The organism is Streptomyces cinereospinus (genome assembly GCF_042430725.1).
GTDB lineage: Bacteria > Actinomycetota > Actinomycetes > Streptomycetales > Streptomycetaceae > Streptomyces > Streptomyces cinereospinus.
The window spans coordinates 74,113-119,291 of the sequence record NZ_JBHMCY010000016.1; the positions used below are offsets into that span (position 1 = coordinate 74,113).

Genomic DNA, 45,179 nt, shown 5'->3' on the forward strand with positions numbered 1-45,179 from the left:
AGGGCGGCCGGAGGCCGGGTCGGTCGCGAGCGGCGGGCCGGACGCCGGGCAGGCCACCGTAGGGCGGCCGGAGGCCGGGTCGGTCGCGAGCGGCGGGCCGGACGCCGGGCAGGCCGCGAGCGGCGGGCCGGAGGCCGGGGTGGTGACGGTGGCCGGGCTGTTGTCCGGCGTGGAGGGGCCGGGGCGGGACGCGGACGGCGCGCTCGACCTCGATCTGCTCGTCGTGCTGGACGCGCCGCAGCTCGACGTCGAGACGGGGGCGCTGCTCGTCGAGTCGCTGTCGGACGGGGCGCGGCTGGTGCTGGCCGGGGATCCGGGGGTGCTGTGGTCCGTGGGCCCGGGACGGGTCTTCGCGGACCTGCTGGCGGTGCGGGCGTGCCCGCACGTCGCCTCCCGGCGGCCCGATCCGGGCCCGCTGGGCGAGCTCGTGTCCGGCGTCGGCGTGGGCGAGTTGCTCCAGGTCGAGGCGCCCGGCAAGGAGGTCGTGATCGTGCCGGTGCGGGACGCGGGCGAGGCGGTGCACCGCACCGTGCAGCTCGTCGCCGACTCGGTGCCGCGGGCCATCGGCGTGCCCCCGGAGCAGACGGTGGTCATCACGCCGGGACACGGCGGCGCCGCCGGGACACGGGTGCTGAACGCCGCGCTGAAGGAGCGGCTCAACCCCGGCCCGGGACGCTTCGGCGGCTTCGACCCCGGGGACCGGGTCGCCTACTCCCCCGCGCCGGGCCGTACGCTCCCGGGCCGCGTGGTCGGGGCGGACGCCGAGGGACTGCACCTGTCGTGCGCCGGGGACGCCCTCGTCGTACCGAAGGAGCGGGTGGAGCAGTCGGTGCGGCACGGCTGGGCGCTGACCGCGCACCAGGCCGCGGGGGCCCACTGGCCCGCGGTGGTCGCGGTCCTGCCCGGCGACGCCGCGCAGGCGCTGAGCCGCCCCTGGGTCTACACGGCGTTCGGCCGCGCGGAGCGCCACCTGTCGGTGGTCCACGGAGTGGAGCAGGCGCTGCCGAGGGCGGTCGCGGAGGTTCCGGCGAAGCCCCGCACGACCCGGCTGCCGCTGCTGCTGGCGGCGCAGGTGCCGGCGGGGGGCTGACCCAGGAGGCGGCGGCCGGGGAGGTCCCCGGGCCGCCGCCTCCCGCTCGCCGCGCGCCCGTCAGTGCCGGTCGGCGTCCAGAGGCTCCAGATCCTCGTCCTCTACGTCCTCGTCCTCGTCCTCATCCAGGTCCAAGTCCTCAAGCTCGTCGGGCTCGTCCTCGTCGTCGTCTTCGTCGTCGTCTTCGTCTTCGGGCTCGTCGTCGAAGACGGCGCTGACGTCGAAGCGGCAGACCACGCTCTGCGGGTCGACAACCTCGAACGGGGCCTCCAGCCACTCACCGGGGTCGGCCGGTTCCTCCGCCGCCGTCACCCACAGCGTGGAGTCGCCCTCCTCCAGGCCGAACTCCTTGTGCCGGGAGGCGATCTCGTCCGGCTCGAACTCACCGAAGAGCAGGCCCAGTGCCCCGTGCACCGTCCTCGCGGCCCCCGCGCCCGCAACGTCCTCGTCCGCCGCCTCGATCCGCTGGGCCTGGGCCAGCAGTCGCTGCGGCTCCGCCACCGCGTAGTCGCGTCGGATCAGCACACTCACGGCGTGCGGTTCCTCGGGCCCCGCGTACGGCGGCAGCGCGTCCTCCGCACCGGGGATCTCGAAGGGCGTGACCTCGTCATAACGGTCGTAGAGCAGCTCGTCGTACGCCTCTGCGGCCGCGGCCAGCTGGTTGAACGCCTCGTAGACGGCCGGGTCGTCCTCCCCCGACCGGCGTTCGACCGCCGCGATATGACGGTCGAGCGCGGTCTTGACCGCCTCGGCGGCGGCGCGTACCTCGGCAGCGGTGGGCTGCGCAGCATCAGACATAGAGCAGACGCTATCCGTACTGGGCCGTTGGCCGCACAATAGATGCGATGCCGGAATACGAATTTGTCGACGTGTACGTACCGCGCGGGGTCTCCCGCAAGGACGCCACACGTCTGCTGACGGACCATGCAGAGTACGGACACTGGGAGTTGCACCGCCTGAGCCTGCTGCGCGACGGCAGCCGCAGGGTGCGGCTGCGCCGGCGGATCATCCGCCAGGCACGGGCCACGTGGTGAGCTGAGGACGGCACAACCGGAACGGAGCGGGCCCCGCCGCGTGGCGGGGCCCGCTCCGTCGCCGGTGGCGGGTCCGGTGGTCTGCGGCGGACGCGCTACGCCGAGGCGCGCGCCCTGCGGTACAGCACGGCGCCCGCCAGCATCGCCCCCACGCCCAGCGACGCGGCCGCGCCCATCGGCAGCTCGCTGCCGGTGTGGGCGAGCTGGGAGCCGTCGCCGAACTGGGTGACGGCCGAGGTGCCGGGGCGGTCGTCGTCCACGGGGCCGGTGCCGTCCCCGGGGCCGGCGCCCGAGCCGCTGCCGTCGCCGGAGCCGGTGCCCGAGCCGCTGTCGTCCCCGGAGCCGGCGCCGTCGTCGCCCGGCGTACCGGGCTGCCCGGTGCCGCCGGGGCTGTCCGGCGTCTTCGGCGGGGTGGTGGAGCCGTCTCCCCCGGGCGGCGTGGCGGTGCCGCCGCCGTTCACGCAGTCGTTGCCCACGGCCGCGTTGCCGAGGCCGACGACGTCGACGGTGTTGCCGCAGACGTTGACCGGCGTGTGCACCGGCACCTGCACGGTGTTGCCCGAGCCGACGCCGGGCGAGCCGCCGGCCTGCCCGTCCGCGTGCGCGCCACCGGAACCGCCGTGGCCGCCGTGCTGACCGGAGCCGCCCTGGCCGTCGTCGCCGTAGCCGCCGGACGGGCCCTCGCCGCCGCCCCGGTCGGCGCAGGAGTTGCCGATGGCCGGGTTGAGCACGCCGACCACGTTGACGGTGTTGCCGCAGACGTTGACCGGCACGTGCACCGGCACCTGCACGGTGTTGCCGGAGAGTACGCCCGGCGAGTTCGCCCCGTAGCCGCTCGCGCCCGAGTCGGCGTGGGCGTGGCCGCTCGCGGCGGCGATCACGCCGGTCGCCGCCGCCACGGTCATCAGTCCCTTGCGGGTGCCCTGTCGCATTGCTGAATTCCTGCCTTCCCCCTGGATGACCTTCGTGAAAAGACCGGTCGGTCCCGGAGCGCATGGCGTGCGCTCCGGGACCGGCCGTGCGGGACGAACCTCAGAAAGGCAGCGTCACTTGTTGATGCAGGTGTTGCCGAAGGCGGGGTTCAGGACACCGATCACCGAGATGGTGTTGCCGCAGACGTTCACGGGGACGTGCACGGGAACCTGGACAACGTTGCCGGACAGGACGCCCGGGGAACCCACGGCAGCGCCCAGGGCACCGGAGTCGGCGACGGCGAGGCCCGCGCCCGCGAGAACCAGACCACCGGTGGCAGCCGCGGCGGCGACGACCTTCTTGATCATTATTCCTCCTTGTTGACAAGGCGATCACAAGCAGCTGATCGCATCACCAGTAACGAGGAGGAACTAATGAGGCTACGACCTGATGAGCGCATTCACTCCTCACGGTCACGCCGGGCACACATGGGCGAATACGGAGGTGTCGTGTCACCGGTCCGGTTCAGGACGCGTCGAGGAACCGGTCGAGCACCCGCACGCCGAACCTCAGCCCGTCCACCGGCACCCGCTCGTCCACGCCGTGGAACATCCCGGCGAAGTCGAGCTCCGGCGGCAGCTTCAGCGGCGCGAAGCCGAAGCAGCGGATGCCGAGGTCGTCGAAGGACTTGGCGTCGGTGCCGCCGGAGAGCATGTACGGCACGGCCCGCGCGATCGGGTCCTCGGCGCTCAGCGCGCTCTGCATCGCGTCGACCAGAGAGCCGTCGAAATCCGTTTCGAGCGCCCTGTCGGCGTGCACGTCCTCGCGGCGTACCCGGGGGCCGAGCAGCCGGTCGACGTCGGCGAGGAACTCCTCCTCGTGGCCGGGCAGGAACCGCCCGTCGATGTGCGCGGTGGCCTGGCCGGGAATGACGTTGACCTTGTAGCCGGCGCCGAGCATGGTGGGCGCGGCCGAGTTGCGCAGGGTCGCGCCGATCATCTTGGCGATGCCGCCGAGCCTGGCGAGGGTCTCGTCCATGTTCTCGGGGTCGAGTTCGACGCCGAGCGCGTCGGAGAGCTCGTCGAGGAAGGACCGCACGGTCTTGGTGACCCGTACCGGCCAGGTGTGCCGGCCGACCCGCCCCACGGCCTCGCACAGCTCGGTGATCGCGTTGTCGTGGTTGGTCATCGAGCCGTGCCCGGCCGTGCCGTCCACGGTGAGGCGCATCCAGTGCATGCCCTTCTGGGCGGTCTCGACCAGGTAGAGCCGCAGCTGCTCGTTGACGGTGAAGGAGAACCCGCCGACCTCGCCGATCCCCTCGGTCACGCCCTCGAACAGCTCGGGGTGCTTGTCGACCAGGTACCGCGCGCCCCAGGTGCCGCCGGCCTCCTCGTCGGCGAGGAAGGCGAGCACGATGTCGCGCGGGGGCTTGCGTCCGCTGCGCAGCCGGTCGCGGACGACCGCGAGGGTCATCGCGTCCATGTCCTTCATGTCGACGGCCCCGCGGCCCCACACGCACCCGTCCGCGATCTCGCCGGAGAAGGGGTGGTGGGTCCAGTCGGCCGCGTTGGCCGGTACGACGTCGAGGTGGCCGTGGATGAGCAGCGCGGGCCGCGACGGGTCCTCGCCCTCGATCCGCGCCACGGTGGAGGCGCGGCCCCGGTGTGACTCGATGATCCTCGGTTCGAGGCCCACCTCGGTGAGCTTGCCGGCGACGTACTCCGCCGCCGCGCGCTCACCCGGCCCCGAGTGGTCGCCGTAGTTGCTGGTGTCGATCCGGATCAGCTCGCGGCAGAGGTCGACGACCTCGTCCTCGCCGGTGACGCCTTCGGCCGTGCCCGTGTCGCTCACGCCGCTTCCTTCCGCAGTCGCCGCTGGTGGTCCCCTTCATCCTCCCCCGAGCCAGGTCCCGCCCCAAGAGCGCTCCCCGCCCGACACACGGCGTTCACGGCCGCCGGGCCTGGCACGGAGGTGTGATCAGCCACCCCCGAAAGCCTGGTAATGTTTACGTCGTCGCCGCGGGGAAAACCCGGCGCGACAGACACCTTGTCCGGGTGGCGGAATGGCAGACGCGCTAGCTTGAGGTGCTAGTGCCCTTTATCGGGCGTGGGGGTTCAAGTCCCCCCTCGGACACCAGCAGAGACCCCAGTTCACCTGGGGTTTTTCTGTCTCTCAAGCTGTGGCGTGACCAACCACGTGACCAACAGCCGAGCGAACTTCCTGGTCAGACCAGGGATGACAGGCCGAGACGGCTGGCGCACGAAGCGGCCAGCTTCTTCGCTCCCTCAGCGCGACGCCTGCCGTACCGCGCCATGGTGTAGCCCGGCGAGTGGTGCCGGGCGTTGGCCGAGACCTCCACCGGGTTCTCGTGGGCGTCCAGATCGTTCGTGATCTTCGATGCCCGCCAGTCGTGCAGCCGGAAGTTCTCCGGCAGGTGCAGACGGTTGCGTGCCGTCCGCCAGCGAGCCGACACCTTCTCGGGGTCCTGGGGTCCGCCCGCCTCGCCCCGGTACAGCTTGAAGCCGTCACGGGCGAACACGAGGTCATGGTCCACCCAGAGATCCCCGAGGCGTTCCCGCTCCGCGTCCTGGCGTTCCTTCTGCCACTTGAGGACGTTCATCAGGGCTTGGTCTACGTAGATGATCGCGTTGTCGTCTCCGTCCTTGGTGAGCTTGCGCAGCCGGTAGGTGTTGCCTTCCTCGACCACGACCCAGGCCAGTTCGATGGCGCACTCGTCCCAGTGGATGAGCGACCACTTCCACCCCAGCACTTCGCTGCGGCGGCACGAGGTGGCCGCGTAGGCGGTCCACAGCGGGGCGTCCCGAAGGCAGTGGTGCGTCAGGCCGTCGTCACAGGCTCGGTTGCCGCACGGCTTCCATATCTCTCTGAGGAAGTGCGCCGTCTCGTGGTCGTTGAGGGTCGGGAACTCCGGCTGTGCCGCCTTGATCTGCCGTTCGGTCGGCGGGTTGGCAGTGTGGGCCGGGTTGACCGTGAGAAGAAGGACTGGAGTCCGCAGCCCGGCAGGGGCGCCACGGTGGGCGCCCGACTGTGGTCGATGACGACAAGCTGGCCATAGCCCGCGCACGGCGCGACAAGGGAGAGAGCGTCACGGCCATCGCCAAGGCGCTGGGAATCCACCGCGCCACCCTGTACCGCCACCTTGCCGACAGCGCCTGAGACAGGCGCACAGGGGCGCGGAAGCCGGACGCCAGACCCCGGCAGAGGGAAGCCCGCCGGGGCTCCGGGATCAGTTCGTCAGTCAGGGGGCAGCAGGGAATTCTTCGGCTACCGCGTCCATCAGGAGTTCATCGCAGGGCCGACCGCGCCAGTAGCCGGACTGACGCAGGCGCCCGGCGGGTTTGAACCCGGCCTTCTCATAGGCGGTGAGCCCTGCTGCGTTGGGCTCCAGCACCGTCAGCCAGACCATCCGCAGCGCGGCGTACTCGAATGCCCACCGCAGCGTCAGGGCCGTCGCCTCGGTGGCCAGCCCTTTGCCCCGCGCTTCCGGCGCGAGCAGGATGACGTACTCGGCGGTCCGTACGGCTGAGTCGATCTGGAGCGTTGTGATACCGACCGGAGTGCGCTCCTCGGTCGTGATCACCTCGAACTGGGGGAAGTCCCGGTTCCGTCCAGCCGCTTCCCATCCGCCGGCACGGACCTCCCAGGACTGGGGGACCTGCGTCCCGAAGCCCAGGATCGTGCCGGGGTCGTTCTCCCAGCGGTGGTAGTCGGGCAGGTGGTCGCGGTCCGGCATAGCCAGGCTGACGCGCTTGCCGGGGAGCAGGATGTACGGGTCGGTCATCGGTACCTCTTCGACGTTGGCTCTGGCCCGTTGATGGGCGAGTAGTCCCCAGTCTGAGCCGGTTCCTCGACAGGCTGGCCGTGAACGTCACAGATCCACGCGTGCATACGAATCGGATCGGTGGCGACCCCGTGCCGCCAAGCTCCTCCACGACCGCCAGCCGCAAGCAGGAGCGCGGCTGTCGTGGACTCCTCCAGGCATGCGACACGGGCGGGGAACAGGCGCGCGGCCCAGCGGACCGACTGGACTGCCAGGCTGGCGTGCGCCCGGGTCGGGCGAGGGAGGTTGCGGCCCGCTTCTGCCAGCCGTACCAGGCGACCGAAGCGCGTGCGCCCTCGTCCCAGATGGCGCGTTGCGAGGGTACCTGCGAGAAGCACGCTCGCCGCGATGCGCCACGACCACGGGGGCGGTGCCGAAGCGTCCAGCCGAGCGGATGACTCACTCGTCCCCCATGAGGTTTCCGAGGGACGGACCGTGACGAGGGCGGGTGCTTCGCTGTGTTCCAGGCAGTCGAGCCAGCGCGAGAGGGAATCGCCGGTAAGGACCACGGTTGTTCCGGTCTGGTAGTTGACGACTACGCCCGCCGCTCCGGTCAGTGCGGTACGGGTGTGACGGCTCGGAGCGGGAACGTTCACGGCCTGTCCTCCCATCGGACTCGTTCGGTCGCGGTGTCGCTGACACGTAGCCATAGCTCGGTGCCGAGCAGCGGTTCGAGTAGTCCCCAGGGAACGTCCACTCCGAGCACGGCGCGCCGGAGAAGCGAGCGGAGGACTGCCGGGCGTACAAGTCCGAGGTCAGCCAAGTGCCCGTCAGCCAGCTCCAGGACGTTCGCCTGGTTGACTCGTAGTCCGTGGTGGTGGTCTACCGCGAACAGCCCTTTAGAGCCTCGCTGCACGACCTCACGGGGCAGCAGGCCCACGACCGCATCAGTAAGCAACGGCTTGTACCGGCGGGCCGACCATCGGTCCGGGGCAGGGACCGACATCACCGCTTCCAGAACCCGGGCGTCCGTGTACGGGTTGTGCATCTCGATGTCGTACACGGCGGCAAGCTGGTTCTCCGTCGCGGCGGTACGGCCTACGTACCGTGCTTCGGCGAGAAGGTGGCGGTCGGCGTAGCCCAAGCCGTCAGCGCCCGTCTCCGGCAAGATGACCGACTCGGCCAGGGCGGTCGCTTGGCGGGTGAGCCAGGGCTTCGGGAGCGCCATGCCTGCCAGCCGATCGGGCGCGCTCCAGGCCGCCGCCACGGCGGGCCAGGGGCTCGAACGGTAGAGGCGGCCCCAAGCCTGAGCATCACGCGCCAGGCGGACAAGGCGGCCGGAGCGGGCAAGGTCTGCCAGGTGGACCGGAGGCGGCATGAACAGGGTGTCACCGCCATCCCCGGTCAGGTGCACGGAGGCGCCCTCCTCCGCCAGTAGGGCGAACTCGTGGCAGAGCTGCGCGACGGTCACGGCGGACGGTGCCGGCTCTGTCGACGGGCGTTTTCCCAGGTCAGAGAGGTTGTGGGCTGCTGCCCGAGAGGAGAGTTCAAGTCCCCCCTCGGACACCAGCAGAGACCCCAGTTGAGCTGGGGTTTTTCTGTTTCTCCGGCTGTGGCGCGACCACCCACGCGGCCGGGACACCGAGGAACTGGGGGAAGGCGCGTTCGCTCCACCCGTCCCGTGCGGTCGTCTTCCCGCCTTCCGCCTCAGCGAGCAGGGCAAGGGCCTGGCGAAGGGCCGCCCACCACTCGTCGGGCGAGCCGGGGCCGTGGTCGAGGTCGGCTCGGTCCGGGGACACCACGGGCTGCGCGAGGTAGTCCAGAACGTCCGCCTCGTAGGCCCGTGAGGCCCAGAACCCGCATCACCCGGGCCATCCGGCCCGTGCTCATCCTGCCGCTCGCACACCGGGAACAGGCCGAACCGCCGGCGTGGACGGAGGGAACGGTCGCGCCCCAGAGGGGGACGTCACCGAGAGGGCACTCGGCGAACTCGGCGCCCTCCCGGACCCCGGTCAGCGCCTCCAGCGGCCCCGGGGCGGATCCGGTCACGGAGTGGCGTGGACACACGCGCTCCCGATGTGCCGGTGTCACGGGCCCGCAACGATCTGGAGGCGGACCCGGAATGGGCAACCGACGCTGGCCGAATATCGTCCCTCGGGGCATCACCTTCGCGCCTCATCCAGGACAACCGACAGCAGGGGGATCATCATGACCGGCATCGAACCGGCGGGCAGACGCGGCCGCGCGGCGTTCCGTACCGTCATCACGGCCCTGGGAATCGTGGGAGGGCTGACGCTGGTGCTCACGGCGTGCGGCGGTGACGACGGCCCCACCGCGGCGCCTTCCTCCTCGCGTGCGGCCGCCGCACGACCGAGTGACGGCAACGGCGCTAAGGCCGTCGCCACGCCGCCGAGCGAGGCGACGGCGGTGGGGGACGTCGCGACGCCCCCCCCCCCCGCCCCGGCGGCCGTCGCGTCCCCGTCGCCCAGCGGGCCGGACGCCGAGGACACCACCGGCGTCGGCACCGACTGCGATCACAAGATGCCCATCTCCCCGGACGAGATCGCCGTTTTGCGCTACACCCCGGAAGGGGGCTCCCTGAGCCTCATCTTCCAGCACGGCAACTGGGACTGCCCGACGCCCGACTCCGACGGGCCGCCCTTCGTCACCGTGGGCAAGGAGACCTTCCTGCCCCTGAACCAGGCCGCGTACATCACCGTCACCGATCCGATCGTGGCGAGCACCGAGAATCAGCCGATCGGCGTGCAGGAGTTCCTCGACTGGCTGGAGGCACACCCGAACAGCGGTCTGGTGTTCACGTACCAGGTCGGCGCCGACGGCGCCATCGACTCCCTCGAACAGGTCTTCACGCCCTGACGCCCCCGGCGCGCCCTCGGATGCGGCTTTGATGGGGCAAGCCGTGTGGACTCGGGGTCTCGTCATCCGGGCAGGCCCTGCCGCGGTCCCTGCACCGGGCCTGGCCCCTGCGCCGGGTCCGGTCCCTGCGCCGGGTCCGTCGTCGTGTGCATGGCGGGAACAGGTGCGGACGACGGCTGGAAGGCCGGGCGCGAATGTCGCCGAGGGTGCCGAGGGTGCCGAGGGGCATCACAGGACGGCTACCGGTGATGCCCCAGGCACTCGTCGACCGGGCGCAGCTCGGGTCAGAGGTCGAAGACGAGGCGAGGCGTGTGGGAGCGGGATACGCAGATGATCATTCGATCGCCGGCCTGCTGCTCCTCGGCCGACAGAACGGAATCGCGGTGGTCGGGCCGCCCCTTGAGGACGACTGTCTCGCACGTTCCACAGGTGCCTTCCTCGCACGAGGTGAGGACGTCGATGCCGGCCTCGGCAAGGACATCGACGATCGTCCGGTCGGCGGGCACCGTCAGCTCGGCTCCCGTCGAAGCGATCCGCACCGTGAACGCCCTGTCCACCGTTGAGGATGCGGCCTGTCCGGGGGAGAAGCGTTCTGTCCGCAGGCGAAGTCCGCGGCTGGAGCAGACCGACTCAGCGGCTGCGAGGAGGGGTTCCGGGCCGCAGCAGTAGACCAGCGAGTCGGGGGGCGCCGCCGCAACCGCTGCCTCGAGGTCGATCAGGCCGAGCTCGTCGAACGGGACCAGATGCACGTGTGCGGGAGCTGACGCTTGGAGATCGTCGGCGTAGGCCATCGAAGTGCGGGATCTTCCGCCGTAATGCAGGGCCCACGGTACCGCCCGAGCGGCGGCTTGCCGGATCATGGGCAGAAGCGGGGTCACTCCGATCCCGCCGGCAAGGAATACGTAGCCCGAGGCATCTTCCAAGGGGAAGTGGTTGCGGGGCCCGCGGATGGTGAGCCGGTCCCCCGCGCGAAGTTCGTTGTGCAGCCATGCAGAGCCGCCCCGCCCCTGAGGCTGATGCAGGACGGCGACGCGGTACGCCCTCAGGTCTTCCGGATCACCGCACAGCGAGTACTGGCGGACCAGTCCGTCTCCGGTCACCACGTCGATGTGGGCGCCCGCCTGCCACTCGGGCAGTGCGGTTCCCTCGCCCGGGTGGAGTTCGATCTCCAGTACGTCGTCGGCGACCGTCACGCGCCTGGCGACGACCACCTCGATGCCGGCGTCCTCACTCATCGGGTTGCTTCCGGGGTGAACGACACGGGCAGCGCGACATGGGTCATCAGGGAGCCGCCGACGAGGCCGCTCTCGGTCGGGTCACCGTCGAGCCGCAGGTCTGGCAGGCGATCGAGGAGCCGGGTGAGCGCGATCCGGAGCTCGGCGCGGGCCAGGTGCTGTCCCTGGCAGACGTGCGATCCGGCGCCGAAGGTGACGTGGCGGTTGCGGCTGCGGTGAGCGTCGAACTCCTCGGGATCGGCGAACTCGCGTGGGTCGCGGTTGGCGGACGCAAGGTTGAGCATCACTCGGCGCCCTTCGGGCAGTTGGTGCTCGCCGATCCGGACCGGAAATCGCAGTGTGCGGGCGAACATCTGCAGGGGGGTGGTCAACCGCAGGCTCTCTTCGATCACACGGGGGAGGCCGCGCCGCTCCGCGAGCAGCTCGTCCCGGAGGCCGGGGACGGTGAGAACGTGTCGGACCAGGCCGGCCAGGGCTGAGCCCGTCGAGTGGTGGCCGCCCACGAAGTAGGCGAGCATCAGTCCCGCCGCTCCGGCGTCGTCTATCGCCATTCCCTGGACGACGCCTTGTGAGATCTCGGTGAGCAGGTCGTCCCGCGGGTTCTCGCGACGATCGGCGAGCCAGCGCTGTGTCTGGGCGGTGAAGGCGGCTGCCTTGTCGGGGAAGGAATCCGTGCCGAGGCTGGCGTAAAGTGCGGCGGCCGTGTCGCGAGCGCGCACAGCGTTCTCCTGGTCCAGGCCGACCATCCGGCCGATCACGATGGCGGGCAGGGGTTCCGTCAGCCCGTTCACCAGGTCGGCAGTGCCCGCGGTGGCGAACTCGTCGATCAGCAGGTCGACGACCTCGGTGATGACCGGTTCGAACTGCCGGACGGCGCGCGGCGTGAGGGGGCCGTCGAGGACCTTGCGCCACGCGGAGTGCTCCGGCTCGTCGAACTCCAGGGCCGGGACCGGCGGCAGGCCGGTGGACGGGATGTGGACCCCGTCAGCCGAGGAGTACGAGGTCGCGTCGCTCAACGCGGAGCGCACCGTTTCGTATCGGGTCAGAAAGTCGAAGCCGCCGTGCAGGTCACTGTGCACGACCGGGCACGCTTCGCGCATGTCCGTGTAGGCGCGGCGCACCTCGGCCCGGGTCAGGGATCCGTCGAGGTGGTCGAAGGGCGGCTGGGCTGCGCTGGTCATCGTGACTCCCTTGTCTTCGTGACGGCGGTCACGGTGCCAAGGCCCGGCCCGGCTCGTCTATCCGAATCGCGCGGCGTTGTCCGCGTCGCGCGGGCTGTGCAGTGTCGCCGACGGCGTGACGCCCTGGCGCAGCCGGTACTCGCGGGCGAACCGTCCCAGGTGGAGGAAACCGCAGGCGATGGCGATCTCGGCAACGGTGACGCCGCCGGCGTCCGCCTCGCTCAACAGCCGGTGGGCGTGGTCGAGCCGAAGATTGCGGTGGTAGGTCGTCAGCGGCTCGCCGTACCGGCTTCTGAAGCCGTCCTGCAGGGTCCGCAGGCTCACGCCGGCTGTCCGCGCGAGGTCGGCGACATCCAGCGGTGCCATGAGGTTGGCCTCGATGGCGGCGGCGGCAAGCCCCGCGGCCCGGTACCCGCGTGTTCCGCCGCCCCGCAGCATGTGCCGGGTTCCGCTGTGCGGCTGGGAGAGCAGCAGCGTTGTCACGACCATCCGTTCGAGTTCGCCGGTGACGCCCGGGGGCAGGACTCCGGACTCGCACCGGTCCACCGTGTCCACGGCCAGCTGGAGTACGTGCGGGCAGGGGGAGTCATGCGGTGCGGACACGTCGAAGACCAGCCGGGGCCCCGGCTCCGCGCTGATACGCGCGTAAGCCCGCTCCACGACCTCGCGAGGCAGTTTGGCCGCGATCTGGACGGTGCCCGGCGCGAAGCGCAGCCGCAGCAGGTCACCGGGCGAAACCACTCCGGCTCGTCCCGCATCGATCCGGGCTTCACCCGCCTCGGTGAGGACGTGCATGCTGCCCCGCAGGATGAGCAGGATCGTGAAGTAGTCCATCGGCGCGACCGCGGTCAGGTCGACATCGGTGTCGTAGACCACGTACGCGAGCTTCGAGCAGCCGATGTCCACGGCATGACCGCGTGCGCCGAACTCTCGCGGCCGCGCCACCCGCAGCCGATGCGGTGACATGACGAGCGCGGCTGCGGCCTCGGCATGGCCGACATCGGTCGTCCGGAAACGGGTATGCCGTCCCAGCGGCATCGATGTGGGATTCATCGGCCTTCTCGTGTGGCTGCGGATGGATCGGCAGGCCGTAGACCTGTTCTTGCCAATGTAGACACGGCGGCGGAGGGTTCGTCCATGCCTGCGGCCGACGTCGTTCAGGAGAGCGAAGGCGGTGATCAGACCGGGGGCGCTCCCGGACGGATCAGCCATCTCGCGTCGGCTCTCTGCGCGGCGCACCTCTCTTGACCGGCCAAGAGCCCGGTGTGCCGGTGGTGCAGCAGAATGGACCCCATGTCCCGACGCCCAGGCAGGTCCCGCCGCCCGCACCCGTCCGCTCCGGCGCAGCAGGCGGAATGCCCGTGCGGTCCCGGACGGAGGTACGCGACGTGCTGTGGCCGGTTCGTCGCGCAGTCCGCAACGGGCGCGGCCGGGCCGGCGCCCTCGGGTGCGGCCGCCGCGCCGACCGCCGAGGCGCTGATGCGTTCGCGCTACAGCGCCTTCGTCCGGCACGAGACGGGGTACCTGTTGCGGACCTGGCATCCGCGCACGCGCCCGGAGCGGCTCGACCTTGATCCGGGGATGCGGTGGACCGGGCTGGAGATCCTCGGCACCACGCAGGGCACGGCCTTCCACGACACGGGGACGGTGACGTTCCGGGCGTCGTTCCGGGGCGGCGCGCTGCACGAGCGCAGCCGGTTCGAGCGGGTCGACGGCGCCTGGGTGTACGTGGACGGCGACTTCCTCGACTGAGGAGCCGCCGCGCCGCCCCTACGGCGCGAGGACGTCCAGCTCCTGGAGCGCGCCGACGGTGATCTGCCGGGTCAGCTCCTCGGCCCGGGCCGCGTCACGCTCCCGCACCGCCTCCGCGACCTGGACGTGCAGGGTGACGGCGGCCGGGTCGGGGTCCTCGAACATGACGTCGTGCTGGGTGCGGCCGGTCAGCACCTCGGCGACGACGTCGCCGAGCCGGGCGAACATCTCGTTGCCGGAGGCGTTGAGGATCACCCGGTGGAAGGCCACGTCGTGGAAGAGGTAGCCCTCCAGCTGGTGTCCCCGTGAGTGGGCGACCATGCCGAGGGCGCACGCGGTGAGCTCGGCGCACTGCTCGGCGGTGGCGTGGCGGGCGGCCAGTCCGGCGGCGACGGGTTCGACCGCCGAGCGCAGCACGGTGAGGGACCGCAGCTGGTGGGGCCGGTCGGCGCCGGCCAGCCGCCAGCGGATGACCTGCGGGTCGTAGACGTTCCACTCGGACCGGGCGCGGACCGTGACACCCACCCGGCGGCGGGACTCGACCAGGTGCATCGACTCCAGCACCCGGACCGCCTCGCGCATCACCGACCGTGACACGTCGAAGCGCTGCGCCAGCTCGTCCGTGCGCAACACGCTGCCCGGGGGGTACCCGCCCGCCGTGATCTCGGGGCCGAGCGTGTCCAGTACCCGGCCGTGCAGCCCCCGGCCCATCGTGCTCATGCACACAGCGTACGGGCCGGATCACGCGGCCAAAAAGTCAGACTTATTTGTCACAGACTCTTGAATTCGTCGTATCTTATGGGTTTCATGTGGCCGACGTCCTAGGCGGCGTCGTCGGTCGAGGAAGACAGCGAGGCAGTCATGCGTACCCCTCACGTCGTCGTGGTGATGGGCGTCGCCGGAACGGGCAAGACCACCATCGGTCCGCTGCTCGCCGCCCGGCTGGGCGTCCCCTATGCCGAGGGCGACGACTTCCACCCGCCGGCCAACATCGTCAAGATGTCGGCCGGCACCCCGCTCGACGACGCGGACCGGTGGCCGTGGCTGGACGCCATCGGCGCCTGGGCGCACGGGCGGACCGGGCTGGGCGGGGTGGTCAGCAGTTCGGCGCTGAAGCGGTCCTACCGCGACCGGCTCAGGGCCGCCGCGCCCGGGATCGTGTTCGTGCACCTCACCGGCGACCGGGAGCTCATCGAGGAGCGGATGGCGCGGCGGCAGGGCCACTTCATGCCGACCGCGCTGCTGGACTCGCAGTTCGCCACGCTCCAGCCGCTCCAGGCGGACGAAGCCGGAGTCGCGGTCGACGTCTGCGGCACCCCCGAGGAGATCACCGCGCGCGCCGTCGCCGCGCTGGACTCCCCCGGCTCCACGTCGCCCTCGGCGCCGTAACCCCTCCCTATCCCCCGTACCACTGCAAGGGACACCCCGTGACCAGACTCAGCGTCGAGACGCTGGCGGCGGAACCCGTCGAGCCGATCACCTCGGCGGGACACGCGCAACTGGGCATCGCCGTACTGGCGGGCATCGCCGTCATCGTGCTGCTCATCACCAGGTTCAAGCTGCACGCCTTCCTGGCGCTGACCATCGGGTCGCTGGCGCTGGGGGCCTTCGCCGGGGCGCCCCTCGACGAGGTCCTCACCAGCTTCACCACCGGGCTGGGCACCACGGTCGCCGGCGTGGGCGTGCTGATCGCGCTGGGCGCGATCCTCGGCAAGATGCTCGCCGACTCCGGCGGCGCCGACGAGATCGTCGACACGATGCTCGCCAGGGCGGGCGGCCGTTCCATGCCGTGGGCGATGGTGCTCATCGCCTCGGTGATCGGCCTGCCGCTGTTCTTCGAGGTCGGCGTCGTGCTGCTGATCCCGGTCGTGCTGATGGTCGCCCAGCGCGGCAACCACTCCCTGATGCGGATCGGCATCCCGGCGCTGGCGGGCCTGTCCGTGATGCACGGCCTGGTTCCGCCGCACCCCGGCCCGCTGGTCGCGATCGACGCGGTCGAGGCCGACCTCGGCGTGACGCTGGCGCTCGGCGTGCTGGTCGCCGTCCCGACCGTGATCGTCGCCGGCCCGCTGTTCTCCCGGTACGCGGCCCGCTGGGTGGACGTCCCGGCCCCGGAGCGCATGATCCCGCAGCGGGCCTCCGAAGAGCTGGCGAGGCGTCCCGGGTTCGGCGCCACGCTGATCACCATCCTGCTGCCGGTCATCCTGATGCTGTCCAAGGCGCTGGTCGACATCGTCGTCGACGACCCGGAGAACACCACGCAGCGGGTCTTCGACGTCGTCGGCTCTCCGCTGATCGCCCTGCTCGCCGCCGTGCTGCTCGGCATCTTCACCCTGCTGCGCCCCGCCGGATTCGGCAAGGAGCGCGTCTCCGGGCTGGTGGAGAAGGGCCTCGCGCCCATCGCGGGCATCCTGCTGATCGTCGGCGCGGGCGGCGGCTTCAAGCAGACGCTGATCGACACCGGCGTCGGCCAGATGATCCTGGACATCTCCGAGGACTGGTCGGTCCCGGCGCTGCTGCTGGCCTGGCTGATCGCGGTGGCGATCCGGCTGGCGACCGGTTCGGCGACCGTGGCGACCGTCTCGGCGGCCGGCCTGGTCGCGCCGCTGGCGGCCGGCATGTCCACCGGCGAGACCGCCCTGCTGGTGCTCGCCATCGGCGCCGGTTCGCTCTTCTTCAGCCATGTCAACGACGCCGGTTTCTGGCTGGTGAAGGAGTACTTCGGACTGAGCGTCGGCCAGACGGTCAAGACCTGGTCCGTGATGGAGACGGTCATCTCGGTGGTCGCGGGCGCCTTCGTCCTCCTGTTGTCCCTCGTCATATAGCGGGTTCGCACGACGACGGCGGCGGTCGCCCAGCGGCTCACCGGCGGGTACGGCGACGACGGCCCGCCCCCGCTCCGCCCCGGCGGCCGGGGCGGAGCGGGGGCGGGCCGTCCGGCGTCCGGGGCGCGGGTTCCGGGCGTGCCGGGCCCTACCGGCCGAGCGTGCGGTCGCAGGCCTCCTGGAACGCCGTGCGCGGGTCCCGGTCCGGGTACGCCCACGGCTCCGGCGTCACCTGCTCGCCGATCCGGCGCAGCAGCGCGGCGGCCTCCGCGCCGCGCCCCTCGCAGTACGTGGCGTGCGCCAGGTAGTTCAGGTCGACCAGGCGGCGCGGGTGGCCGTCCTGCTCCCATTCCAGCCACCAGTCGAAGGCCGCCCCCAGCGCCTGCCGGGCCGGCCGGCCCCGCCAGTGCGCCGATCCGGCCGGGTCGGCGGGGGCGAACCCGGCGGTGGCCAGCACGCGGTACCGCTCGGCGTGCGCGACGACCGGCAGGACGGCGAGCGGCGAGTCGGCCGGCGCCCGCTCGGCCGCCCAGTGGGCGAAGTCGTACACCTCGTGCAGCGGGTCCGGGCCGGCGGTGGCGCGGCGCTCGGCCAGCCGGGCGACCATCAGGTGGTGGGCGTGGTGGTGGTCGGCGTGGCGCGCCCGGACCTCCTCGAAGGCCCGCACCACTTCCCGCCGGCCCCCCAGCGCCCGCTCCAGCATGAGCAGGCCGAGCCAGGGCGTCGGGTCGGCGGGCGCGAGGGCCGCGGCGCGCCCGCAGGCCGCGCGGGCGCGGGCCGGCCGGTCCTTGCCGCGCAGGACGCGCCGCACCTCGGCCAGGGCGACCAGTGCGGCGGCGTCGGCCGAGCCCGGCTCGGCGCCCAGCCACTCGCCGGCCCAGGCGGCGCTGTACGGGTCGAGCGCCAGGACGGTGATCCGGTGCCCGCGCCGGTCCCAGTCGTCGCCGGTACGGGCGAGCAGCGAACGGGCGGGCTGCCGGCGCCCCTGGGCCAGGGCGGCGCGCGCGACCCGGAGCTCGCTGTCGTCGAGGGCCGCGTCGCAGGGCACGTCCGCGGTCCTGCGGGCACGGCCGGGGGGCGGCGGAGGTAAGGACAACGCGGACATTTCCTCGGGCGACGGAGCTGGTCGTCAGCTGAACCCGGACAGCAAACCCACAGCCGACGCCTTCCGTCAAGCCGTACGGCACCGTGACGCGCGTCAACGCCCCGTTCCAGCGCGGCAGTTGGCGCGAACCGGACGGATCGGTACCGGTCGGCGACGAGAGTCGTGTGACGTACGTCATAGCGCCATGGCGGCGGGGCCCTGACCATGGCGGGAACGTCACGCCACCGCCCGGCCCCGCGCCGCGCCGGCCGCCGTGACGCGAGGCAGCCGTCTGACGCGGCCCCCCGCACCGCCCCGACGCGGTCCCCCCCCATGACGATCAGCGAGGTAGGCAGTTTGTCGGTCCTGGTCCTGGTTCTCGCCGTGTGCGCCGCCTGCTGCCTGGGTTTCGGCTTCGTCCTCCAGCAGAACGCGGCCCAGCACGCGCCCCGCGGTGACTTCCTCTCCCCCCGGCTGCTGCTGGACCTGGTGAAGGTGCCGCGCTGGCTCGGCGGCATCGCGCTGATGGTGGCCGGCATGGGGCTGGGCGCGGCCGCGCTCGGCCAGGGGCAGCTGTCCCTGGTGGAGCCCCTGCTGGCCACCAACCTGCTCTTCGCGCTCGCGCTGTCCCGCCGCCAGACCCGGCAGTCGCTGGGCCGCCAGGGCTGGGCGGGCCTGCTGCTGCTCGCCGGCGGCGTGACCGCGTTCCTCGTGGCCGGCCGGCCCCGCAGCGGCGCGGCGGCCCCGGATCCGCTGCGGCTGTGGCTGATCGTCGGCGCGATGCTGGGCCTGGCGCTGGTGCTGACGCTGCGCGCCAGGCGCTCCCGGCTGGGCTCGGGCCCCGTGCTGCTGGCCCTGGCGGCCGGCCTGCTGTACGGCGTGCAGGACGCGCTGACCCGGCTCAGCGGCGACCGTTTCGCCGCGGGCGGCATGGGCGGACTGCTCACCTCCTGGCAGCCGTACGCCGTGCTGCTGATCGGCGTCACCGGGCTGGTGCTGGTGCAGAGCGCGTTCGAGACCGCGCCGCTGCGCAAGTCCCTGCCCGCCCTCACCGCCGCCCAGCCGCTGGCCGGGATCGTCTGCGGGGTCGGCTTCCTCGGCGACCGGCTGGACACCGGCACCGGCGCGCTGGTCTGGCAGGCCGCGGGGCTGACGGCCGTCGTGACCGGCATCGTGCTGCTCGGCATGCACCCCGCGATGCCGCGCGGCGTGCCGATCCCGGCCGGCGTGCCGATCCCGGCCGGCGTGCCCGTCCCCGCCCTGCGGGGCGCCGTGTCCCGCTGACCCACGGGGCGGACGGGGCGGACGGGGCGGACGCCGTGCGGGCTGCTTGGATGGGCCCATGAGCGCTGCTGACGAGATCCTCGACGTCGTCGACGAGCACGACCGCGTGATCGGCCGGGCCCCGCGCGGCGAGGTGTACGCGCGCGGCCTGCGCCACCGGTGCGTGTTCGTCCGGGCCCGCGACGCCGAGGGCCGGATCTTCGTCCACCGCCGCACGCCGGCCAAGCTGGTCTTCCCGTCCCTCTACGACATGTTCGTCGGCGGCGTGGTGGGCGCGGGCGAGTCCTACGACGACGCGGCCCTGCGCGAGGCCGAGGAGGAACTCGGCGTCACCGGTTTGCCCCGCCCCGCGCACCGGTTCACGTTCCTGTACGACGACGGCGCCGGCCGCAGCTGGTGGTCCGCGGTCTACGAGGTCCGCTGCGACGCGCCGGTCAGCCCGCAGGCCGAGGAGGTCGCCTGGCACGGCTTCCTGCCGGAGGAGGAGGTACGGCGGCGGCTGAGCGAGTGGGAGTGGGTGCCGGACGGCCTGGCCGCGTACCACCGGCTGGAGGCGTTCCGCCGCTGACCGCGCCCCGCGCGGGTCCCGTAGGGTCGGGCAGGTGAGCGAACTTGTGCGAAACGTCCGGCTGTGGTTCGCCCCCCAACGGATCCGGGAGGAGGGCGACACGCCGGACTACCGGTTCTCGCTGGCGAACGAGCGCACGTTCCTGGCCTGGCTGCGCACCGCTCTGGCACTGATCGGCGGCGGGTTCGCGGTGGACCAGTTCCTGCCGGACCTCCGGTGGGGCTGGCGGGTCGGGCTGGCCCTCGCGCTGCTCGGGGCGGGCGTGCTGTGCTCCCTGCGGGCGGTCAACCACTGGACGCGCTGCGAGCGCGCCATGCGCCGGGGCGAGGACCTGCCGGTGTCGCGGTTTCCGGCGCTGCTGAGCCTGGTCGTCGCGGTGGTGGCCGTGGCGATGGTGGTCGTGGTGCTGGTGGGATGGGAGGGGTGAGTGCGACCGGCGCCGCGGAGCGGGATCCCGGGCTGCAACCGGAGCGGACCCGGCTCGCCTGGCGGCGTACGACCCTCTCCGGCACCGTCGTCGCGGTGCTCGCGGCCCGCACCGCCCTGCACGGCGGCCCGTCGGCGCCCCGGATCGTCGTCTGCGCCCTGTGCTGCGTCCTGTGGCTGGGCTTCCTGCTGGTCGCCCACCGCCGCATCCGCACCCTGGCGGCCTCCGGCCGCCCCGTCCCCCTGACCCCCCGGTACGCCGCGGCGGCGGCCCTGTGCACGGTGGCCCTGGCGGCGTGCGGCTCGGCGTTGCTCTTCTAGGCCCCTTCTAGGCCCCTTCTAGTCAACTTCTAGTCACCTTCTGGTCAACTTCCAGTCCCCGACGGCATCGGTATCCCCCGGCGCCCCCGATCACACACCGCCCCCGCGGGGAACTCGGGCGGCACGACGCACCGGACGTCAAGCTGTGCCCGGTTCCCGTGCCGGCCGGCCTGCCGGGCGCCCGCCCCCCCGTACCCGAAGGTGAGCCCCATGACCTCCGCGCACCAGGAGCACCTGCCCCACCCGCACACCCACGGCCCGGCCTGCGGGCATGCCGAGGTGCCGCACGGCGATCACATCGACTACGCGCACGACGGCCACCTGCACCGGGCACACGGCGACCACTGGGACGAGTGCGCCCCCTCCGGGCACGCCGCCCACGAGGGGCACGACCACCGGCACGACGAGGACTGCGGGCACCTGCGGGTGCAGCACGGCGACCACGTGGACTACCTCCACGACGGCCACCGGCACGCCGAGCACGACGGCCACTGGGACGACCACTGACACCGGGCCGCCGCGCGGGACCGCCGGCGGCTCCCCGCCCCCTCCCCGGCCGGGCGCTGCCGTACCGGGGTGGCGCCGATCACGTCCGGCCGCGCCTCTGGACGGCATACCGACCGGTCGGCATCATATGTCGGGTCCCGTCCGCACATCCGTAGGAGCGACGATGGTCTCCGACCACCCGCCAGGCCTCGATCCGGACCGGCTGCGCGGCCTGCTCGACCGCGAGCGGCCCGGTCTCGTGCGCGGCCCGCTGACCGGCCGGCTGATCGAGGGCGGACGGTCGAACCTCACCTACGCGGTCTCCGACGGCGCCTCGCAGTGGGTCGTCCGCCGGCCCCCGCTCGGCCACGTCCTGGCCACCGCGCACGACATGAGGCGCGAGCACCGGGTGATCACCGCCCTGGGACCGACGAAGGTGCCGGTGCCGCGCACCGTGCTGCTGTGCGAGGACGAGGAGGTGCTCGGGGCGCCGTTCTACGTCATGGAGTACGTGCCCGGCACGCCGTACCGCACCGCCGGCCAGCTCGCCCCGCTGGGCCCCGGACGCACCCGCGAGGTGGCGCTGTCCCTGGTGGACACGCTCGTCGACCTGCACGCGGTGGACCCGGCGGAGGCCGGCCTGGCCGACTTCGGCCGCCCGGAGGGCTTCCTGGACCGCCAGCTGCGCCGCTGGGGCAAGCAGCTGGACGCCTCCCGCAACCGCGAGCTGGCCGGCGTCGACGAACTGCACGCGGCCCTCGGCCGGGCCCTGCCCGCCTCGCCGGCCCCGGCCGTCGTGCACGGCGACTACCGCCTGGACAACGTCCTGGTGAACGCCGACGACGAGATCACGGCGGTCCTCGACTGGGAGATGTCCACGCTCGGCGACCCGCTGACCGACCTGGGCCTGCTGGTGATGTACAGCATGCCGCTCGGCATGCCCGACTCGCCGGTCTCCACCACGGCCGAGGCCCCGGGGCACCCGGCGCCGGCCGAGCTGATCGAGCGCTACGCGGCCCGCTCCGGACGGGACGTCTCCACGGTCTCCTGGTACACGGCCTTCGCCTGGTTCAAGCTCGCCGTGATCCTGGAGGGCATCCACTACCGCTACACACTGGGCCGGACCGTCGGCCGCGGCTTCGACCGCATCGGCGACCTGGTCCCCGTCTTCATCGCACACGGTCTGACAACTCTCCAGGAAGGCTGACCGGCATGGACTTCGCGTTCGACGCACGCACCGAGGAGCTGCGCGCCAGGCTGCTCGCCTTCCTGGACGAGTACGTCCACCCGGCCGAGGCGGTCGCCCACGAGCAGCGGGCCGGGCTCGCCTCGCCGTGGGACACCCCGCCGGTCGTCGAGGAGCTGAAGGCCGAGGCGCGCCGGCGGGGCCTGTGGAACCTGTTCCTGCCCGACGCCGAGCACGGCGCCGGCCTCACCAACCTCCAGTACGCCCCGCTCGCCGAGATCACCGGCCGCTCCCCGCAGCTCGCGCCGACCGCGACGAACTGCGCCGCGCCGGACACCGGGAACATGGAGGTGCTCGCCCAGTTCGGCGACGAGGCGCAGCAGAAGCAGTGGCTCCGGCCGCTGCTGGCGGGCGAGATCCGGTCGGCGTTCGCGATGACCGAGCCCGAGGTGGCCTCGTCGGACGCCACGAACATCACGACGCGCATCGAGCGGGACGGCGACGAGTACGTCGTCACCGGCCGCAAGTGGTACATCTCCGGGGCGATGAACCCGGACTGCGCGATCTTCATCGTGATGGGCAAGACCGACCCGGACGGACCGGACATCCGCCGCCAGCAGTCCATGGTCCTGGTCCCCCGCGACACCCCGGGCGTCACCGTCGAGCGCGCCATGCGGGTCTTCGGCTACGAGGACCACTGGCACGGCGGTCACGCCGAGGTGGTCTTCGACCACGCGCGCGTGCCGGTGTCGAACCTGATCGGCGAGGAGGGCGGCGGCTTCGCCATCGCCCAGGCCCGGCTCGGCCCCGGCCGCATCCACCACTGCATGCGGCTGATCGGCATGGCGGAGCGGGCGATCGAACTGATGTGCAAGCGGGCGGTGCGGCGCGAGGCGTTCGGCACGGCGCTGGCCCAGCAGGGTGTGGTGCACAACTGGATCGCCGACGCGCGGGTCGCAGTGGAACAGCTGCGGCTGCTGGTGCTGAAGACGGCCTGGATGATGGACACGGTCGGCAACCGGGGCGCGCACACCGAGATCCAGGCCATCAAGATCGCCACTCCGCGCACGGTCGTCGGCATCCTCGACAGGGCGATCCAGCTGTACGGCGCGGGCGGGGTGAGCCAGGACTTCCCGCTGGCCGAGCTGTACGCGGGGGCGCGCACGCTGATGATCGCGGACGGCCCCGACGAGGTGCACCAGCGGTCGCTGGCCCGGCGGGAGCTGAAGAAGTACCTCTGAGCCCCGTTACGGCCGCAGGGCCCGCAGCAGCAGGTCGGCCAGGTGGTCGGCGACCTGCTGCGGGCTGAGCGGCCCGTCGGGGCGGTACCAGGTCGACAGGTGGTGGACGGAGCCGAAGTGGTAGTCCACCACCAGGTCGGCCGGGGTCGCCGTGGAGAACACGCCCGCCCGCTGGCCCTCCTCGACGAGCGCGCGGAAGCGCTCGTGGTAGCGCCGGCGCTCCGCGCGGACCTGCTTGTTCTTCTCCGGGCTGAGGTGGTGCATGGACCGGAAGAAGATCGACGCGTCGTCGAGGTTCTCGATGGTCGTCACCACGACGTCGGCGGCGGCGTCCCGTACCCGCTTCTCCACCGGCTCGGGGGCGTCCGCGAACGCGTCGAGCCGTTCCTGCTGGACCCGCAGCACGCGCGCGTACACCTCGTGCAGCAGGTCGTCCTTGGAGCCGAAGTAGTGGTAGAGCGCTCCCTTGGTGACGCCGGCCGCCTCGACGATCTCCTGGACCGAGGTGCGGTCGTAGCCCTGCTCGGCGAAGAGCCGGGTGGCGGCGGCCAGCAGCCGCTGCGGCACAGGCGTCCCGTCCGTGTCCGTCGTCCTGGGCACTGCCGCCACCTGCCTTCCGTGAGGTCCTGCCGTCGTTCCCGCCGACGCGCCTGCCGGGTCCTCCCGCCGGCTCTCCGGCCGGCCGTCCCGCGCGCGGGAGCGCAGCTCCCGCCAAGGATCTTCCCACTTGCCGTCCTCGGCAGGTCGGGCAGGCCCGGCGGCGTGCCGGTAGCCGGTCACCGGGCCGCCTCCCAGCGCTGCTGGATGTGGTTCAGGCCGGCCAGCCAGCGGTCCGGCCGGGCGGCCCGGGCCCGGTAGTACTCGGCGACCTCGGGGTGCGGCAGGATCAGGAACCGGTCCTCGGCCATCCCCGCGAACAGCGCGTCCGCCACGTCCTCCGGCTCGATCGCGGTCGGCGCCAGCACCAGGTCGCCCGCGCTGCCGCCGGCGGCGAGCATGTCGGTGCGCACGCCCTGCGGGCAGATCGCGTGCACCCTGACGCCCCGGTGGCGGTAGGTCAGGGACAGCCACTCGGCGAAGGCGTAGGCGCCGTGCTTGGTGACGCTGTAGGGGGCGGCGCCGATCATGGTGAGCAGCCCGGCGGCCGACACGGTGGAGACGAACCGCCCGCTGCCGCGCTCCAGCCACTGCGGGAGCAGCGCCCGGGCGGCCCGCACGTGCGCCATCACGTTGACGTCCCAGGCCAGCGCCCAGACCTCCGCGGGGGCCGCCTCGGACCCCCCGGCGCCCACCCCGGCGTTGGCGCAGTAGACGTCCACCACCCCGCCGAGCGCGTCCCGGGCCTCGGCGACGATCGCGGAGGCGTCGCCGGGGACGGCGATCCCGCCGATCTCGTCGGCGACGGCCTTGGCCTTGTCCGCGTCCAGGTCGTTGACCACGACCCGGCCACCCCCGGCGGCGAAGCGACGGGCCAGCGCGGCCCCGATACCGCCCCCCGCCCCGGTGACCACCACTCCGGCACCCTGCACGGCTTGCACCATCGGTCTCCTTCGACGCGCGTCGGCTCTGTCCGGCGCAGGCCAGACTAACCAGTCGGTATGTACCGGCGAAAGGGCGGACGGGTGACCGGAGTGCGGCCCGGTTCGTTCCCGTCCCGGCCGGTGGCCGCTACCGTGCGTGAACATGACACCCGCCGCGCTCAGGGAGGCCACCGTATGAAGCTGTCCAGACGCAGCCTGCTCGCCACCACCGCGGCGGTCGCGGCGTCGGCGGGCCCCGCGGCGGCGGCGCCCGCGGGCGGCGGACGCCGGCTGCGCACCGGGTTCGACCGCCTCGCCGCCGGCGGCTACGCCCTCCTCGACGGCGACCGCGTCGGCGTCGTCACCAACCCGACCGGCGTCACCGGGGACGTGCGCCACATCGTCGACGTGATGCACGCCGACGACCGGGTGCGCCTGACCGCCGTCTTCGGCCCGGAGCACGGCTTCCGCGGCACCGCCCAGGCCGGCGGCTCCGAGGGCCGCCACGACGACCCCGCGACCGGCCTGCCCGTCTACGACACCTACCGCAAGAGCGGCCGGCCGCTGGCCGACGTCTTCACGGCATCCGGCGTGGACACGGTCGTCTTCGACATCCAGGACGTGGGCGCGCGCTTCTACACGTACGTCTGGACCCTGTACGACTGCATGGAGGCGGCCGCGCTCGCGGGCAAGCGCGTGGTGGTGCTCGACCGGCCGAACCCGGTGACCGGCGTCTCGGCCGAAGGACCCGTGCTGCACCCGGAGTTCGCCACCTTCGTCGGCCGGCAGCCGGTCTCGCAGGCGCACGGCATGACGGTGGCGGAGCTGGCACTGCTGTTCAACGCGGAGTTCCTGCCCTCGCCGGTGGCCCTGGAGACGGTGCGCATGTCCGGGTGGCGGCGGTCGGACTTCTTCGACGCCACCGGGCTGCCGTGGGTGCCGCCGAGCCCCAACATGCCCACGCCCGAGACCGCTGTGGTGTACGCGGGCACGTGCCTCTTCGAGGGCACCAACCTCTCCGAGGGCCGGGGCACCACCCGCCCCTTCGAACTGCTCGGCGCGGAGGGCGTCGACCGCCGGTGGGCCGCGGCGGCCAACGAGCTCGGCCTGCCGGGCGTGCGCTTCCGGGAGGCGTACTTCGCGCCCGCCTTCTCCAAGTTCCAGGGCCGGACCGTCGGCGGCGTACAGCTGCACGTGCACGACAGGGCGGCGTTCGACCCCGTGCGCACCGGGATCGGCCTGCTGGTCACCGCCCGGCGGACCTGGAGCGGTTTCGCCTGGCGGCCGGACCACTGGATCGACCGGCTCACCGGCTCCGCGCTCGTCCGCACCCTCATCGACGCCGGCGCGACCACCGGCGAGGTGGTGGCGGGCTGGCAGCAGGAACTGGCCGCGTTCCGGGCGATGCGCGCGCGGTACCTCCTGTACCACTGAGCCGTTCGCGCCGGCCGCCGCCGGGGAGCGGGACAAAAGACCGGCAATCAGGACGCATACGGAGGCCGTCTTCAGGAACCCGTGGGATCTGTGGGGAGTTCTCACTCTTACATGCGTCACTTTCCCGGACGCGACGGCCGTCCGCGCGCGGCCGTCCTCACACATGGAGGACATCGGATGGAGCCGATTGACCGGTCGACACGTCCATTCGGCGACGTCCGTACGACGACGCCGAAATGACCGAAGTACAGGTGCAGGTGTGACGGAGGTGCAGGGCGATGGCCGGTTTCCGGAGTCTGGCGAGACAGGTACGCGACCCCCGGTGCGACCTGGCGCTACGGCGCTATTCGCTGCGCAAGTGCCTTGAGCGGTTCGCCCCCTACGGGCACAGGGCGACCTGGGACCACTTGTGCACCAGGGCCGGGTTCGGCCCGGAGGACCGCTCTCCCGATCCGGCGCGGCTCGTGGCCGCGTTGGAGGAACTGGAGGAGGCGCGGGCGGTGTGGCTCGCCTACGAGGTGGAGTTCGCCGAGCGCCGCAAGAAGGAGAAGCACGACGGGCTGCGCCGGCCGGGCTCGGTGGACGACTGGCACCGCCTGACCTGGGGCGGTTTCGGGGTCGCCTGGTGCGACGACCCCGAGGTGCACCCGGGTGAGCCGCTGGCGGAGGTGCTGCGGCGGCTGATCGCCGCGCTGGAGCGCGAGCCCGGATCGGAGTGCCCCGTGTGCGAGGGGGAGCACCTGGTGTGGAAGTACGACCTGGACCACGAACCTTCTTCGGGTCCGGTCTGCACGGACTGCGGAATCCTCGTCCCGCGCCCCGTGCTCACGCCGGAGGCCCTGGCGTATGCCCGGCGTGAACGGCTGCTGATGTCCGCCTGAGCCCGCCACGCGGGCCCGAGCAACGGGGAAACGGGGGAACGGGGGACCCAGGATCGCCCCGCTCCGTACGGACGGCCGGGGGCGGTGCGACACGGCGGGCGGGCGCGGTGGCGGGACGCGGCGGCCCGGCCCGACGGGGAACTGCCGCCGGAGACCCGGCTGTTCACCGGCGGCCGCGACAGCGAACGGATGCCGGACCTCGCCTCGGGCCGTGAGACGGCGGCCGGGCGCGCGCCGCCTCGGCGGGCCTTCACGGCCTGCCCGGCGATTCGCGGGGTGTGCGGCTCCGCCGCGCGGTCGAGCCCTCCACCATCAGCCGGGAGCCCGCCAGGCGTTCGCCGAAGACGTCGTCGGGGTTGGACAGGACGCAGGTGTCCAGGGAGAGGCAGCCGCAGCCGATGCAGTCTGTGAGGTGGTCGCGCAACCGGTTGAGCTGCTTGATCCGCTGGTCCAGCTCCGAGCGCCAGGCCTCGGACAGGCGCGTCCAGTCGTCCCGGGTGGGCGTGCGCTCCTCGGGCAGCTCGGCGAGCGCCTCGCGGATCGTGGCCAGCGGGATGCCGACGCGCTGCGCGGCCCGGATGAAGGCGACCCGGCGCAGCGTGTCACGGGTGTAGCGGCGCTGGTTGCCCGCGGTGCGCCGGCTGCGGATCAGGCCCTTGGCCTCGTAGAAGTGCAGGGCGGAGACGGCGGCGCCGCTGCGGGCGGCGAGCTGGCCGACGGTGAGCTCGTGGATCTTCTCGGGAATCTGGGGCACCCCTCGAAGCCTACCGATCCGGTGACGGCGCCGGTCCGTTGACAGGGAAGGGTGTCCGCACCATGCTAAGCAGTTGCTTAGACATTGACATCTGACTGCGCTACGCGGGAGGCCAGGACATGGCAGAGCCGAGGATCTTCACGTCCGTCGACGAGCTGAAGGCGGCGGTGGGCGAGCAACTGGGCTACACCGACTGGATGGAGGTCGACCAGAAGCGGATCGACCTGTTCGCCGAGGCGACCGGCGACCACCAGTGGATCCACGTCGACCCGGAGAAGGCCGCCGCCGGCCCGTTCGGCACCACCATCGCGCACGGCTACCTCACCCTCTCCCTGCTGCCGCTCTTCGGCCCGCAGCTGATCGGCGTCGAGGGCGTGAAGATGGGCGTCAACTACGGCACCAACAAGGTGCGCTTCCCCGCCCCCGTCCCGGTCGGCTCCCGGCTGCGCGCCACCGCGACGATCACCGGTGCCGACGACGTGGCCGGCGGCGTCCAGGTGTCCGTCGCCTTCACCGTGGAGCGCGAGGGCGGCGACAAGCCGGTGTGCGTGGCCGAGTCGGTGTCCCGGTACTACCTCTGAGCGGCTACTCCCGCGCGGCCGGGGGCGTGCGCGCCCCCACCATCCGCAGCACGAGGTCGGCGTAGAGCGCGCCGACCTCGTCGGGCGTCCACGGCCCCGCGGTGCTGAACCACCGGGCCACGTCGATGCAGAGCGACAGCACGGCGAGCGTCGTGCCCCGCACGTCGAGCACCTCGAACTCGCCCGCGGCGACGCCGTCCTCGATGATGCCGCGCACCTCGGCGTCGCACTGCCGGCGCAGCGCGACGATCTCCGCGCGGGCCTCGGGGCCGAGCGAGTCCAGCTCGTACTGGACCACGCGCGCGGTGGTGCGCCCCCCGGCGTGCCAGCGCACGAAGGAGCTGACCGCGTCGGCGAGCCGCTCGGTCGCGCCGCCCTCGCGCCGCGCCGCCGTCCGCAGGATGCCGAGGGCCCGCTCGTGGCCGATCCGGCTGATGCGGTGCAGCAGCTCTTCCTTGGTCTTGTAGTGGATGTAGAGCGCGGCCGGACTCATCCCGGCGCGGCCCGCGATGTCGCGGGTCGTCGTGGCGTGGTAGCCGCGCTCGGCGAAGGCCTCCACGGCGGCGACCAGCAGGCGCCGGGCCGCCTCAGGGGTGACCTCGGCCCACGGCTGCGCCTCGCCGTCGGCCGTCTCCTCCGCCGTACTCATCGCTCGTTCGCCCCTCTCGCCGATCAGTGGCACCACCATACCGCCGAAGCTGAGCGGCCGCTTAGTGCGGCCGCCCGGACCGGTCCCGGGCCCGGGACCGGACGGTGGCGCCCCCAGAGCTTCTCGCAGGGGCCGCGCGGACCTTCCCGCGGGGTCCCCCAGACCTTCTCGCGGGGGTCGCTGACAGCTTCTCGCGGGGGTCGCTCACAGCTTCTCGAAGGGGTCGTGCTCGGCGAGGAGCTTCTCCAGCCGTGCCTGGTCCACCCGGCTGACGAGCTGCCCGGCCTCCTGCCGGTCGCGGACGACCTTGGCGAGCGTGAAGGCGGACGTGACGAGGTAGAGGACGGCGATGCCGAGGAAGGCGCGCACCCAGGGGTCGGCCTCCAGCTGGAAGATGCCGACGGCGGTGGCGCCCAGGGCGATCGCGAACGACGCGACGGCCTGCCCGTGGAAGGCGGCCGTGATCTGCTGCTTGACCGGTGTGTCACTCATGGGGACCAGGGTCGGCGGATGTGGCGCCCCCCACATCCGCCCGCGTACTCACCAGGTACTCAGAACGCCGAGACGCCCGTCAGGGCCCGCCCGATGAGCAGCTTCTGGATCTGGCTGGTGCCCTCGTACAGGGTCATCACCCGGGCGTCGCGCAGCAGCTTGCCCACCGGGTACTCGTCGATGTAGCCGTAGCCGCCGAAGACCTGCAGGGCGTTGTTGGCGGCGCGCACGGCGGCCTCCGAGGCGAACAGCTTGGCCTGGGAGGCCTCGGTGGCGAAGGGCAGCCCGCGGTCGACCAGGTCGGCGACCCGCCAGGTCAGCAGCCGGGCCGCGGCGACGTCCACGGCGATGTCGCTGATCAGCTCCTGGACGAGCTGGTGGCCGGCGATGGGCTTGCCGAACTGCTCACGCTCGCCCGCGTGGCGGACCGCCGCGTCGAGTGCCGCCTGGGCGATGCCGACGCAGCCGGCCGCGACCGACATCCGGCCCTTGGCGAGGGCGGACAGGGCGACCGAGAAGCCCTTGCCCTCCGGGCCGAGCATCGCGCCGGCGGGGACCCGGACGTCCTCCAGGACCAGTTCGGCGGTGGCCTGGCCGCGCAGCCCGAGCTTGCCGCGCACGGCCCGGCGGGTCAGTCCGGGTGCGTCGGCGGGCACCAGGAACGCGGAGACGCCCTTGTGCCCGGGCGCGTCGGTGGACCGGGCGAAGAGCAGCACCACGTCGGCCCAGGTGCCGTTGGTGATGAACGTCTTGCTGCCGTTGAGGACGTAGTCGCCGCCGTCGCGGACCGCGCGGGTGGCCAGGCTGCCGGCGTCGGAGCCGGTGTCCGGCTCGGTGAGGCCGAAGCAGCCGACGTACTCGCCGGAGGTCAGGCCCGGCAGCCAGCGCCGCTTCTGCTCCTCGCTCCCCCAGGCGGCGACGGTCTTGGCGACCAGGCCGAGGGAGACCGAGACGATCCCGCGCACCGAGGAGTCGCCGCGCCCGAGCTCCTCGGTGACCAGGCAGTAGGCGAGGTGGTCGCCGCCGCTGCCGCCGTACTCCTCGTCGACGGTCAGGCCGAGGAAGCCGACCTCGCCGAGCTTCTCGACGATGCCCCGGTCGACCTCCTCCGCACGGTCCCAGGCCGCCGCGTGGGGAGCGATCTCACGGTCCACGAAGTTCCGCGCGAGCTGCCGTACGGCGGTCTGCTCCTCGCTCAGTTCCAGGTTCACGTCCCCGTCACCCCACAGACTGCGGCCCTTGAGGGCCGTCCCCGTAAATTAGCACTGCTAGTTTCTTGCTGGCCCTACTATGTGCGCCATGGCCCGACCGCGCAAGCCCCTGCTCAGCCCCGGCCGGATCGTCGAGACGGCCCGGGCGCTGGTGGACGCCGAGGGCCTCGCGGCCGTCTCCACCCGGCGGCTCGCCGCGGAGCTGGGGGTGAGCGGGCCCTCGCTCTACAACCACTTCCGCACCAAGGACGAGATCCTGGAGGCGGTCGCGGACTCGGTGAGCGCGCAGGTCGACCTGTCGATGTTCGAGGACGGCCGGGACTGGCGGACCGCGCTGCACGACTGGGCGGTCTCCTACCGGGCCGCCCTGCGCGCCCACCCGAACATCGTCCCGGTGCTGGCCCGCGGCCCCGGCCGCCGCCCGGCCGCGCTGCGGCTCGCGGACGCCGTCTACGGCGCGATGGCCGACGCGGGCTGGCCGCCGGCCCAGGCCACCTCCATCGGCGCGCTGATGCGGTACTTCGTCATGGGCTCCGCGCTCGGCTCGTTCGCCGGCGGCTTCGTCACCGACATGAGCGCCTACGACCCCGCCGACTACCCCCACCTGGGGCAGGCCCACCTGCTCGCCGAGCGGCAGGACAAGATCGACGAGCGCGCCTTCGAGACGGGGCTCGCCGCCCTGCTGGACGGTCTGGCGCACCAGTACGAGCAGGTGGCACGGACCCGGTAGGCACACGTCGGCGCCCGCCGAACCGTCGGTGCCCGGAGCTGGGCGCATGACTGCCACAGACCCCCGGGCACCGGCGCTCGCGCGGCTCGCCGGGCTGATCGCCGACGAGGCACGGGCGGCCTGCCTGCCGGCGCCGCTCGACGGGCGGGCGTGGACCGCCGGCGAGCCGGCGCGGCACGCGGGCGTGGACCACCGGCGAGCGGGCACGGCACGCGGGCGTGGACCGCCGGCGCGGCACGCGGGCATCGCCGCGTCGACGGCGAGCGAGCACCTCGGCGAGCCGGTCGGGGCCGGGATGCTCACCGAGGAACGGCAGGGACGGCACCGGTACGTGCGGCCGGCGGACGCGCGGCTCGCCCGACCGGTGGAGGACCTGGCCGCGTACGTGGGGCCGGGTTCCGTGGCCCGGCGGCCGGGCGGGCCGCGGGTCGGCCCCGGGCGGGCTGCGGCCGGGCGGGCCACGAGTCGGCCCCGGGCGGCGTCCCGGCCCGCGCCGCCCGGGAACACGGGGGCCCGGCGCGACGCGGCCCGGGGCCGGGCGGCCCCGGGCGCCGGCGTCAGAAGACCACCAGCGCGCGGCCTCCCTTGCCCGCCAGCATGTTCTCGAAGGCCGCCGGGATGCCGTCCAGGGCGATCCGCTCCGTCACCAGCGCCGACAGGTCCAGGCGGCCCGCGCGGACGTGGCCGGCCAGCACCGGCAGGTCCCGCTGCGGGTCGCAGTTGCCGTAGACGCAGCCCGCGAGGGTGCGGCCCCAGTGGAAGATCTCCAGCGCGTTGAAGGTGACCTGCTGGTCCTTGCCGCCGATGCCGACGACCGTGGTGCGGCCGCCGCGGCGGGTGGATTCCCAGGCCGCGCGGATGGTGACCGCCCGGCCCACGCACTCCACGGCCACGTCCACGCCCTGCCCGCCGGTCAGGGCGCGGATCTCGCGTGGGGTGTTCTCCGAGGCGAGGACGTACTCCGTGGCGCCCGCCGCCCGCGCCAGTCCCTCCTTCTCGGCGGAGACGTCCACCGCGACGATCGTCGACGCGCCCGCGATCCGGGCGGACTGGAGGGCGGCGAGGCCCACCCCGCCGACGCCGAACACGGCGACCGTCTCGCCCTCGCGGACCCGCGCCGAGTGGTGGACGGCGCCGTGGCCGGTGAGGACGGCGCAGCCGAGCAGGGCCGCGTCCGCGAGCGGCACCCCGTCCGGGGCGGGCAGCACACAGCCGGCCGGCACGACCGTCTCCTCGGCGAACGCGGCGACGTTCAGACCCGGGTGCAGTGCGGTGCCGTCGTCGGCGCGGCGGGCGTGCACCGCGCCGATGCCGCCGAGGGCGTTGGCGCACAGCCACACCTCGCCGAGCGCGCAGGCGGGACAGCTTCCGCAGGACGGCGCCCAGTTCAGGACGACCGCGTCGCCGGGGGCGACATGGGTGACGCCCTCGCCGACGGAGAGCACGGTTCCCGCGCCCTCGTGGCCGAGGACGGCCGGGAGCGGCACCTTCATGGTGCCGTTGGACAGGGACAGGTCGGAGTGGCAGACCCCGGCGGCGGCGAGCCGGACCCGGACCTGCCCGGGTCCGGTTTCGGGCAGCTCGATGCCGGTGATCTCCAGCGGGGCCCCGACGGCGGGCACGACGGCGGCACGCACGGACATGACAGTGGGCTCCTTCAGAACTGGAGGGACTTGGTCTGCAGGTACTCGGCCAGGCCGTGCGCGCCGAGCTCCCGGCCCACGCCCGACTGCTTGTATCCGCCGAACGGCGCGAGCGGGTTGAAGCGGCCGCCGTTGATGTCGACCTGACCGGTCTCCATCCGGCGCGCGAAGGCCACCGCCTCCGCCTCGTCGCCCGCCCAGACCGCGCCGGCGAGCCCGTAGACCGTGCCGTTGGCGATCCGCAGGGCGTCCGCCTCGTCCTCGTACCGCAGGATCGACAGGACCGGACCGAAGATCTCCTCCTGGGCGATGGTCATCTCCGGGGTGACGTCGGCGAAGACGGTCGGGCTGACGAAGTAGCCGCGCTCACGCGGCGGCTCGGCGCCCCCCGCGACCAGGCGGGCGCCCTCGGCCACGCCCTTGTCGATGTAGCCGCGCACCCGGTCCCGCTGCCGGGCGTTGACCAGGGGCCCGATGCGCTCGCCGTACTTGGCGGCCGCGGCGGCGGCGAGTTCGACGGCGGCGTCGTACTGCGCGGCGTGCACGAGCATCCGGGTCCACGCGCTGCACGTCTGCCCGGAGTTGGACATCACGTTGGCCACGCCGACGTTGACCGCCCTGGCCAGGTCGGCGCTGGGCAGGATGACGTTGGCGGACTTGCCGCCCAGCTCCAGGGCGACCTTCTTCACGGCGGCCCCGGCCGTGGCGGCGATCTGCCGGCCGACCGCCGTGGAGCCGGTGAAGGAGACCAGGTCGACCTCCGGGTGCTCGGCGAGCGCCTGCCCGGCGACCGGGCCGAGGCCGGTGACCAGGTTGACGACCCCGGCCGGGAGGCCCGCCTCGTGCACCGCCTCGGCGAAGGCCTGCGCGGTCAGCGGGGTGTCCTCGGCCGGCTTCACCACGATCGTGCAGCCCGCGGCGAGCGCCGGGGCGGCCTTGGCGACGATCTGGTGCAGGGGGTAGTTCCAGGGCGTGATCGCGCCCACCACGCCGATCGGCTCCTGGTGGACGGTCGAGTTGCCGACCTTCTCCTCGAAGGCGTACGCCGCCGTCAGCTCGGCGTACGAGCCCGCGACCGCGATCGGCGCGCCCATGTGCACCGCCTGCGACAGCGGCAGCGGCGAACCCAGCTCGGCGGTGATCGTCGCGGCGATCTCGTCCTTGCGGGCGGCCAGCACGTCCCGCAGGGCGGCCAGCCGCGCGGCCCGTTCGGCGGGCGGCGTCGCGGACCAGGCCGGCAGGGCGGCGCGGGCGGCCCGCACGGCCCGGTCCACGTCCTCCGCGGTGCCTGCCGGAACCCGGGCGATGACCTCCTCGTCGGCCGGGTTCACGACCTCGATCACGTTCAGGCCTGCGGCGGGGCGCCAGGCACCGTCGATGTACATCCCGTCCCGGGCCTTCATGGCCTACCTCCCAGACAGCGGCGTCGTCGGCCCCCAAACTAGCGGCGATAGTTTTTCTGCGCCAGGGCCCTCCGAGAGGCTACGGCAACCCCGCCCGCCCGCTCAGAAGTCGACCCGCACCCGCTCGTCCACGCGTCCGACCGACTCCTGGCCGAAGGCCTTGAGGTAGTCCCGGCGGATCTCCTCGATCTCCCGGCCGCGGGCGGCCGCCTCCCCGGCGGGGTAGAGCAGGACCAGTTCGTACGACCGCTCCTTCTCGATCGTGCCGTTCGCGTCCCGCCACTGGCCGCGCCCCTCCCGCACGGTCAGCCCGTCCGGGAAGCCGGGCGTCACCTCCGCGTCGACGAACCGCGTGAACTGCGCCTCCGTGACGGCCGGTCCGCCGTCCGGCCGCGCGGTACCGAAGAGCAGCCGGGTCTCGGCGTACGGCTCGCCCCGCGCGGGGGCGGCGGGGGCCTCCGTGGCGAGGGTGGCGTACGCGGTGGGCGCCCCGAGGGCGAACAGGGCCGCGGTGGCCGCCAGGGCGACACGACCGCGCGTGAGCTGAAGGGTCATGCCCCTCCCTTACCTGCCCGCGCCCCGCCGGACACGGTGACCGTGCCGGGGAACGGGACCCCCGCGGGCCGCACGGGAGCGCGAGGGGCGCACGGGGCGCGCGGTCCGGCGGATGCCCTTGCGGGCCGCGTCACGTGCGGGTGCGCGGGCGCGGGGCGGGGCGGGGGCCGCTGGGCTCGGGGTCGTCCCGGGCCGGGCCGGACGGCGAGCGCACCGCCACCCCCGCCGAGAGCAGCAGCAGTCCGCCGAGCATCACGAACGGGGCCGCCACGCCCGCGAGGCCCGCGATCAGGCCGGCCGTGGCGGGGGCGGCCACCTGGCCCAGCCGGTTGCCGGTCAGCCGGAGCGCCAGGGCGGTGGAGCGGGCGCCCTCGGGGGCGGCCTGGACGACCGTCGTCATGGACAGCGGCTGTCCGACCCCGAGGCAGAAGCCGAGCGCGGCGAGGATCAGGGCCAGCGCCCACACCGGCACCGGCAGCGCGAGGCCGGCGCACAGCAGGGCCGCCAGCAGGCAGCTCAGGGTGAGCAGCGGGGTGCGGCCCAGCCTCAGCAGCGGGGTCAGCGCCAGCCGGCAGGCGATGGTGGCCGCCGCGCGCAGGCTCAGCAGGACGCCGATCACCGAGGGGGCGATGCCCCGGTGTTCGCCGACCACCGGCAGGTAGGCGGTGAGCACGTCGGTCGCGGACAGCACGGAGAGGCTGATCAGGATGCCCGCGGGGACGCCCCGGGCCCGCAGGATGCCCCGCACGGGTACGCGTTCGCCGCGGGCCGGACGGGCGCTGCCGGCGGTGCGCCGCTCGATCCGCCACAGCGAGGTGAACGCGGCCGCTCCCCCCGCCCCCGCCACCAGCAGGGCGAACGCGCTGCTGCCCGCCATGTCGTCGCCGCCGATCAGCGCGCCGGCCGCGACCGGGCCGACCAGCTGGCCGAGGGAGGCGCCGATGGTGAAGTGGCCGAAGGTGCGGTCCTGTTCGTGCGGCGCGGACTGCCGGGCGACCAGGGACTGGGCGCCGACGACGAAGCCGAGGTGGCCGAGGCCCATCACGCCGCTCCAGACCGCCATCGCCCACAGGGAGTCGGCGCGGCCGCTGAGCGCGCAGCCGCCGGATATCAGGACCACGCCGGCGGGCAGCAGCGGCGCGCAGCGCCCGTGGTCGGTACGCCGGCCCAGCGGGACCGCGGCGAACAGCGGGAGCAGGGCGTACACCCCCGCGATCATCCCCACCGCCCGTTCGTCCGCGCCCAGCGCGAGGGCCCGGTAGGAGACGGCGGGCCGGGCCATCGACACCGCCCCCTGCGCGCAGCTGAAGGCGATGACGAGGCGGAGCAGCCAGCCGCGGTTCCCACCGGGCCTCATGTCGGACACCTCCGGACGGAGTCGTGAGATACGGGTCGGTCAGATGATGCCGAACAGGATTGCGGCGCCGAGGATCACCAGGCAGGTCGCGGCCGCGTACTTCACCACGAACCGGGTGTGGTCGCCGAACTCGACCCTCGCCATGCCGACCAGCACGTAGACGGCCGGGACCAGCGGGCTGGACATGTGCAGCGGCTGGCCGACCAGCGAGGCGCGGGCCATCTCCAGCGGGGTGACGCCGTGCGCCGCGCCGGCCTCGGCGAGGACCGGCAGGACGCCGAAGTAGAAGCCGTCGTTGGACATGAAGTAGGTGAGCGGCAGGCTCAGGACGCCGGTGACGAGGGCCATGTGCGGGCCCATGCCCTCGGGGACGACGCCCACCATCCAGGTGGCCATGCTGTCGACCATGCCGGTGCCCTGCAGCACGCCGGTGAAGACGGCGGCGGCGAAGACCATGCCGGAGACGTTCAGGACGTTGTCGGCGTGCGCGGCGAGGCGGGCCTTCTGGTCCGCGACGGTCGGGAAGTTGACGGTCAGTGCCAGGGCGGCGCCGATCAGGAACAGCACCGGGATCGGCAGCAATTCCGTGATCATGGCGGTCAGCAGGGCGGCCGTGAGCAGCGCGTTGAACCAGAGCAGCCGGGGACGCAGGGTGGGCCGGTCGGGGTCCAGCCCCGGGAAGTCGCCGTCCCGGCCGGGGACGGCCCCGGCGTCCGGGCCGGTCCCGGGGCCGCCGCCGGCCTGCTCGCCGCCACCGGCGGAACCGGTGCCGCCGCCGACGAGCACCGTCTCCTTCTCCTCCGCCGGCACCTCGCCCAGCGTCAGCACGCCGAGCCGCCGGCGCTCGCGCAGACCGAGGAAGTACGCCAGGACGACGACGAAGACCAGGCCGACGGCGAGGGCCGGGATCATCGGCACGAAGATGTCACTGGCGTCCAGCTTCAGGGCGGTGGCGGCGCGGGCGGTCGGGCCGCCCCACGGCAGGGTGTTCATCACGCCGTTGGCGGTCGCGGCGACCCCGGTCATCACGACCAGGCTCATCTTCAGCCGCCTGTAGAGCGGGTACATCGCCGAGACGGTGATCATGAACGTGGTCGAGCCGTCGCCGTCCAGCGAGACGATCGCCGCGAGCAGGGCCGTCCCGACGACGATCCGCATCGGGTCCGCCTTGCAGAACCTCAGGATGCCCCGGACGACCGGGTCGAACAGACCGACGTCGATCATCACCCCGAAGTAGACGATCGCGAACATGAGCATCGCCGCGGTGGGAGCGAGGCTGGAGACTCCGTCGAGGACGTAGTCGCCGAGGTGCGCGCCCTTGCCGACGACGACGCAGAACAGTGCGGGGATGAGCACGAGCGCCGCGATCGGCGACATCTTCTTCATCATGATCAGGACCAGGAAGGTCGCGATCATGGCGAAGCCGAGGATGGTCAGCATGAGTGGACACCTAACGTTCGCCCTTGAACTCCCACCAGGGCCGGCGGTGCGACGACGTTAGGTCGCCTCCCACAGCGTCAACAAGACGTCGACGTGCGAGCAATAAGCGCAGAACTCCAGGTCGGAGAGCGCGGCCGGTCAGTCCAGCACCCGCCCCAGGTACGCCCGCAGCATCTCCCGCATCTCGGCGACGATCGCCGCGTCCCCTTCCGGGTCCACCCGGAAGGCGAGTTGCACCAGCGTGTCCGCGGTCTCCACGGCGATCAGGAAGGCGCGGCGCAGTGCGGCGTCGGGGGTGCGGGGGAGGTGGTCCCCGAGGAGGTCGGTGAGCCGGTCGGCGACCCGGTGGTTGGGTTCGGCCCGGCGGCTGCCGACGGGGATCTGGTTGCCGAAGTCCACGAGGGAGAAGCCGGGGGTGGTGCGCTTCATGGCGAGGTACTCGTCGAGCACGGCGTCCATGGCGGTCCGCCAGTCTCCCCCGCCGCCCGCCCTCAGCCGCTCGGTGACGCGCTCGGCGTAGCGCTCCAGGTTGCGCTGGGCGAGCGCGTCGGCCATTTGCCGCTTGTTGCCGAAGAAGCGGTAGACCGAGCCGATGGGCACACCGGCGCGCTCGGCCACCGCGCGGGTGCTCAGGGCGTCGTAGCCGACCTCGTCCAGGAGGTCGGCGCAGGCGTCGAGGATGCGGGTCAGGCGTTCGGCACTGCGCCGCTGGACGGGCGCGCGGCGGAGCGTGGTCGGATCGGGCACGGGCTCATGATGCCTTTCCCCCGGGAGCGGGTGAACCTCCACCCCCTGCAGGGGCTTTCGTGCCCGGTGCACTCATCGCGGTGCCGGCTCGCTCCCCGAGGCGGTGAGGTCGGCCGTGGACTCGACGGGCTCCCCGTCGACCGCCCAGACGCTGCCGTCGTCGGCGTACAGCCGCGCGGTGACCTGGTGCGTGCCGCGCGGGACCAGTCCGGCGGCCAGCCGGTGCTCGGGGCCGCGCAATTGGGCGACGGGCCGGCCGTCGAGGAAGAGCCGGGCGACACCCCGGCCGGGCGACGCCTCCGGTGCCGTACCGGCCGGGGAGAAGCGGAAGCCGCGCAGGGTCAGCCGTACGTCCCACCCGGCGCCGGAGGTGTCGGGCTGCACCTCGATGCCGACCTCGGGCGCCTCCTCGTCGCGCACCTCGCGGTAGGGCCGCCCGGCCTCGTCGGTGTCGTCGAGCAAGCGGCCGGCCGGCGACGACTGGCCGCCTCCGGGCTCCCGCGCGGCGCCGTCGTCGCAGCCCGCGACCGCGGTCGGTACCAGCAGGCAGACCGCGAGCACGGCACTTGTTCGACGCGTCCACGACATGCCCAGGAGCGTAGAACACCGGTGCGACACCCCGAATCCTTCTGGAGTCTGGTTCTCGTCCGTCCGCGTCCTCCAGCGAGAGGAGGCCGGACGTCCCCCTTGCGCCGGAGCGGCCGTATTCCTACGGTGAACCATAGGAATCGGTGGGCAAGGGAGCAGCGATCATGAGCGATGGGGGCACCTCCCGCGCGGGCGTGTTCGAGCGCGGCGGAGCGCGGAAGACCGCCGAAGGGCTGACCTACCTCACCGGGTTCGGCAACGAGCACAGCTCCGAGGCCGTCCCCGGCGCCCTGCCCGAGGGCCGCAACTCACCCCAGCGCGCCCCGCTCGGCCTGTACGCCGAGCAGCTCAGCGGCACGGCCTTCACCGAACCCCGGGCCCACAACCGCCGTTCCTGGCTCTACCGCGTCCGCCCCTCGGCCGCGCACCCGGCGTTCACCCGCACCGGCAACGGCGCCCTGCGCACGGCCCCGTTCACCGAGACCGTGCCCGATCCGAACCGCCTGCGCTGGAACCCGCTGCCCGAACCGCCGCCCGGCACCGACTTCCTGGCCGGCCTGTGGACCCTGGGCGGCAACGGCGACGCCGCCCAGCGCACCGGCGTCGCCGTGCACCTCTACCACGCCACCGCCGGCATGGACCGCGTCTTCAGCGACGCGGACGGCGAGCTGCTGATCGTGCCGGAGCGCGGCGGGCTGCTGCTGCGCACCGAGTTCGGGCTGCTGGCGGTGGAGCCCGGCCACGTGGCGCTCGTCCCGCGCGGGGTCCGCTTCCGCGTCGAGCTGCTCGACGACGCCGCGCGCGGCTACGTCTGCGAGAACTACGGCACCCCTTTCCGCCTGCCCGAACTCGGCCCGATCGGCGCCAACGGCCTGGCCGGCCCGCGGGACTTCCGGGCGCCGGTCGCCGCCTGCGAGGACGTCGAGGGCCCGGTGGAGGTGGTCAACAAGTTCGGCGGCAACCTCTGGACGGCGACCTACGACCACTCACCGCTCGACGTCGTCGCCTGGCACGGCAACTATGTGCCGTACTCCTATGACCTGCGCCGTTTCAACGTGCTCGGCACCATCTCGTACGACCACCCGGACCCGTCCATCTTCACGGTCCTCACCTCCCCGTCCGACACCCCCGGCCTCGCGGGCGTCGACTTCGTGGTGTTCGCGCCGCGCTGGCTGGTGGGCGAGGACACCTTCCGGCCGCCGTACTTCCACCGCAACGTGATGAGCGAGTACATGGGCCTGATCGAGGGCGCCTACGACGCGAAGGCGGAGGGGTTCGTGCCGGGCGGCGGCTCGCTGCACAACATGATGTCGGCGCACGGCCCGGACCGGGAGACGTTCGACCGGGCCGGCGCCGCCGAGCTGCGGCCGCAGAAGGTGGACGACGGACTCGCGTTCATGTTCGAGACCCGCTGGCCGGTGACCCTGACACCGCAGGCGGCCCGCGCGGAACACCTGCAACAGGGCTACGACGACGTCTGGCAGGGCCTGGAGCGGCACTTCCGCCCCTTGCCATGACCCTTCCCCCGCCGGTACGGATGGCCCCGTGACCTCCTTCGCCCCGGACTCCATCGTCCTGAACCGCAAGCTGCCGCTCTGGTACCAGGTCTCGCAGTCGCTGCGCGCCTCGATACTCGGCCGCTCGCCCCGGGACCCGCTGCGCCTGCCGACCGAGGAGCAACTGGCGGGGCACTACGGCGTGAGCGTGCTGACCATGCGGCAGGCGCTGAAGGAGCTGGAGGACGAGGGCCTGATCACCCGGCACCGCAGGCGCGGCACGTTCATCGAGCCCGGCGCGCGGCGGGGCGCCCCGGTGCGGCTGCTGGGCTCGGTGGACGCGATCGTGGCCCAGCAGTCCGGCATGACCACCGAACTGCTGGGCCACGGCCACGCGTCCGTGCCCGCGCACCTCGCCGAGCACTTCCCCGGCCTCGGCGAGGTGGCCACGTACCACCGGCTGCGCAGCGACGAGAAGACGGGTGAGCCGACCAACCACGCCCGCAACTACGTCCGTCCGGAGCTGGCCGCCCGGATCGGCCTGGACGACCTGGCCCGCTGGCCGATGACCAAGGTGCTGCGGGACGCCGTGGGCGCGGACATCAGCCGGATCACCGACACGGTGGAGGCGCGGCTCGCGGACCCGGAGACGGCGCGGCTGCTCGACGTGCCGCTGCTGAGCCCGATCCTGCACTACACGGGCGTGACCTACGACGGGGCCGGGCGGGTGCTGGACGTGGCCGTCATCCACTACCGGGGCGACCGCTTCTCCTTCACGGTGACGCTGGACGCCACCTGAGACGCGCGGCGCGGGGCCGTCGTACGATGCCCGGCGTGACGCACGACGACGCTCCGCCGCTCGCGGACCTCATGCCGTGGTCCGTCGCACCGCCTCGGGTCGGCCGGGGGTGGCCGGCGGCCCCCGACCCGTCCGTCCTCAAGGCCCGCTGGGACGCCCTGATGAAGGCCGAGGGCGCGGACCGGGAGGCCCTGTTCGAGGTCACGCGCTCGCGCACCCTGCACTCGGCGGTCGGGCAGTTGCCGGGCCGGCCCACCGGCACCGGGAAGCTGCTGCGCGCGCGGGGCCCCTGCCCGGAGCCGGTCCGGGTGCTGCTGGCGCCGTTCGACGAGCAGTGGCTGATCCCGGACCACCGGCTGATCGACGCGGCGCGGCCGGAGTTGTGGCGGGTGGCCGACGAGCGGCAGGTGTTCGTGGTCGAGCACGCGGAGGGCGGCGGCCCCCACCTGCTGGCCACGCCCCTGCTGCCGCTGCTGCGCACCGGCCGGATCCGGCCCCTGTACCGCCGCCCCGGCGGCGCGGAGCCGAACCTCGCGCCGGGCCTGCCGGAGTTCCTGGCGAGGCACCTCGGGCTGACGCCCGGCCCGGTCGACGTGCTGGCCTGGATCCTGGCCGCGGCACGGGCGGACCTCACGGTCCCGCTCACCGGGGACCTGGCGCTCTGGTCGCACGGCGTCGAGACGGGCCGGCGCATGCTCTGGCTGCTGCGCCGCGACGGGGACCGCCCCAAGCTGCCCGGCGGCCGCCGCCCCTACGTCCGCGCCCCGCTCCCGGCCCGCCCCGGCACGCTGCACTACGACCGCGACGAGGAGACCCTGCACCTGGACGAGGGCCGCGTCTCCCCCGTGCCGCCGCAGGCCTGGGACTTCACGGCGGGCGGGACCCGGGTCCTGGAGCAGTGGTTCGCGGCGCGGACGGCCGGGGGCGAGCCCGGCACGCTGCGCGCGCTCCGCCCGGCGGCCTGGCCCCAGGCGTGGACCTCGGAGCTGCTGGAGCTGATCACGGTCCTCACGCTGCTGGCCGAACTGCCGCCGGTAGTGGCCGAGTCGGCCCTCACCGCCGCCGACCTGCGCACGGCCGGCGTCCTGCCGGTCCCCGGCCGGGCCCGCCGCCCCGCCTCGGTCCTGGACCACCACGAGGAGGGCCCGGAGGGCCAGTTCGCGCTGATCTAGCGCCGCGGCAGGCCACGTCCGCCCCGTCGCGACGCCCGGCACGCACTCCCGCCGCACCGGACGCCGCTCCTCCACGGGCAACCGTTGCCTGCCGCGGCACTAGGTGTACTCGGTCATGACGCTGGTGACAGTCGGCTGATCGGTGGTTGGCCGCCGAGCGTTCCAGGACCTGTCGGGACGGGAGGCCCGCCGGGTCCACTCCCCGGGAGAGCCCCCAGCTGCGCATGACAAAGCGGTGACGCGCGGGCCATGATCGCTCGCATGGAACAGCAGCCCCTGCCCCTGGCGGGCATCACCGTCGTCGCCGTCGAACAGGCCGTCGCCGCCCCCTTCGCCACCCGGCAGCTCGCCGACCTCGGCGCCCGGGTGATCAAGGTGGAGCGGGTCGACGGCGGCGACTTCGCGCGCGGCTACGACACCGCCGCCCGCGGCCTCGCCTCGCACTTCGTGTGGTGCAACCGCGGCAAGGAGTCCCTCGCGCTGGACCTGAAGGACCCGCGCGGGCTGGACGTGGTCCGGCGGCTGGTGGCGGACGCGGACGTGTTCGTGCAGAACCTCGCGCAGGGGGCGGCGGCACGGCTCGGCCTCGACGCGGTCACGCTGTGCGCCGCGCACCCGCGGCTGATCGCCGTGGACATCTCCGGCTACGGGGCGTACGGACCGTACGCGGACAAGCGGGCGTACGACATGCTCGTGCAGTGCGAGGCCGGGCTGGTGTCGGTGACCGGGACGCCGGAGCAGCCGGTGAAGGCGGGCGTCCCGGCGGCGGACATCGCGGCGGCCATGTACGCCTTCTCCGGCGTGCTGGCGGCGCTGGTGCGGCGCGGCACCACCGGGCGCGGCGGTCCGGTGGAGGTGTCGATGCTGGAGGCGCTCGCCGAGTGGATGGGGCATCCGCTGCACCACGCGATGCACGACGGCGCTCCCCCGGCGCGCACGGGCCTGGCGCACGCCGTCATCGCGCCGTACGACGCCTACGCCACCGCGGACGGCGGGCGGGTGCTGCTGTCGGTGCAGAACGACCGGGAGTGGCGGCGGCTCGCGGAACGGGTCATGGAGCGGCCGGAGCTGGGGACCGACCCGGTGTTCGCGACGAACGCGGCGCGGGTGGCGCACCGGGAGCGGACGGACGCGGAGGTAGCGCGGGCGCTGGGGGCGCTGACCGCCGAGGAGGCGCAGGCCCGGCTGGAGGACGCGGGGATCGCGTGCGCCCGGCTGCGGGACGTGCGGGAGGTGGCGGAGCACCCGCAGCTGGCGGCCCGGGGGCGGTGGCGGGAGGTGGGCTCGCCGGTGGGACCGCTGAGGGCGCTGCTCCCGCCGATCACCTGGCCGGGTGGGGAGCCGGCGCGGAGCGGGGACGTACCCGCGCTCGGGCAGCACACCGAAGCTTTGCTGCGTGCCGTGGGGATGACGGACGGCGATATCGCAGCGCTGCGCCGGGACGGTGTGGCCGCCTGAGCGCGGGCCCCCGGAGGGTGCGTCGAGTGACGCCGGTGGCGGTCAGCGCCCGCCGAACAGCGAACGGCGGAGCCGGCGCAGCGGCGCGAAGAGCGAGACCCGGCTCACCCGTGCGCCCCGGTCGCTGCGCTGGTGCGCGGTGTCACGTGCGGTTATCTCACGCATCAGCGAGGTCGCCTCGGCCGCCTCCCGCTGCGGGACCGCGGGGCCCGCCAGCACCGAGAGATGGCGGTCGAGGCGCGAGCTGGTCGCGCTGCTCCCGCAGGTGATCGCAGGGACCCTTGCCCTGCTGCGCACTGTTATCTGTTCCATGTCACTCCCCACCCGTACGAGTCCACCCGGCCCGGGCAGGGTAACCCTATCTCCCCCTTGGGGCACGCGTGTATCGCGGTCACAGGATTCACCTTCCCCGTAAGGGCGTTGACCACCCCTTCTCGATCATCCTCCGAATCCGACCGTTTCCAGGGCGAGTTGGACAACCGGGCGCGTGGTGGGCCGGAGAGACCCCCCGTCGGGCTCCACGGTCACGGCGAGTGACGTCGCCGACCGGTCCAGGCCGTTCGCGACGACGGGCGTGTCGCCGTCCAGCAGGCCCAGGGAGCGCGGTTGCGCCCGGGGGCGCATGAGCCACAGCTGGTGCACGCGGCCGCCCGGCGGGTCGCCGTACCCGTGGAGCGTGACCACCGCGCGCCCCGCGGAAGCAGAAGCGATCACTCCGATCGTCCGTCCTCCGATCGTCCGTCCTCCGGCGTCCCGCCCGGTGGCCGCGCGGGCGTCGGGAGCGGCGAGAACGTGGGCGATCTCACGTGCCCGGTCCCGCTCGGCGGCCAGTTCGCGCCCGGTCCGGTCCGCCTGGACGGCGAACAGGGCGGCCACCACGAGGGCCGCGGCGGCGGTCGCGGTGGCGAACGGGACGAACAGGGGGCGGGCGCGGGCCGCCCGGGCGCGGGCCGGCGCCGGCCGCTCGCCCCGCGCCCGCGGCGGCA

At 73.3% G+C, this 45,179-nt stretch carries 50 protein-coding genes and 1 tRNA gene; 23 read left to right on the forward strand and 28 right to left on the reverse strand.

The window, feature by feature from the left end:
- Positions 1–1,090 (forward strand): ATP-binding domain-containing protein (locus ACFF45_RS11120; RefSeq protein ID WP_381345265.1); only part of this gene is annotated, 1,090 nt, incomplete at its 5' end.
- A 60-nt stretch (positions 1,091–1,150) separates the two neighbouring features.
- Here ACFF45_RS11120 and ACFF45_RS11125 read toward each other — a convergent pair.
- Positions 1,151–1,888, reverse strand: coding sequence for a hypothetical protein (locus tag ACFF45_RS11125; RefSeq protein WP_381345267.1), 738 nt, complete (start codon positions 1,886–1,888; stop codon positions 1,151–1,153).
- A gap of 47 nt (positions 1,889–1,935) precedes the next feature.
- On the opposite strand from ACFF45_RS11125, the gene ACFF45_RS11130 reads away from it, so the two are divergent.
- Positions 1,936–2,124, forward strand: coding sequence for a DUF5703 family protein (locus tag ACFF45_RS11130; RefSeq protein ID WP_381345268.1), 189 nt, complete (start codon positions 1,936–1,938; stop codon positions 2,122–2,124).
- A 95-nt stretch (positions 2,125–2,219) separates the two neighbouring features.
- Here ACFF45_RS11130 and ACFF45_RS11135 read toward each other — a convergent pair whose 3' ends face one another.
- From ACFF45_RS11135 to ACFF45_RS11145, 3 genes are all read right to left on the reverse strand, one after another.
- On the reverse strand, positions 2,220–3,056 hold the full coding sequence (locus ACFF45_RS11135; protein ID WP_381345270.1) for a chaplin: 837 nt from the start codon (positions 3,054–3,056) through the stop codon (positions 2,220–2,222).
- Between the two features lie 114 nt (positions 3,057–3,170).
- Complete coding sequence (gene chpH, locus ACFF45_RS11140; protein ID WP_381345272.1) at positions 3,171–3,404, reverse strand: chaplin ChpH; 234 nt, start codon at positions 3,402–3,404, stop codon at positions 3,171–3,173.
- Between the two features lie 157 nt (positions 3,405–3,561).
- On the reverse strand, positions 3,562–4,887 hold the full coding sequence (locus tag ACFF45_RS11145; protein WP_381345274.1) for a M20/M25/M40 family metallo-hydrolase: 1,326 nt from the start codon (positions 4,885–4,887) through the stop codon (positions 3,562–3,564).
- A gap of 197 nt (positions 4,888–5,084) precedes the next feature.
- Between ACFF45_RS11145 and ACFF45_RS11150 the strand changes: the two genes are divergently transcribed.
- Positions 5,085–5,172: transfer RNA gene (locus tag ACFF45_RS11150), tRNA-Leu, on the forward strand.
- An 88-nt stretch (positions 5,173–5,260) separates the two neighbouring features.
- Here ACFF45_RS11150 and ACFF45_RS11155 read toward each other — a convergent pair.
- Complete coding sequence (locus ACFF45_RS11155) at positions 5,261–5,806, reverse strand: site-specific integrase (RefSeq protein ID WP_381345276.1); 546 nt, start codon at positions 5,804–5,806, stop codon at positions 5,261–5,263.
- A gap of 278 nt (positions 5,807–6,084) precedes the next feature.
- On the opposite strand from ACFF45_RS11155, the gene ACFF45_RS11160 reads away from it, so the two are divergent.
- Positions 6,085–6,213 carry a helix-turn-helix domain-containing protein gene (locus ACFF45_RS11160; RefSeq protein ID WP_381345278.1) on the forward strand — a complete coding sequence of 43 codons (129 nt, stop codon included), beginning with the start codon at positions 6,085–6,087 and terminating at the stop codon, positions 6,211–6,213.
- 82 nt (positions 6,214–6,295) lie between these two features.
- On the opposite strand, the gene ACFF45_RS11165 is transcribed toward ACFF45_RS11160, so the two are convergent.
- From ACFF45_RS11165 to ACFF45_RS11175, 3 genes are read right to left on the reverse strand one after another with little or no spacing between them, the layout of a single operon-like run.
- Positions 6,296–6,838 carry a GNAT family N-acetyltransferase gene (locus ACFF45_RS11165; RefSeq protein WP_381345279.1) on the reverse strand — a complete coding sequence of 181 codons (543 nt, stop codon included), beginning with the start codon at positions 6,836–6,838 and terminating at the stop codon, positions 6,296–6,298.
- Complete coding sequence (locus ACFF45_RS11170) at positions 6,835–7,527, reverse strand: lasso peptide biosynthesis B2 protein (protein WP_381345281.1); 693 nt, start codon at positions 7,525–7,527, stop codon at positions 6,835–6,837. Before ACFF45_RS11170 ends, ACFF45_RS11165 begins: the two co-directional genes overlap by 4 nt.
- Complete coding sequence (locus ACFF45_RS11175; RefSeq protein ID WP_381345282.1) at positions 7,470–8,288, reverse strand: albusnodin/ikarugamycin family macrolactam cyclase; 819 nt, start codon at positions 8,286–8,288, stop codon at positions 7,470–7,472. The genes ACFF45_RS11170 and ACFF45_RS11175 overlap by 58 nt, the downstream gene beginning before the upstream one ends.
- Positions 8,289–9,025: 737 nt before the next feature.
- Between ACFF45_RS11175 and ACFF45_RS11180 the strand changes: the two genes are divergently transcribed.
- The gene (locus ACFF45_RS11180; protein ID WP_381345284.1) at positions 9,026–9,694 is read left to right on the forward strand and encodes a hypothetical protein; all 669 of its coding nucleotides are present in this window, start codon (positions 9,026–9,028) and stop codon (positions 9,692–9,694) included.
- 284 nt (positions 9,695–9,978) lie between these two features.
- Here ACFF45_RS11180 and ACFF45_RS11185 read toward each other — a convergent pair whose 3' ends face one another.
- Genes ACFF45_RS11185 through ACFF45_RS11195 form a run of 3 tightly spaced genes read right to left on the reverse strand, consistent with a single transcriptional unit; the run spans position 9,979 to position 13,163 of the window.
- A complete protein-coding gene (locus tag ACFF45_RS11185; RefSeq protein ID WP_381345286.1) occupies positions 9,979–10,929 on the reverse strand; it encodes a PDR/VanB family oxidoreductase in 951 nt (316 codons plus the stop codon).
- A complete protein-coding gene (locus tag ACFF45_RS11190; protein WP_381345288.1) occupies positions 10,926–12,110 on the reverse strand; it encodes a cytochrome P450 in 1,185 nt (394 codons plus the stop codon). Before ACFF45_RS11190 ends, ACFF45_RS11185 begins: the two co-directional genes overlap by 4 nt.
- Positions 12,111–12,167: 57 nt before the next feature.
- Positions 12,168–13,163 (reverse strand): AraC family transcriptional regulator, encoded by a 996-nt coding sequence (locus tag ACFF45_RS11195; RefSeq protein ID WP_381345290.1) that lies wholly within the window; start codon positions 13,161–13,163, stop codon positions 12,168–12,170.
- A 240-nt stretch (positions 13,164–13,403) separates the two neighbouring features.
- On the opposite strand from ACFF45_RS11195, the gene ACFF45_RS11200 reads away from it, so the two are divergent.
- A complete protein-coding gene (locus ACFF45_RS11200) occupies positions 13,404–13,862 on the forward strand; it encodes a YchJ family protein (RefSeq protein WP_381345292.1) in 459 nt (152 codons plus the stop codon).
- A gap of 18 nt (positions 13,863–13,880) precedes the next feature.
- Here ACFF45_RS11200 and ACFF45_RS11205 read toward each other — a convergent pair whose 3' ends face one another.
- Positions 13,881–14,582, reverse strand: coding sequence for a FadR/GntR family transcriptional regulator (locus ACFF45_RS11205; RefSeq protein WP_381345294.1), 702 nt, complete (start codon positions 14,580–14,582; stop codon positions 13,881–13,883).
- A 141-nt stretch (positions 14,583–14,723) separates the two neighbouring features.
- On the opposite strand from ACFF45_RS11205, the gene ACFF45_RS11210 reads away from it, so the two are divergent.
- Positions 14,724–15,251: a gluconokinase gene (locus ACFF45_RS11210; protein WP_381345295.1), complete on the forward strand. Its 528-nt coding sequence runs from the start codon at positions 14,724–14,726 to the stop codon at positions 15,249–15,251.
- Between the two features lie 38 nt (positions 15,252–15,289).
- Complete coding sequence (locus ACFF45_RS11215; protein WP_381345297.1) at positions 15,290–16,687, forward strand: GntP family permease; 1,398 nt, start codon at positions 15,290–15,292, stop codon at positions 16,685–16,687.
- Positions 16,688–16,835: 148 nt separating this feature from the next.
- On the opposite strand, the gene ACFF45_RS11220 is transcribed toward ACFF45_RS11215, so the two are convergent.
- The gene (locus ACFF45_RS11220; RefSeq protein WP_381345299.1) at positions 16,836–17,783 is read right to left on the reverse strand and encodes a hypothetical protein; all 948 of its coding nucleotides are present in this window, start codon (positions 17,781–17,783) and stop codon (positions 16,836–16,838) included.
- 321 nt (positions 17,784–18,104) lie between these two features.
- Here ACFF45_RS11220 and ACFF45_RS11225 point away from each other — a divergent pair, with 321 nt between their 5' ends.
- From ACFF45_RS11225 to ACFF45_RS11255, 7 genes are all read left to right on the forward strand, one after another.
- On the forward strand, positions 18,105–19,055 hold the full coding sequence (locus ACFF45_RS11225) for a DMT family transporter (RefSeq protein WP_381345301.1): 951 nt from the start codon (positions 18,105–18,107) through the stop codon (positions 19,053–19,055).
- Between the two features lie 58 nt (positions 19,056–19,113).
- Positions 19,114–19,623 (forward strand): NUDIX hydrolase, encoded by a 510-nt coding sequence (locus tag ACFF45_RS11230; protein ID WP_381345302.1) that lies wholly within the window; start codon positions 19,114–19,116, stop codon positions 19,621–19,623.
- A gap of 34 nt (positions 19,624–19,657) precedes the next feature.
- Complete coding sequence (locus tag ACFF45_RS11235; RefSeq protein ID WP_381345304.1) at positions 19,658–20,050, forward strand: YidH family protein; 393 nt, start codon at positions 19,658–19,660, stop codon at positions 20,048–20,050.
- Positions 20,038–20,370 (forward strand): DUF202 domain-containing protein, encoded by a 333-nt coding sequence (locus ACFF45_RS11240; protein WP_381345306.1) that lies wholly within the window; start codon positions 20,038–20,040, stop codon positions 20,368–20,370. The genes ACFF45_RS11235 and ACFF45_RS11240 overlap by 13 nt, the downstream gene beginning before the upstream one ends.
- A 210-nt stretch (positions 20,371–20,580) precedes the next feature.
- A complete protein-coding gene (locus ACFF45_RS11245) occupies positions 20,581–20,877 on the forward strand; it encodes a hypothetical protein (protein ID WP_381345307.1) in 297 nt (98 codons plus the stop codon).
- Positions 20,878–21,040: 163 nt separating this feature from the next.
- A complete protein-coding gene (locus ACFF45_RS11250; protein ID WP_381345309.1) occupies positions 21,041–22,063 on the forward strand; it encodes a phosphotransferase family protein in 1,023 nt (340 codons plus the stop codon).
- Positions 22,064–22,068: 5 nt separating this feature from the next.
- Positions 22,069–23,283, forward strand: a complete 1,215-nt coding sequence (locus ACFF45_RS11255; protein WP_381345311.1) for an acyl-CoA dehydrogenase family protein — start codon at positions 22,069–22,071, stop codon at positions 23,281–23,283.
- A 6-nt stretch (positions 23,284–23,289) separates the two neighbouring features.
- Here the strand turns inward: ACFF45_RS11255 and ACFF45_RS11260 are convergent, their stop codons facing one another.
- Together ACFF45_RS11260 and ACFF45_RS11265 are read right to left on the reverse strand one after the other, a co-directional pair.
- Positions 23,290–23,883 carry a TetR/AcrR family transcriptional regulator gene (locus tag ACFF45_RS11260; RefSeq protein ID WP_381345312.1) on the reverse strand — a complete coding sequence of 198 codons (594 nt, stop codon included), beginning with the start codon at positions 23,881–23,883 and terminating at the stop codon, positions 23,290–23,292.
- A 176-nt stretch (positions 23,884–24,059) separates the two neighbouring features.
- Positions 24,060–24,824 (reverse strand): SDR family oxidoreductase, encoded by a 765-nt coding sequence (locus ACFF45_RS11265; protein ID WP_381345314.1) that lies wholly within the window; start codon positions 24,822–24,824, stop codon positions 24,060–24,062.
- A gap of 174 nt (positions 24,825–24,998) precedes the next feature.
- Between ACFF45_RS11265 and ACFF45_RS11270 the strand changes: the two genes are divergently transcribed.
- Positions 24,999–26,237 (forward strand): exo-beta-N-acetylmuramidase NamZ family protein, encoded by a 1,239-nt coding sequence (locus ACFF45_RS11270; protein WP_381345315.1) that lies wholly within the window; start codon positions 24,999–25,001, stop codon positions 26,235–26,237.
- A 278-nt stretch (positions 26,238–26,515) separates the two neighbouring features.
- Complete coding sequence (locus ACFF45_RS11275; RefSeq protein WP_381345317.1) at positions 26,516–27,118, forward strand: hypothetical protein; 603 nt, start codon at positions 26,516–26,518, stop codon at positions 27,116–27,118.
- A 250-nt stretch (positions 27,119–27,368) separates the two neighbouring features.
- Here ACFF45_RS11275 and soxR read toward each other — a convergent pair whose 3' ends face one another.
- Positions 27,369–27,872 carry a redox-sensitive transcriptional activator SoxR gene (soxR, locus tag ACFF45_RS11280; protein ID WP_381345318.1) on the reverse strand — a complete coding sequence of 168 codons (504 nt, stop codon included), beginning with the start codon at positions 27,870–27,872 and terminating at the stop codon, positions 27,369–27,371.
- A 119-nt stretch (positions 27,873–27,991) separates the two neighbouring features.
- Here soxR and ACFF45_RS11285 point away from each other — a divergent pair, with 119 nt between their 5' ends.
- Positions 27,992–28,453, forward strand: coding sequence for a MaoC family dehydratase (locus ACFF45_RS11285; RefSeq protein WP_381345319.1), 462 nt, complete (start codon positions 27,992–27,994; stop codon positions 28,451–28,453).
- Between the two features lie 4 nt (positions 28,454–28,457).
- On the opposite strand, the gene ACFF45_RS11290 is transcribed toward ACFF45_RS11285, so the two are convergent.
- The 3 genes from ACFF45_RS11290 to ACFF45_RS11300 all read right to left on the reverse strand — a co-directional run bounded on the left by ACFF45_RS11290 (position 28,458) and on the right by ACFF45_RS11300 (position 30,805).
- Complete coding sequence (locus ACFF45_RS11290; RefSeq protein WP_381345320.1) at positions 28,458–29,102, reverse strand: TetR/AcrR family transcriptional regulator; 645 nt, start codon at positions 29,100–29,102, stop codon at positions 28,458–28,460.
- A gap of 204 nt (positions 29,103–29,306) precedes the next feature.
- Positions 29,307–29,594, reverse strand: a complete 288-nt coding sequence (locus ACFF45_RS11295) for a YiaA/YiaB family inner membrane protein (protein WP_381345322.1) — start codon at positions 29,592–29,594, stop codon at positions 29,307–29,309.
- A 59-nt stretch (positions 29,595–29,653) separates the two neighbouring features.
- Positions 29,654–30,805, reverse strand: a complete 1,152-nt coding sequence (locus ACFF45_RS11300) for an acyl-CoA dehydrogenase family protein (protein ID WP_381345324.1) — start codon at positions 30,803–30,805, stop codon at positions 29,654–29,656.
- An 88-nt stretch (positions 30,806–30,893) separates the two neighbouring features.
- Between ACFF45_RS11300 and ACFF45_RS11305 the strand changes: the two genes are divergently transcribed.
- Complete coding sequence (locus tag ACFF45_RS11305; RefSeq protein WP_381345325.1) at positions 30,894–31,535, forward strand: TetR/AcrR family transcriptional regulator; 642 nt, start codon at positions 30,894–30,896, stop codon at positions 31,533–31,535.
- A 557-nt stretch (positions 31,536–32,092) separates the two neighbouring features.
- Here ACFF45_RS11305 and ACFF45_RS11310 read toward each other — a convergent pair.
- The 7 genes from ACFF45_RS11310 to ACFF45_RS11340 all read right to left on the reverse strand — a co-directional run bounded on the left by ACFF45_RS11310 (position 32,093) and on the right by ACFF45_RS11340 (position 39,268).
- Entirely contained in the window at positions 32,093–33,178 is a 1,086-nt protein-coding gene (locus ACFF45_RS11310) for a Zn-dependent alcohol dehydrogenase (RefSeq protein ID WP_381345327.1), read from the reverse strand.
- A gap of 14 nt (positions 33,179–33,192) precedes the next feature.
- Positions 33,193–34,581, reverse strand: a complete 1,389-nt coding sequence (locus tag ACFF45_RS11315) for an aldehyde dehydrogenase family protein (RefSeq protein WP_381345328.1) — start codon at positions 34,579–34,581, stop codon at positions 33,193–33,195.
- Between the two features lie 102 nt (positions 34,582–34,683).
- Positions 34,684–35,136, reverse strand: coding sequence for a DUF3574 domain-containing protein (locus tag ACFF45_RS11320; RefSeq protein WP_381345330.1), 453 nt, complete (start codon positions 35,134–35,136; stop codon positions 34,684–34,686).
- Between the two features lie 130 nt (positions 35,137–35,266).
- Entirely contained in the window at positions 35,267–36,493 is a 1,227-nt protein-coding gene (locus tag ACFF45_RS11325; RefSeq protein WP_381345332.1) for an MFS transporter, read from the reverse strand.
- Positions 36,494–36,532: 39 nt separating this feature from the next.
- Positions 36,533–37,933, reverse strand: a complete 1,401-nt coding sequence (locus ACFF45_RS11330) for a CitMHS family transporter (RefSeq protein WP_381345333.1) — start codon at positions 37,931–37,933, stop codon at positions 36,533–36,535.
- 138 nt (positions 37,934–38,071) lie between these two features.
- The gene (locus ACFF45_RS11335) at positions 38,072–38,680 is read right to left on the reverse strand and encodes a TetR/AcrR family transcriptional regulator (RefSeq protein ID WP_381345334.1); all 609 of its coding nucleotides are present in this window, start codon (positions 38,678–38,680) and stop codon (positions 38,072–38,074) included.
- 72 nt (positions 38,681–38,752) lie between these two features.
- A complete protein-coding gene (locus ACFF45_RS11340; protein ID WP_381345336.1) occupies positions 38,753–39,268 on the reverse strand; it encodes a hypothetical protein in 516 nt (171 codons plus the stop codon).
- A 164-nt stretch (positions 39,269–39,432) separates the two neighbouring features.
- Between ACFF45_RS11340 and hmgA the strand changes: the two genes are divergently transcribed.
- The 4 genes from hmgA (at position 39,433) to ACFF45_RS11360 (ending at position 44,193) form a co-directional block, all read left to right on the forward strand.
- Positions 39,433–40,785 (forward strand): homogentisate 1,2-dioxygenase, encoded by a 1,353-nt coding sequence (gene hmgA, locus ACFF45_RS11345; protein ID WP_381345337.1) that lies wholly within the window; start codon positions 39,433–39,435, stop codon positions 40,783–40,785.
- Between the two features lie 28 nt (positions 40,786–40,813).
- Positions 40,814–41,563, forward strand: coding sequence for a GntR family transcriptional regulator (locus ACFF45_RS11350; protein WP_381345339.1), 750 nt, complete (start codon positions 40,814–40,816; stop codon positions 41,561–41,563).
- Positions 41,564–41,589: 26 nt separating this feature from the next.
- Complete coding sequence (locus ACFF45_RS11355) at positions 41,590–42,735, forward strand: type ISP restriction/modification enzyme (RefSeq protein WP_381345341.1); 1,146 nt, start codon at positions 41,590–41,592, stop codon at positions 42,733–42,735.
- 261 nt (positions 42,736–42,996) lie between these two features.
- Positions 42,997–44,193, forward strand: a complete 1,197-nt coding sequence (locus ACFF45_RS11360) for a CaiB/BaiF CoA transferase family protein (RefSeq protein WP_381345343.1) — start codon at positions 42,997–42,999, stop codon at positions 44,191–44,193.
- A 42-nt stretch (positions 44,194–44,235) separates the two neighbouring features.
- Here ACFF45_RS11360 and ACFF45_RS11365 read toward each other — a convergent pair whose 3' ends face one another.
- Positions 44,236–44,505, reverse strand: coding sequence for a hypothetical protein (locus ACFF45_RS11365; protein WP_381345344.1), 270 nt, complete (start codon positions 44,503–44,505; stop codon positions 44,236–44,238).
- Between the two features lie 126 nt (positions 44,506–44,631).
- Positions 44,632–45,179 (reverse strand): anti-sigma factor (locus ACFF45_RS11370; protein WP_381345346.1); only part of this gene is annotated, 548 nt, incomplete at its 5' end.

Coding starts and splice junctions, on each gene's coding strand:
- ACFF45_RS11125 (WP_381345267.1), bottom strand. CDS start 1,888: ATGTCTGATGCTGCGCAGCCCACCGCTGCCGAGGTACGCGCCGCCGCC.
- ACFF45_RS11130 (WP_381345268.1), top strand. CDS start 1,936: ATGCCGGAATACGAATTTGTCGACGTGTACGTACCGCGCGGGGTCTCC.
- ACFF45_RS11135 (WP_381345270.1), bottom strand. CDS start 3,056: ATGCGACAGGGCACCCGCAAGGGACTGATGACCGTGGCGGCGGCGACC.
- chpH (WP_381345272.1), bottom strand. CDS start 3,404: ATGATCAAGAAGGTCGTCGCCGCCGCGGCTGCCACCGGTGGTCTGGTT.
- ACFF45_RS11165 (WP_381345279.1), bottom strand. CDS start 6,838: ATGACCGACCCGTACATCCTGCTCCCCGGCAAGCGCGTCAGCCTGGCT.
- ACFF45_RS11170 (WP_381345281.1), bottom strand. CDS start 7,527: ATGGCTACGTGTCAGCGACACCGCGACCGAACGAGTCCGATGGGAGGA.
- ACFF45_RS11180 (WP_381345284.1), top strand. CDS start 9,026: ATGACCGGCATCGAACCGGCGGGCAGACGCGGCCGCGCGGCGTTCCGT.
- ACFF45_RS11185 (WP_381345286.1), bottom strand. CDS start 10,929: ATGAGTGAGGACGCCGGCATCGAGGTGGTCGTCGCCAGGCGCGTGACG.
- ACFF45_RS11190 (WP_381345288.1), bottom strand. CDS start 12,110: ATGACCAGCGCAGCCCAGCCGCCCTTCGACCACCTCGACGGATCCCTG.
- ACFF45_RS11195 (WP_381345290.1), bottom strand. CDS start 13,163: ATGAATCCCACATCGATGCCGCTGGGACGGCATACCCGTTTCCGGACG.
- ACFF45_RS11200 (WP_381345292.1), top strand. CDS start 13,404: ATGTCCCGACGCCCAGGCAGGTCCCGCCGCCCGCACCCGTCCGCTCCG.
- ACFF45_RS11205 (WP_381345294.1), bottom strand. CDS start 14,582: ATGAGCACGATGGGCCGGGGGCTGCACGGCCGGGTACTGGACACGCTC.
- ACFF45_RS11210 (WP_381345295.1), top strand. CDS start 14,724: ATGCGTACCCCTCACGTCGTCGTGGTGATGGGCGTCGCCGGAACGGGC.
- ACFF45_RS11225 (WP_381345301.1), top strand. CDS start 18,105: ATGACGATCAGCGAGGTAGGCAGTTTGTCGGTCCTGGTCCTGGTTCTC.
- ACFF45_RS11230 (WP_381345302.1), top strand. CDS start 19,114: ATGAGCGCTGCTGACGAGATCCTCGACGTCGTCGACGAGCACGACCGC.
- ACFF45_RS11240 (WP_381345306.1), top strand. CDS start 20,038: ATGGGAGGGGTGAGTGCGACCGGCGCCGCGGAGCGGGATCCCGGGCTG.
- ACFF45_RS11245 (WP_381345307.1), top strand. CDS start 20,581: ATGACCTCCGCGCACCAGGAGCACCTGCCCCACCCGCACACCCACGGC.
- ACFF45_RS11250 (WP_381345309.1), top strand. CDS start 21,041: ATGGTCTCCGACCACCCGCCAGGCCTCGATCCGGACCGGCTGCGCGGC.
- ACFF45_RS11255 (WP_381345311.1), top strand. CDS start 22,069: ATGGACTTCGCGTTCGACGCACGCACCGAGGAGCTGCGCGCCAGGCTG.
- ACFF45_RS11265 (WP_381345314.1), bottom strand. CDS start 24,824: ATGGTGCAAGCCGTGCAGGGTGCCGGAGTGGTGGTCACCGGGGCGGGG.
- ACFF45_RS11270 (WP_381345315.1), top strand. CDS start 24,999: ATGAAGCTGTCCAGACGCAGCCTGCTCGCCACCACCGCGGCGGTCGCG.
- ACFF45_RS11275 (WP_381345317.1), top strand. CDS start 26,516: ATGGCCGGTTTCCGGAGTCTGGCGAGACAGGTACGCGACCCCCGGTGC.
- ACFF45_RS11285 (WP_381345319.1), top strand. CDS start 27,992: ATGGCAGAGCCGAGGATCTTCACGTCCGTCGACGAGCTGAAGGCGGCG.
- ACFF45_RS11290 (WP_381345320.1), bottom strand. CDS start 29,102: ATGAGTACGGCGGAGGAGACGGCCGACGGCGAGGCGCAGCCGTGGGCC.
- ACFF45_RS11295 (WP_381345322.1), bottom strand. CDS start 29,594: ATGAGTGACACACCGGTCAAGCAGCAGATCACGGCCGCCTTCCACGGG.
- ACFF45_RS11305 (WP_381345325.1), top strand. CDS start 30,894: ATGGCCCGACCGCGCAAGCCCCTGCTCAGCCCCGGCCGGATCGTCGAG.
- ACFF45_RS11310 (WP_381345327.1), bottom strand. CDS start 33,178: ATGTCCGTGCGTGCCGCCGTCGTGCCCGCCGTCGGGGCCCCGCTGGAG.
- ACFF45_RS11315 (WP_381345328.1), bottom strand. CDS start 34,581: ATGAAGGCCCGGGACGGGATGTACATCGACGGTGCCTGGCGCCCCGCC.
- ACFF45_RS11320 (WP_381345330.1), bottom strand. CDS start 35,136: ATGACCCTTCAGCTCACGCGCGGTCGTGTCGCCCTGGCGGCCACCGCG.
- ACFF45_RS11325 (WP_381345332.1), bottom strand. CDS start 36,493: ATGAGGCCCGGTGGGAACCGCGGCTGGCTGCTCCGCCTCGTCATCGCC.
- ACFF45_RS11330 (WP_381345333.1), bottom strand. CDS start 37,933: ATGCTGACCATCCTCGGCTTCGCCATGATCGCGACCTTCCTGGTCCTG.
- ACFF45_RS11340 (WP_381345336.1), bottom strand. CDS start 39,268: ATGTCGTGGACGCGTCGAACAAGTGCCGTGCTCGCGGTCTGCCTGCTG.
- hmgA (WP_381345337.1), top strand. CDS start 39,433: ATGAGCGATGGGGGCACCTCCCGCGCGGGCGTGTTCGAGCGCGGCGGA.
- ACFF45_RS11355 (WP_381345341.1), top strand. CDS start 41,590: ATGCCCGGCGTGACGCACGACGACGCTCCGCCGCTCGCGGACCTCATG.
- ACFF45_RS11360 (WP_381345343.1), top strand. CDS start 42,997: ATGGAACAGCAGCCCCTGCCCCTGGCGGGCATCACCGTCGTCGCCGTC.
- ACFF45_RS11365 (WP_381345344.1), bottom strand. CDS start 44,505: ATGGAACAGATAACAGTGCGCAGCAGGGCAAGGGTCCCTGCGATCACC.